Below are 57,671 nucleotides of genomic sequence, written 5' to 3' on the forward strand. Positions count from 1 at the left end.
TCCTGAGCTAATACTTCAGCCCGCTGAAAGACTTCTTCTGCTAAATCTTCATCGCCTATCTTCATGAAAAAGCGATGCAAATAACCATATACAGCCAATGACTCGTACTCTACCGTTGACTCTAAGGTTTCCTTATCATATCTTCCATAAAGACGATCTTCCCGCTCCCATTCTTTGATGATCCAGTCTTCAAAAGCCATATTGACCTGCTCCTTATTTAGTGCAATTAATAACTGATCGACCATATGCGCCTCCCCATCAAATTGATAGGTCTGGGTAGATAGCTCAAAATACTCCGGATAAAATACAGGATCTCCTGAAGCATTTTCCAAAATCAGACGATTGGCTGCTGCCTCCGGGAAGAATTGAAAGAATGCCGGGATTAAGTAGCTTAATGTGATTCGATTGGCGGTCGTTTGGTATTCCCAATCATAGTAATCCACAAATACATCTTTCCATATTTGTGTCTGTTTGATCACCATCAACAAATCCTCAGCAAGCTCGTCATATGCTGGCTCAGAAAATGTATCACTTGCTTCTTTTAAGACCTTAATGATTCGTACATCATCAATTAAAGCATTCACCTGTGTATTATCTGTCAGTTCCCAAGCAATAAAACTCGCCCCATCACTGGTTTGCACAAAATAATCTTGCAGCAAGGCGACTTGTTCAGCGAAACGATCCTTATCCTCCACCTGTAATAAAAACTCTAAATAGAGCCCTACGCTCTCCGATAGATACTGAGAATCTTCCTGATTGGGATAAGCATGAATCAAACCTTGCTCACTCATGTACGCATCTTCCACCTGCTGTTGCACTGATTCATCCATCGACACACGGCATCCTGCCAATAAAAATAATAAACTAATAAAAAACAATAAAGATTTACGACCAATCAAAGGCTTTCTTCCCTTCCTTTGAATCGTTCCGTCTTATCCCATGTAATGGTCTGTCCTCTAAGACGATTCCATATATAACTCAAGGAGCTGCGGAATAACAAGATAATAAAAAGCTGCGCATAAGTAAAATACATCAGCAGGATAAAGCAAACATTCTTTACAGACACATTGTCATCTACTACTAACGCACTTAATAGTTGTGAGGTATAAACAATATAGCTCATAAACCATAAAATCAAGATCGGCGCGCGCATATCAGGTAAAGTAAAACCTAATAGGCCCATGATGAAGAAGATGTCTGACACCAGCAATAAGACAGCAAAGAATAGATAAGTGAATACATGCTGCAAGGATAAAGCAAAGGTACGACCTTTCCAATGAGACAAATCATGAATCGACTTTTCCAATAAATATAGGTTCCCAGTCAGCCACCGAGTCCTTTGCCGAACAAAAGTCTTTATTTTCTCAGGCTCCTGCTCCCAAGTGCGAGAAGCTGGTACGACAGGTAAATGATATCCCATAGCCGTGATTCTTACCGTTAATTCTGCATCCTCTGCCAATGCCCGTACATCATACTCTCCCAATTCCTGCACCACTTGACGTTTTACCAGCATATTGGTACCTGCTAGTGAGCCTAACCGAAATAATGCCCAGCGTCCGCATTGCATTAGCAGTTGAAACACTTGAAATTCTAGGCCAATCATGCGTGTTAAGGCATTTTTGGCCATATTTTTTGTTTTGACATAACCAACTGCCCCTGCTGCTTTTTCATTGTTTTCAGCTGCTTCCACCAATTTCTTTAAGGCATCAGGTTCTGGTTCATTGTCAGCATCGTATACGGCGAAATAATCAGATTGGGAAATCTTCAAACCATAATTAAGCACTCGAGACTTTCCTTTTGGTTCGCCCATTGGCACAGGAATATGATGAATACTTGAAAAGGCTCGGGCAAATTCATCAGCAATAGCTCCTGTTCTGTCAGATGAATTGTCATTCAATAAATAAATATCCAGCTTACCAGGGTATTGAAGTCTTGCCATTGCCCGCAATGTATCGGCAATTACTACTTCCTCGTTATGAGCTGGTATAAAGATGGCAACGCTAGGATAATGCAAAAGTTCAGGCGCCTCTTTTTTCTTCAGTCGATGCCAGATTCCTGCTATATTAATTGCTGAATAATACATCAGCATCAACCAAAAAAACGTCATAATGATTAATAAGATAATCATGGTTTATTTACGCCCCTATTTGTTGTATTTTTTCAATTCTATCTATCTGCTCCACCCGTACTTGGTATGGTGGGTCGATATAGTTCAAGATTTCTTTTAACTTCTGCTCGATTCGATGAAGTACAATCTCTACTCCGTAATGTTCGGTATCCCGGAGTAATACGTATATCGTTGATCCAGAAGAGGTAATTAAATCAAAGTTACTGCGTATCGATCGGAGACCTGCCTCTTCTATTTTTTCCTGTACTACTCGACGAATCGATTTGCTTTTCTCATCGATGGTCAGTTCTACCAGCCATGCCTGTTTGTTATTTCTTTGCACCGATGCCAACGTCCATTTTGCTTGTTCCTGGAATTCGTTCATCGTTAAGATACTCGTGTTCGGCTGACGTTTTTGTAATTCCTTTACTTGTTTTCGTAAATCCACATTTTCATAACCAAGCCTTTTCGTGTAGTGATTCAAAACCCAAAACATCAGAATAAAGCTGGTGAATAACACGTGATCATATATATATAATAATTGCGTCTCTACTGGTTGATTATTAATAAAGGCCGCTACCGTTAACAATGCCGCATAACCAATAACCATTATAATGGTATATAAGAACACAAAACGTTCATGCATGAGTGCCATATTTAATACAGAAACGATTAACAAACCAACAGCTAATAAGTAAAATGGAAATTGAAAATATAAGATGGCCCAACCATTCGCTAATAATAGAATAATTAACAGACTCATCAAAAAGTTGCGATTCATTCGTACTCCTTCTTTCAGCGAGAATTCTTTTATTCTATTGTACTATAAAAGGACAGCTATTGAGTAAAAATATCGATTTTTTCTCAAACAAAAAGACTGCATCTTCCACATGCAGTCTATCCTTGTATATCATCAATCTGTTCATCTATCTTTTCGATTCGTTCTTCTTTTTCATCATCATCCAAGTCATCGTTGTTATTGATTTTATCTTTCTGGATATTTAAGCTATTGACTTGAATGCCTTCATTATTTAGTTCCTTGCCAATCTCCAGTGCCTCTTTATCCTTTTTCAGTTCCACATAGCTTCTTCCAGCTAGGTATTTGGCGCGGTCATTATCACTGATATCCTGATAAATGGCGACCACACTGTCAAAGTCTTTGTTCACCCATGCTTGTTCAATGGTTACTTCTGGGGCGTCAGATTCCAGTGCCAGGATGGCTTCCTTAGACTCTTGACCTTCAATCGATTTCAACTTGTCAACGATTTGTACATTATAAGAAGAATCTAGTTGACTGGCCTGAGTTAAGCTCTCGACGGTGCCTAAGTCAATATATTGTTCCACCAAGGTACGCTGCGCTTCTTCATCTAATTGCTCCACACTTTCAAAGCTAGTGATCGCTTCTTCGGTCTTTCCGGTCACTGCCATGCGGTATCCTTCCAATAGCTTGTCATCCTTTGCAAGTTCTGCTTCGAGTGCTACCTTTTCTTGCTCGAGTTCTTCCTGTTGTTGCTGCTGTTGATCATTTTCTGATGTAGTTGCTTCTGCCATTGGAACTACCTTAATCATATACAGCAGTAACATGCCCGCCACCATACCAAGGACAATGCCTGCGGGTACCGTCACTTTCAAGGTGGCATACTTTTGCATTTTTTCTCGCCAAGATTTTTCTTGCTTCTCTGCTTTTGGTTTCTCCACTTTTGGTTTGGTTTCAACTGCTTCTGACACATCTGGCTTTGCCGTTACAGCTACTGAGGCAGATTGATCAATCGCATGACGTAGTTGATCGACGGTCTTTGCTTGCTGAATATCTCGCACATAGGGATAACGAACGGCCAGCTCGTTTATGTTGCTTTGCTTAATATCGGCATAACGGACGCCAGTCAAAATGGAAGCTGTAAGCGACCTCAAATCCCGTATCACCTGTTGGTTGGTTAGCTCATCAGTAGATAGTACAAAACGGATCCCTCGCTGAGCAAATTTCACATCCCCTTGCTGATTGACGTATATATTATCTGGGTGAATCATCGTTGTATATTGGGTGCCAACCAGCCTTGCCACCTCAAGTATATTTATGGCGACCTTGCGTCTTAATGAGCTGTCGGTGGAAGAAAGGCTTGACAAAGCGGCATAGTCTTGTGGTTTCTTATAATAAATACGCACGATGTCATCCTCTACGGTATAGCGCTGGACATCGAAGAAAAGGGCATCTTTTTTATTTAATTCATCCAGCTGTTCTGCTTCCATCACATTGGTTTGTGACTTAGGTATTTCATAGATAACCTGGTCTGCTTCTTCTTTTATATAGCCGTTAATACCTTGCAATCTATTCACCTCCGTAAATTAATTATCCTTGATAAGCATGGATAAATGCCTTCATTCGCTCGGTATAGGAACGGTTGACCTTTGCTGTGGCCTGCATTACCTTCGCTATATTCGGATAGCGCTTATCGGGATTGGTATTAGTTAATTTCATAATCATCTGGGCAAAATGTTTGGGCAGTCTTTCCCTCAAAATCGTTTCATGATCACTTGTATAAATATTCTCTCCATTGCTTGTCAGGTAAAAAAGGACGGCACCAAGTGAAAATAAGTCTGAGCGTAAATCGACGACACCATCCTCGAATTGCTCCGGTGCGGCATAACCAATCGTGCCTAATGCCCTCACCTGTCCAACAGCATCAACGGGAGCGGTAATACCGAAATCAACCACATAAACGGTATTATCCTCGCCAAGCAAAATATTAGATGGTTTCATGTCACGGATCACCAGAGCTGGATCATGATCATGAAAAACGTGAATAATCCCCGCGAGTTGTCGCGCAATCTCACTAATTTCCTGCCAGGTAAAGGTTCTTCCTTCCTCCTCCATCAAGTCGGACAGGCTTTTTGCTGCAAACTTCTCGATCACTATCGCCTTGTAATGGTTATGCACGGTGAATTTATCAAATAGCTTAGGAATGCTGGGGTGATCGATGGCCGCCAGCGTGGCAGCTTCATTATCAATCTGTTGATTAAATAGGGTATCTGGACTTTTGACAACCTTTAATAATGCCTGCTTTCCACCTGGTGTCTTCACATGGTAGAGAAGGGAGGTACCACCTGATGTTAGGTACTCAAGGATCTCATATTTGTCTTGGATAAGCTCCTGCTTTTTCCACATTGCTACCCCTCCGTTCTAGTCTCCATATGGACGGTTAGAATAGATACATCATCTGTCGGATGTTTGTCGTCCTTCGCCACGTGATAGAAATGATCGGTGATGGCTTCTAGTGTTTGCTTCTTTTCCAGCTGGGCCGTCCATTGCTGACTCAGCTCTTCTTCGGTAAACAAGCCATGGAACCCATCTGTACATAACAAAAAGTAATCCACATTCGTGAAGGTACCTGATGCCGTATAAGGCTTTACATCCCCTTTAATCCCCATACACTGTGTTAAATAATGGGCCTTATCGTGAGACTTAGCCTCCTCGGTTGTCATCAGCCCTTTCTCCACCTGCATCGAAGCGAAGGAATGGTCGACCGACAACTGCACGAACCTTTTTTCCTTATTCAAGTCAATCGTATCTCCATTTGGTTCTTCCAAATCGGTAATTTGCGCGCGATAACGATAAATACGTGTATCACCGATATGACAAATAAAATACTGATCATCGACAACCATCAATACGCTTAAGGTAGTGCCAATATCTTTCTGTTCCCGTCGGCCGATCTCCATCAGTTGTGTATTAATTTCAGCAAACAGGTCAATGATTTGTGCTTTACATGTCGGCAAAAAGTCAGCCGGTTTCTCATTCATCCATACCATACTGCGCCACCATTTTAATACGTAATCAACGGCGAAATAGCTGGCTGCATCACCAAGCTCATGACCGCCCATCCCATCTGCTATCACAAAAAGATGGACCGCTTGGCCAGTTGATAAGTTTTCGCTCGAGACGCCGATCGAATCTTGATTCGGTCGGTCTGTGCTTGGCCTGAAACTAAATTTACCCTGCTGAACGTGCGCTTTCATCTCTGTATTCGTCATTCTGTCACCCTGTACGTGTAGACCGTTTTGCCAATTTGAATCGTATCTTGATCGGACAGTTCATGGATTTTATAAGGAATGATCTTCTCTGCATTCACATAGGTACCATTTTTTGCACCGAGGTCCTTGATGCCATACGTGTCCGACAATTTGACGAACTCAACGTGCAAACGAGAAATGCCGACTCCTTTTTCAACAAAATCGGTACCTTTCTCCGCTCGGCCGATGGTAAAGCTGTCTTTATCTAATTGGATTTCTTCCTCAATGCCATCGCGATCCACCGTTAGATAATTAACCACTGCTTTCTTATTCGGTTTCGGGGCGACTTTCTCTTCATCTAATAACATCGTTTGGTCGTTCGATGGTATCTCCTCTTCATCGGGTGTCTCGAATGGAAATGCTGGTTCCGGTGTAAAGGATGGACTGGCTGGCATTTCTGGTGCTGGCTGTTGTCCTTCCATCGCGGGCATGGTCTGAGCCGCTTGGAATGAATCGGCTGCTTCCTGTTGTTTGGTTTCACTTGCTGGTTTACTCTTCGGTGTTGTTAATTGTTTCGCCTGCTTATTCTTCACCTTGACCTCTTTTTCGGTAATGGTTGGTTCGACACCTGGTCTCCAGACAAACCAATAAACCAAGACACCTGCGATAACGATCAGCGATAGGATCGACGACACGATTAACCAAAAGGAAGTAGGTCCATCACTATACAACTTCCAAATCATGGCTAGTATAATGACACCCATTAAAATGGAGTACGTCTTATTTTTACTTGTTAATGGTGGCAGCTTACGTACTTTCTTGATTTTGGTGATTTCTTTTGGCTGTTGGGTTTCTTCCTGTTCCTCTTGTTCTTCTTCTTCCCCATACTGAGTTTGCCGCTGCAACTGGCTGAGTAATTGTTTAATGCCATGAAGACTAAAGCCTGGGTCTTTAATGTAGCTTAATAACATCTTAAATTGTGCCCCATTCAACCCCTGCACTTCACTAGCTAAGTTGAGTAATAGTTTTTTCAACCCTTCATGAACGGTTTGGTTATTCGGCACTTCTTTCAATGGGACATAGGTTAAGTAGACTTGATGATAGCCATTGCCAATAAAAATATAATCCTCATCCAGAATAAAATGATCGTCACTCAACATATGATTATTGGAATCTTGGAGCGCCTGAATAATATTAATAAATAGCGAATAATAATTTTGCATCGATAAGGGACGTTCTTTCGCAAAAGGACGCAGCTTGCGTAAACCTTCTGTTTTATAAAAGATGGATGTTTCCCCGTTTACTTCTTCTAAACTAATCGGGAGCAATCTGGGAATGTTATTCGACTGAATCATTTTCAATTGCAAATCTTGAAAATCATTTGTCGTAAACCCTTTGTCTCCTGATGGCTGCAGCTTCATATAGCCGCCATTTGCTTCCAAATGATCTATATGGTATGTATCCAATGGGTTTGACACGTGGTGTTCCTCCTTTTTATTTGCTGTTTGGCAGTACGAATTAGCTCTTCACTTGGTATCGGTATTTCAAATCTTGTTTCATCGTCGATTGCTTCTGCTTCAAACGTTAAGTAAAGTAAATCGTAATCTTGAAAAATACTGTCGGTGTATACTAAATTTCCAGTTATTTCATCTCCAGGCGCTAATTCTTCCTCCCGTTCGGGAAATGTTTGATCTTCCGACATTAACAAGGAGGTATCTTCATCATATAATTGTGCCGATAACTGCTCTTTCGGTGTAATGGGGCTATCTCCCCGTATTTTTAATCGTTACATTAGCTACTAAGAATCGTCCTCCATCCTCAGCAGGAAAATTAATATCTTCTAAGGAAAGCCCATCTACTTCCTCTATACCCGTCTCTCTGATTTGAATACCGGTCTGGTGCTCTACATATTCATCAATGCTGTCTTCTACCTCTTCAAAAGCTTTATCCTCTTCATTTGTTTCCACAGTATCTGTTTCTCCCTCATTCGTATCAACTGTATGTGTTTCCTCTTCTTGCTGAGTCATAGCCCCTGGTGAATTCGTTTGTTTCTCAGAATCATCACTTGAACAAGCTACTAAATACAGTCCTGTTACTAGTAATAAAATAAGTGTGACTATTGTCTTTCTCATATACTTTTTAACAATGGATTCTCTGATTCTATCAAAGACATTTTTAATGAATTATTTCCTTAGAAAAATCACTTACCTATACATCTCAAGGGTGCTGTTGTCTGTCAGTCGCTAATTTAGTCCATAAACAATACCCTTCCCTTCACCTATTAATAGCCTTCTATTTTTAAGCAACAAACATATAATAAAAAGCAGTAATTACACCGGGAATGACGGCATATATAAACGGAAATCGATTCGACACATTTTGTTTAAATTCATCCAACGGGGTTAGTGATCTCTTTTGAATACTCTCCTTAATATGTAAGAAAGCTAATAGTAAATTGATAAATATTGTTTTAGTAAATAGCAATATAAAAAGTCCTATGATACCAGCAAAAATAATGGAGTACATGATCGCATAAAGCGTGAATAATACCCCAGTTATCGCTCCAATAGCAGCAAAAAGCTTAACGTCTCCGGCACCGATCGCCTTAAAAATATAGAGAACCAGCATGATGCCCCCCCCTGCTAATACAGCGAAAATGGACTGCAGAAAACCGTCAATCTGATTTACAAATACATGATATAAAATACCTACAAGCACCCCAGAAACATTCAACCAGTTTGGGATGCGGTGTTTGGTTATATCAAAATATGCTACTACCAGAAGGAAAATAATTAAGATGATAAAATGTCCTTGCAATGTTGTAGCCACCTTCCTTATCCATTTCCAACCCAGCCCCTTTCTACTACTACTTTCTTAATCTTGATATCTTTCTCCATGAAAGGGATCACCATTTTCATCGAGTTCTCTGCTTCAATCTTCACATCCGCTGCCTCACCAGATGTTCCGTGTGGGAAAGATGAATTGGTTACGGTAACCGTATCTGGACTAAAAAAATTCGTACTATACACATTTTCCTCATATTTACGCTGAACGATTCCTTGATACATGTCATTGGAAAAATGGTTTAAGGCGTCCCCTGATGTAGGAATAACATCTTTGCCAATTTCCCCTAATTTATCTAAGATAGCTTCAGCAACCTCGTTATTTCCTAGCTTACCAGCAGCACCTTCTGTCAAAGAATCAACAAATCCATCGGTCTGATCTTGAATTTGGCCTTGTGCAAGCATAGCTAGATAGGAATAATGTCCAACTGCTTGAGCAGTCTCATCTACAGCGTCTTGCAAAGCCATTTCTGCTATAGAAATTTTCACAAAGGTGGTTAACGCCAAAATGAATGCAAGGAAGATAGGGATAATCAATGTCGCTTCTACAGTGATACTTCCGTTATCCTTTTTAAGAAACTTCAACATTAACTCCTCCCTTTTTTGATTATTGTTAGTCTATTTGAACACAACGATCCTCAATCCTATCATAGTTCGCTATTCGTTCTACTTCATATTGATCATTAAGGAGGAAGTGCTGTTGATGATCCCCATCACTTGTCTCCCAAAAGCTAATAAACTTTCCGGTGAACCCATCATTTTTATGATCAATCTGTAATGCCTCACACACTTCTATATTAACAATATCTTCTGCTTGATATTCTTCACCCTGAGAATTCATATTCACTGCTTCTGCTACAATCGCTTCTTTGGCCTTATCCTTGTCTAGGTCTTCTATATGCATTTGAGGCTCTGCCTCGCCTCCAGACTCCGAATCACTACTGCCACAAGCAGACAATGCAAAGATAATGATGCTTGCTGCTAGCCATATCTTTTTCAATATAAAACACTCCTTGGATCAAGATAGTAATAAAGAGTATAGCGAAGAGATAAGGTTTCTCTTCGCAAAGAATATCCTTAATTCCCAGGGTTTGGAAGTTCAAAATGGGTTTCTTGGTCTGACATGAATTCATATTTTAATAAGAAAGTATCAGCATAATCTGTGGTTGTTGTATAAACTACATGCCCATTCACTTCATCACCGGGAGCTAATTCTTCCTCTCCTTCAGGAAAAAGTTCATCATAAGAAGTATCTCCTCCATCTTCATCAATGGCAGAAAGGTTTGCTGAGAACATTTGATTAGGTACGTAGCTTTCATCACTAATATTTTTAATCGTAACGTCTACAACAGCAAATACATCTTGTTCTCTAGCACCAGTTATATAATCTTCAATCGTATTACCATCGACTTCTTTCGTTAGATTAAAATCGTTCACTGTTACTTCATAGTCGAATTCATACATATCACTAGTAATAGTAGCTGTTTCTCCTATTTGGTATACTTGTTTCTGATCTTGGTCTTCTTCCCCTGAAGTTTCAGAATCTGTTTCTGTATCATTTTCTGTAGTAGAATTTGTATTCTCTTCTCCTGTATCTTCTGTTGCTTCTCCACCATCACTGCATGCTGCTAATAGCAATCCCGCAAATAGTAATATTAATATTTTTTTCACTTTCAATGCCTCCTAGTCTTAGTAAGTATATACTCTTCGTTTTTCAAATTTATAGTAATTACCTTCCACACTACCAGGCAATACTTCTGCTAATTGTGGAATAAACCAAAGCTTAAGCTCGGCTTCAACATTTCCTTCGATATAGGATGGTCTATCATTTAAATTAACACCTGTTTCTTTGGTAATAACGGCTTGCAACCTTCTTGTTTTTTCGTTATTATACGTCTCACCAGTAGATTTCATAGCCATTAGTATTCTCAAAAACATTGGCATATTTGCTGGGATACCTTTTCCTCCAAAAGCTTTAAGCGGATTCCATTGAATACTACCATCGCTAGTTAAATTGATTAAATCACTTCCCGTTGTAATCAATGCACCTGCTATAGCTTTAAAAAAGCCTAATGGACCAGCAAAACCTCCCTGTAAACCTTGACCAATTAAATTACCCACAAATAAAATCAATGCTATATCTTTGAGGAACATAAAATAATTCATGCCCGCTACATTGTATCCATAAGTAATATATTCTGCTTTTTTTGTGGAAAATGCATAAGATTCTGCACTGGTTAATTCATAAGGAGCTTTACTACCGTAATTAGCCATTATATATTCATTAACATACAATTCATTACGGACAGAATTCGGAAAGCCTTGCATAAATTCAATAAATTCTTTAAAGCGATCAAAGGCATCTTTTATGAACTGTAAACGACTTGGTTCCTCTGTGTCACCTGCATTCCCGGTTGTTCCATTATATTCTGCTATAATTTGGTCCAATTCTTGATACAGGGCATTATCCCCCTCAATTTGACCCTTAATATCATTCAAACTATTCAACTGTGCCCATAGTTCGCCAAAGCTAGTATCTGCCCGCTCTTCTTCCTCTTTTGTATCAACACTTTCTAACGATCTCTTGATTCTGTCATATTTGTCCATCTGAGTTTCAATTTTCTCGACTTGATTTTCTTTTAAATTATTTAATTTACTAACTAACGATTGAATAACCAACTCAGCGTTTGATTTTGTATCTTGATTAATGGCAATATAGAATAACGGAAATAATTGACCAACCGTAAATGCTTGTGCGTTTCCCGGATCAGGATTATCACCTAAGGATTGATCAATACGCACCGCTTCATAAATGGTATCCGAATTGTCTAGGATCTCTGTAAAGAATTCATCAGTTAAAGTGAATTCTTCTAGTTCCTCCAGTAACTCACTACCATTCATCAACTCATTGATTTGATCATTATAATCCTTCGCTGTTCCACTTTCTGGATTGTTCATACTTCCGTTAGCACCTATTAAAGATTTAGGTATGTCACGATGATAAGTTTCTAAATCAAACAGGCTTTTTGCAGCATCCTGATAGATGTCTGCCTCCATTCCTTCTTCATAGTGCTCCATTTCATCTTCTTCATCAGAACTTAATTCTTCCTCTTCATCTTCCTGTTTATCTTTTAATTCTTGATATCTGTCATGATAAAAAACAAGTTGACGAAACGTTCTAACTCCATCAGGTATCGGATCCGTATCTCCGGTTACCTGACTGCCAATAATATCATTTTCAATGTCTTCCTTAACTATTTTCTTATATTGATTTAATTGGGTAATCGCCTTATCAATTTCACGATTCCGCTTTTTCATCAAATCTAGTATCTCTTCGTAATTTTCGACTAGCTCTTCTGCTTCTTCCACTTCTTCTACCGATACATCATTTCCCGTCAACAAATCAAAAAGATCTTTTCCTACCTGCACTGGTGCCTGATATTTCATACTTTCTACTACTTGGTGTCTAAACACATCATAATCCACTAGATTCCTTGAATTATCAAAGTTTGCATTTACACTTGTCAATGTTGGTCTTGATAGATTCTGAGTTCCGCTTAATTCACCACTTGAATAAAACTGATTATTCATGTAAGAATCAAAACTATCGCCAGCTGCCTCACCATCATATGCAAACAATCCTACACCTGCCAAATCCGAACTAAATTGCGACATCGTAGAGCGTAAAGCTGTTTCCATTGCACTATCTATTTGACGCTCTGCACTAAGAATTCGTAATGTATCAATTAATAGCGCATTTAACAAAAAGATTGGCAAGATGATCATAATGGCGTAAACCGAAACGGAACCATTATCTTTAAAAAAAAGCCGTTTTATTTTCTTTTTCACCATTATTCACCACCAAAAAAGCTAGTTATAGAATCGACTGCGTCTCCCAACGCTCCACTGATACCAAATTCACTCCATAAATACTTGGCAAAATTAGCTGTTCTAACTAATTCCGGCGTTTCCGTCACCACATGGCTGGATGAGGCTTGCACCTCGCTACCTATTAATGTTTTTATAAAAGAAGGGATAAATAAACTGGACGTTGCTTCGACTTCAACTTCACTATAGATTAAGTTATTATTGTAATCCACCTTTAGTGACATAGCATTTTGGTAGACATCTGCCTTTCTTTTTTTTTCATTTACGACATCATCACCAGTAAAGCCAGATAAATTAAAAAAACCCAAAATATCATTATCAGTTATTCTCCAGTATAATCCGTCCCCACTTGGCATTCCTGTATATTCCTGCACAGTTATATCTCCGGTTTTAATATCTTTATTTGTACTATTCCATGTGTAAGCGAGCTCACCTGACACCTTATGAGCCATGTAGCCTGCTGTTCCCATTTGAAAAATAATAATACAAAAAAACACTCCAACCAAGGTGAACATTAAAAGCCCGGGAAAGACAAGAGTAGTTTCAATTGTAAAACTACCCTTATCCTCTTTAAGAAATAACCTCATGTTAGCTGCTCCTTCATCGCATTCTTTCTTCTACTGTATTTCATCTGAATTAAATTCCCATTCTGCACGGGTGGTAATCTGGTCACCTGCATGACCAAATGCAAGATTGTATTGTTCTACCTGCATCGCGTCAAATACAAAGGTGCCTTCGACAGAGTCACCAGGAGCTAATTCACCTTCCACCATTGTAATTTCTGAAGTATTTTGTAGATACTCTGAATCAACGGCTGGTACATATTCTTCAGAATCTAACTCCCCTATAGCTGGTGTAAAGATATCAGCAGCATCGAAGGTTTTATCATCTACATTTTCCACTGTTACATCCACCAAAACAAAAGTATCGTCGTATAATGTAACATTCTCTAATTCATCGCGATAACTTACTTCATTGATGGTCACTTCATATGTCAAATCATCTGGTGAACTAACTACTGTCGCCGTATCCCCAATACTTAATCCTAACTGATGTTCAATGTGTTCATCGTTATTTGTCTCTTCTTCATCTTCTCCCGTTGCTGGCTCATCGGGTTCTTGTTCCATATTATCGTCTGTTGTTTCATTGTCGGTTTGTGCTGTATCTGTTGATTCTGCTTCTTCTTCAGGTTCCTCATTAGAACAAGCTGCCAGGACTAAACTTAACAATAATACTGTGGGTAATAGCCAGTGTTTCCATTTCTTCATCATAGACAGTCCCTTCCTATTCCTAAAAACAGGTAAGCTCTCTCTTCTTTCACATAACAACCTGCTTTTCACTTTTACCAATTAACATTTACTTTTGTCCCAATGTGTGTTTTGCTTCATAACAGAAAGTCCCCCTTAGAAGGGTTATCAGTGACGAGCCCTTCTAAAGAGATGAACAATCAACATATTTCTCTAGCTAGCCTTTTCCCATTCAAACTAGTTACAAAATTTCGTTATCAATATCGGTAAATAAACTTTTAACCCATTCTTCAATTTTCCCTTTAAACATAATCGCAATGGCGATAAGTACGGATAAAATCAATAACATTTCGATCGTCTCTAACCCTTCCTCGTCATTCCAGAAATTCTTAAAAAATGTTTGTACGTTATTCATATAAAACCTCTCCTTTAATTTTTTTAAAATGAAGCTATGGCTGGATATATTACAACCAGAAGTACTGCTGCGAATATAAAGATGATAGGAAATACTAACTTAGAAGAAGCTTCCTCCCCTTTAATTCGGGTAACAGTCTTCCGTTTGTCCCATAATGATACAGATAATTCGTTTAATGACTGCACAAGCAGCGAACCACCTTTGCGGTAATTCATCATAACGGTTGTGGTAAAGATGGACACTTCCTGAATACCACAACGATAATTCAAATCTTTCATCACTTCTTGAAAGGATGTATTGGCAGTCATTTTATTGACGGCCTCATTCAACTCAAAATACAACGGGGATTCAAGCACTCGGTTCTTCTGTTGATCCACACTCTTTTTCATCGCACCTTGTACGGTTTCCCCAGCATTTACCAATAAAATAATCTTATTCACAAACTCCGGTAGTTCAATAATAATCGAATCTTTCCGTTGCTTTACCTTCTTATCTAAATCCTTAACCAGAAAGACACTTACTACCACCATTAAGATCAATCCGTAAATAAGGTTGATATTGCCGCCATCACTCACCTCCACTAATACCATGGTAAATAGTAGCATCACGGTAAGCAGTGTAATAATTTTTGCCAGATAGATCTTGGTATAGTCCCCCGATAGCTTACTGCCTCGTAAAATAATCATTTTCTGGTGAATCGCATTAATTAACTTTGGCAGGCGTCTATATAATTTCAACTTGTCAATCATAGCAAAGGCAAGAGGAGCAATGATTGGTAACGTGATATCTTCTTTATATTGATCGATGAATGACTCATATACTTTCTTATTCCTCCAAACAACCAATAGAATAATCACAATCAGCAGCAGAATTGTTATTCTTATTACCATGTAACCCCTCCCCTCTTAAATCTTGATATCCATAATCTTCTGACTAATCAATAAGCTACAGCCAACACAAATCAACACAACCGTCATCACGATGGGGCCTGGTGAACCAAATTCGTACAGTGGTGCTACAAAGTCTGGTGATGACGTTCGGAGAAAACCAACAATCCCTAATGGCGCAATAGCCATAATTTTTGATTCGAATTTCTTTTGCGAAACCAGCACCTTGATATCCTGTTGAATCTCGATCTTATCGGAAATAATATCGGCGGTTCGCTTGATAATCTCTACCAAATCACCACCTGTACGTTTACAGGTAATAAATACGTCGGAGAAATTTTTCACATCATCGATATCGGAACGTTTGGCAAAATCATCTAATGCCCGTTCGATAATCTCCCCATTCTCAATTCTCCGGTTGATTAACTGAAATTCCTTGATTATATAAGTGTTTTCATCTGGGTAAAGCAGCTTCAGGTCTTTTAACACATCGCGGAAGGCATTCTCAATCGACTGTCCGGCCGCCATGGAAGAGGCAAGGGAAGAAATGGCCTCTTTAAATTGTAAACTTAACTCATCTTGCCGTTTATTGCGTAAATCTTTCTTCTTGAATTTTGGATAAATCATTCCAAAACATGCCGCAATGAGGGAAACGATCCAATTATCATAAAAGAGATAAGAGATACCGAAGATAACAGCGGCAGCAATCAAAGAATATTTCACCTTCTCTTGTAAGGTCATCTCATAGATGGCATAATCAACCAATGCTTCTCCGCCAATGGTTCGTTTGCGGATAACCGTCATGCTTTTCTCTCTGATTTCTCCCTCTTTTTTCTCGATTTCTTTTTCTTGCTGTTTTGCTTTCCTATGCTTGATCACCCGACGACCAACTAGCACACTTAACAAAATGGCAATCACAATCGATCCGATGATTTGTTCTATATTCATGCTTCAACCAACTTTCGGTTACGATTTGGTAAACTGTTCTGCTGCTTCATTCTTACCAGCTAGCTTCAATTTGTTGACAGCTTGCAGCGGATGATCCGTTTTCTTCAGTTTACCGATGATTTTACCACGGTAGTCTTCTCCTTCTTCCACAAACTGATAAAGAGGCGCGGTGATAATCTCGCCATTCTCCATGCCCAACACTTCGGAAACCTGCACCACCCTTCTAGAGTGATCTCGAAAGCGGGAAAGGTGTACCATAATGTCGATGGCGGAACTAATTTGTTTACGGATCACGTCAATCGGTAATTCGGCACCGCTAAGCACCATTGTTTCCAAACGACTTAACATATCATTGATCGAGTTGGCGTGGCCTGTTGATAAAGAACCATCATGACCCGTGTTCATCGCCTGAAGCATATCCAACGCCTCACCACCACGTACCTCCCCAACGATTATTCGTGATGGGCGCATCCGTAACGAAGCTTTGATCAAATCACGAATGCTTACCTCCCCTTTTCCTTCCGTATTCTTATTCCTTGTCTCCAAGCTGACCAAGTTCGGAATATTTTGAATCTGTAACTCGGCGGAGTCCTCGATGGAGATCAAGCGCTCATCTTCTGGAATAAAATTCGATAGTACGTTCAAGAAAGTTGTTTTTCCTGAACCAGTTCCTCCGCTAATAAAAATATTGAACTTCGCTTCCACCAGCTGCTGAAGGAAATAAGCGACCTCTTCGTCCAAGGCGCCAAATTTAATTAAATCTTCAATCATAAGCGGTCGTTCGGGGAACTTACGAATCGTCATCGCCGGTCCTTTTAAGGCGATAGGCGGTAACACAACGTTAACACGTGAACCATCTTCTAACCGAGCATCGACGATTGGACTTGCCTCGTTAACCACCCGGTTTACCTTGGATACGATCGTTTGGATGGTATCCTCCAGCTTCTGCCTGCTTTCAAACTTGACGCCAGCATCGTAAACTTGTCCTGCTCGTTCAATAAAAATCTCTTCATGATTATTGATCATAATCTCCGTAATCGAGGGATCATCCAAGATTGGCTGGAGTACACCTAGACCACGGAAAGCATGATACATGCGATCGACAATTCGCTTAATCATTTGCGAAGTCATTTGATGTTCTTTCGCATATTCAATGACGGTTTCTTCTACCATCTCTAACAATTCTTCATTGGTAGTGGAGTGCATAAAATCCAGCACTTCACGCAGTTTTTCAATCAATAGATTGGTAATATCGTCTTCCGTTTGCGGCAATACCTCTTCTTCTTCTGGTTTCTTCTTGGTTGTTTGATTAGCCATCGACTAGCGACACCTCCATATAGATGTCATCATTCTCAGCAATAGACTGATAGAGTTCTTCACCAATAACTGTATCCTCAAGCATTTTCGTTTGTTCATTCACCGTTAACCATTGTGGACGAAAAGGTATATGTGTTTCGATGCTGAAGTTATAGTCATTAAAGCCTTCAAACATTGTTGCACCAACTTTATTCAACACATAATGAATCTTTGTCTTATCAATACCCTCATCAAAGATATCACGATCTAGTTTATACTGGGATCTGGCAAAACTGCTTTGGTCGGAGCTAAGCAGCCAGAAGATATCATCACTCGCTCTCATCGCTGCTTGATTTCGTTCATGCAGGGTGGCGTCCAAATCGATAATAATATAATCATAGCTTTCTGAATCTTTCAGCGCCTGTATTAATGCCTCTACCTCTTCCCCTTTTATTTGATCCATTTCCTCAGGTAAGATTGGCAAAGCGAAATAATCAATATTCGTTAAGCTGTCACTAGATTTTAACGATTCAATTTTGGCGATTAATTTCTCTACATTATTCTTTAAGTAGTAAAAGACTTCAACGGCTGATGGCTTCTCTTCCTGAAAGAACAGGTCAGTATTATGAATATGTTCTAAATTCAAATAAAAGGTGCGCTTTCCTTGTTGTGCCAAGTACCTTGCCAAACAAAGCGAGGTTAGTGTTTTACCAGCACTGGCACTTCCACTGTAAAAGCTAATCACCTTTTCCTTCTGTTTGCCATTCATTAACGTATCCGTCTTGCCATGCGCCTCATAAAACGCTACTAAAACTTGCGATAACAATTGCTTTAACGGTTGATACTTAAACACACTTTCCAAATCTTCCGGGGCTGTAGCCTGATCGTCAGCTAACCAAATTACCTTATCAAAGTTGGTTGGATCATCATCCTTCCTTGTTACATCGGTTAATAAGATATGTTGTTTTTGGTTGCGCACGTTGCTACGAAATGCCTCGCTGTCTGTATAGATTTTGGCAGAGAACTTCATGCCATTTTCAGGATTTCTTATGTAACTCGAGAAATAAGCAGCATAGGATTCGTCAAATGTATAAAGCACCAAATTAATTTTATGCATATACTTCACTTCCTTATGTTGTATAAAATCTAGGCATAGTTTTACTTTTTATAATGTTACTAAAATTGTCACAAGATGATAAGAGGAAAATCAAAAAACAGTTGATTTGACCTAGAGGTGCATATGAAATTATATTGAATTCAAGATATTTTGGTTATTTTTTGATGTGAAAACGCCAAAAAACATCCTAAAAACGAATATTTTTCGAATAATTCCATTAAGCATCCGTTTTTAGGTTTAATTTTCCATTGTTTTTAACAATTTAAATAATAACGTACTGGTTTAACCGTTGTGATTAAAAAGGCTTAAATGTAGTGAAAATTATATATTAGGTCCTTTTTTTTAGGTCTTTAATCTTTGTTTTTGCTTTGTTTTACACGTTTTTCACTTAATTGTATTGGCTTTGTAATAATGATGTCTTGATTTGTCACATGATTTGTGCTTTTTAGAAAACATTTTTCCCTTGTTATGTTCTTTATTATGAATAATTGATGATTTTACCATATGGTGTTATGCATAATAAAGATTCCAGGTTATATTTGTGAAAGGGTATTCTTACAGACAGAATTTCACTTTTTCCATTTTTTATCTTTTGGGTTTGTTCTTACGGACAAAATCAAACAATTTCCTTATCTTTTGTCCGTTATATTCAGGTGAGTGCCAAGGTGCCGCATTTTACAAAACTAACGTTCGTTTTGTTTTTCCTCTCTGAATTGATATCTCAACCTATCAAGGCTTGTCCAGGCTTTTCTTTACGTGTTCCAAACGATCTGGGTAATCGGTGAATAGTCCTTTCACTCCCCATTCCATTAATCGTTTCATATCTTCTTCTTTATTTACCGTATAGGCGTAAACCAATAAACCTGCTTGTCTTATTTGCTTAACCCGCTGCTGGTTGAGGAGGCTATGCGCAACCCCTGCCCCAATCGCATACTCATACACCTGCTGATAATCTATACTTGATAATCGATCTTGATGAATCAATTGCACCAATGGAATAGCAGGTTCCAGTTCATGCATCTTTTTCAGTACGTCCTCATCAAACGATTGGAGCACTACTCTATTCGACTCGATCAATTCATATTTATTTAGCAGAGCAAGCAATTGATCCATAGCTCCTTCTTTTGTTTCTTTTATCTCTATATAGAAGGAAACATCAGGATGTAAGCATTGAATAATTTCTTCTAATAAAGGTACCTGCAAGTCTTTATAGTCTTGGTTGAATTTTTCAGGATAAAGCTGATTAAACCAACTTCCTGCATCCAGTGCTTTCAAATCATCTATTGTTATGTCCTTCAGCTTTCCTTGTCCTGAAGTAGTACGAGACAATTCTTCATCATGGAAAGCCACAAATGAACCATCCGTCGTTTGCTGAAGATCGATCTCTATATAATCAGTTTGCATCTCAACCGCTTGCTGATAGGCAGGTAATGTATGTTCAGGAGCATGGCCTGATGCCCCTCGGTGTGCAATATTAAAAACCGGAGGATCAATAAATGCCTCAGGCAAAAAATTACTCGTTGCCCACATAAGCATATAGAGCGCCACCCACGTGATTCGATTGCCTTTTTTCATTGTATAGGATTCTCCCTTCGCCGCTTTATTTGAGGTTGGCATAAAAGTAAATGCTTGGCATCCTTTGGGTGGTATCTTTCGAAACATGCCTCTAACGTTATTGGTAACCTGATTTGTCTTGGGCTATACGCAGTAAAAAATGGCTATATTCTCCTCTGTAAAACGGGTGATAAAGCTTCATACAGAAAAGCTGTTATATCTCAGTGGAGAAAATGTATAAATTGACCGCATATTACTAAAACTAGGGTCATTATCAGATGCAGCCATGAACTGAGGGACTTATTTTTATGAAGCGAAGAACAATCAAACAATCGAAGCATGAAAAACAGGATAAAATGGTTAACATCCCCTTTCTTTACACAGATCTGGAGGCGAACAAACAAGAAATTTCCCAGCGTTTAGGGGAGAGTTCTGATATCAATATAAGAGAATTAACCATTCAAGAAAAAAAGGCCGCGGTTGTATTTATTGATGGCCTCGCTAATAAAGACGTCATCCAGCATTACCTGATTGAAAACCTAATTGGATTAAAGTGGAATACTGAGGATGAATCACCGGACAAGCTTTATCAATTACTACAATCCTCATCCATCTCAACTGCTGAACTCTCAAGTCTCAACAACTTCGAGACATTAGTGAACCATTTATTAGAGGGAGACACCATTTTGCTAATAGATGGCTATGCAGAAGGGTTTGCCGTCGGATCTTACGGCCTTAAAGAGCGAGGAATAGAAGCGCCAACAACCCAACAGGTGGTTCGTGGGCCTAAGGATGCCTTTACGGAGACATTGTCTGTCAATACAGCTTTGGTACGGAAACGAATCAAGGATCCAAACTTATGGTTCCAATCGTTTCAATTGGGGGAGAAGACGCATACGGAAGTAACGATCGCTTATTTACACGGTGTCGTTCAACCGAAAATTGTCAAAGAAGTCGAACAACGACTGCAGCGCATCAATGTTGCTTCTATTTTGGAAAGTGGGAATATCGAAGAATTGATTCAAGACAAAACCTACACTCCTTTCCCCACCGTTTTCAATAGTGAGAGACCTGACTCCATTAGCGCCGGAATTTTGGAAGGAAAGGTTGCAATATTTATAGATGGAACTCCTTTTGTATTGTTAGTACCCGCTTTACTAGTAGACTTTCTCCATTCTAGCGAGGATCATTATCAAAGGCATGATATTGCTACATTTATCCGAACATTGCGATTTATTGCATTTTTCTTCGCTTTGTTAACACCGTCTACTTATATCGCATTAACCACCTTTCATCAAGAAATGATTCCGACGACATTATTGATCAGTTTAGCGGCACAGAGAGAAGGGATACCTTTCCCAGCATTAGTGGAAGCACTCATTATGGAGGTTACCTTTGAATTGTTACGTGAAGCAGGAATTCGCCTGCCCAGCCCTGTCGGTTCGGCTATTTCTATTGTGGGGGCACTTGTGCTTGGGCAGGCAGCGGTCGACGCCGGTATTGTCTCGGCTACGATGGTCATTGTTGTTTCCTTAACGGCGATTTGTAGTTTTATTTTCCCTAGCTACAACTTAGCCATTAGTGTTCGACTCTTGCGGTTTTGTTTTATGATATTAGCGGCCACCTTAGGTTTATTCGGTATCTTCATTGGGATATTATTGATGGCTCTTCATCTTTCCAGCTTACGATCTTTTGGAATTCCCTATTTATCACCATTTGCTCCATTTATACCGAGTGATCAAAAAGATGCCGTCATTCGAAAGCCGTTTTGGGCATTATTTACCCGTCCAAGACTAATTAATCAACGAGATATCACTAAAGAGGATACGCCAAAACCAAAACCGGCTAATAAACGGTAAACTTTATACAAGGAGGAAGGTCTATGTCTTATGCAATCAAATGTTTTTCTTTTGTCCTTTGCTGCTGCTTTCTAACAGGCTGTTGGAGCGCAAATGAACTAACAGATATCTCTTTAGCTACCGGACTAGCTATTGATAAGGATGAACAAGGATACATGGTGACGATTCAAGTGCTTAATCCTAATGAAATAGCTGGAGATAAGATTTCTAACCGTGCCACGATTTCTACCTATTCTGCCGTGGGGGAGACCACGTTCGAGGCTGTCCGTAAACTTACCGAGACCTCACCTAGAAAAGTGAACCTCAGTCACCTACAGTTGATTGTTTATGGAGAAGAATTGGCGCGAGAAGGAATTGGAAAAACGCTGGATATGCTACGTAGAGATCATGAATTACGTACAGACTTTAATATTATTGTAGCCAAAGGTACACGTGGCAAAGAATTAATAAGTATTCTTACCCCATTAGAACGAATACCAGCAGCAAAAATAAAAACAAGTCTGGAATCATCACAGAATTTCCTTGCCTCCACCAAGGTAGTGCAGCTTAATGAATTAGTTGAGTCTATTTCTGCTGAAGGAAAGGAAGCAGTATTAAACAGTGTCTATGTAGAAGGAGATACAAATTTTGGACCTAAAATTGATAATGCTGAGAGCGGAACTGCCCCTACGAAGCTGCTTCTTGATGGAATTGGTGTATTCTCAGATGACAAATTGCAAGGGTGGTTAAGTACGAATGAAGGAAAGGGCTATAATTTTATCACCGATAACATCACAAGTACTTCCATTCAAACCAATTGTGGGGAAAGTGGAAAGCTAGCACTGGAAGTAACCAGCAGTAAAACAAAATTAAAAGGAATGTGGAAGGATGGAACTCCACAGATAGGTATCACGATTAATCTTGAGGCAAATATCGCGGATGCTGAATGTGACATTGACTTAACCAAGAAAGAGAATATATTGGCACTTCGTGAAGGTGCGGATAAAAGTATTAAAGCATTAGTGGAAACAAGTATTCTTACTGCGAAAGAGTATGAAAGTGATATCTTTGGATTTGGAGAAGTCATGAAACGATCTCATCCAAAAATATGGGACAAAATAAAAGGGGACTGGCCAAGCCACTTTTCCAACCTCACTGCCGATATTGAAGTAAGTACAGAAATCAAAAATGCTGGCATGATTGCGCAGCCAATATATGACGCCGTACAACGAAAAAAACAACAAAAAGAAGGGAATTAACTATGTGGGAAATGTTGGTGTTCTATTTCATTTTTGGCCTCCTGTATTTTGTTACGGTCAGGAAACAACATGTTCATAAATGGGATTTTATCGTTTATAATATTTTGATGTTGCTTGTCTTAACAGTCTTCACTTTATATTTTTTTGGCGTTCGTTTTCCCTATTTAGTTCATGTACTAGACACACTCACTCAACCACTCTCTGGATCGTTGAGAAACTGGATTAATCATTTTCAAGCCCCTTAGGAGGCCGACTCATGATAAAAGAACGAATCGATAGTAAACAATTTACCGTGTTAGTTATTATGAATACCCTAGGTGCAGCCATCATTTATATTCCCAGTATTGCTGCACGCATGGCGAAAGAGAACGGCTGGATCTCCATTGTTCTTATGGTTATTACTGGATTGGGGCTTATTCTGCTCTATAATCGGATTATTACCCATCAAGACTCCCGCGGATTATTCCACACCATAGAGCAAGCCATTGGCAAACGGGCTGGATGGCTCCTTAGTTTACTATTTATTGGTTTTATTTTTATGAATCTTTGGGCCAATCTCTGGGCAGTTGGTGACTTCCTCTCCATTCAAATCTTGATGGAAACCCCATTTGAAGTGATCACGTTCCTCATCATTCTGACAGTGGGTATCGCAGTTAGCTATGGACTAGAGGTAGTTGCCAGAACAGCAGAGCTGTTTTTTCCCTTTACAATGCTGTGCGCTATTCTGTTAACTTTCTTAGTATTAAAGGGGGCCAGTGTTGAAAACCTCCTGCCTGTATTCCAATTGAATCGTACTGGTACGTTTGCTGGTATCTTACCGATGGTGTCAATCACTTTCTTAGAGCTTTTCATTCTGGTAGGCATCACCCATACCGTTAACGAAAAACAAGCGGCTAAAAGAGCCTTCTTCATTGGCGGTGGGTTTAGTGGGTTTATTCTGTTTGCGATCACCATCGCTTGTATTCTTGTATTAGGACCACAAGGAACTGCTGACTCTTCTTATCCAGTATACGCCCTAGGACAGCGGATCAGCCTTTTTAATTTCATTGAACGAATTGAAATCATCGTGGCTTTCATTTGGTTCTTCACTATTTTTTTTAAATTGTGTATCTCTTTTTATGTACTATCCCAAGGGTTAAAATACTTAGTCAAGTTACATAACCCACAAATTGTAACTATACCAATAGCTTTGCTTGTCTTTTTTTCGGGGATCATGGCCGCCCCTAATCCCTATGCATCACAAGATTTCATCAATGGGCCGGTTATTATATTATCAATATTGGCAGGGCTTATCTTGCCCTTGATTGTCTTGATTGGTCTTCGTATAAGGAAAAAGTAACTACTGCCATTTGTTGATATATTTGCCTTGATAGTGCTTTAATTGATTCAATAATGGTTCCGGCTGATCCTCAAGCAGAACAAGCTCCTTAAATTCGGGACGAACAAAGCCTTGTTCAATCATGTGATCAAATAAGGTGATAATCGGATCATAATAATGGTTTACATTCAAAAGGGCGCATGGTTTTTGGTGGTAACCTATCTGTTGCCAAGTAAATACTTCAAACCATTCCTCCAGGGTACCCGTCCCTCCCGGCAAGGCAATAAAGCCATCGGCAAGGTTGGACATTAATGCCTTTCGTTCGTGCATCGTATCCACGATGTGCAGCTCAGTCAGGGAGTCATGTGCTATTTCTACACTTTTCAGTTTTTGAGGTAAGACACCAATAGCCTTGCCTCCCCTTTCCAATACACCATCAGCAACGGCGCCCATACATCCCACATTGGATCCGCCGTAAACTAACGTTATTTGTTGTTCAGCCATAAGTATGCCAAGTTTTCGCGCCTCTTCCATATAAATAGCATCGGTGCCAGCGCTTGAACCGCAATATACAGTAATAGCCTGTACCATTCTCTCATTCCTCCTGTTCAAAAATTCATATCGAGTAATGCACGATAAGTTTCGATTAAATCCGGATGTTTTTCGACAGCTTTAAGCGGCTGACCAGGACTATTCGGCTTGTCATAGCTAAACAAAACCGTTCCATCTGCAAATATTTGAAAGGCATAGTTCCCTTTGCTTGTACTCCCCAATTCTGCGTCGTCAAAAAATCCGAATACATAGTAATTATCTTCTTGTTCTAACTTTTTCATTAATTCTTCTCGGTCGATGTTTTCTGTCTCCATTCCATCGAGTTCTGTCAGTACATTTTCGATTTCCTCTAGGTCTGTTACTATTTTGGTCTGTTGTTCTGAGGCAACAGATTTTTCTATCTTTTGTACATATAACAAATCAGCGAAGTCTTTATTCTCTAATTGTACAGTACGCTGTTCACTCGCACAGCCACTTGTTAGTATAATCATACTCAACCACAGCAGCAGACTTCTTTTCACTGCCATCCCCTCTTTCCTTGACATTTGGCTACCTATTTAATATATCCACTATATACTATACTATATTTCATCCAGGAAAGTGAGGGGGTGTTTCATTTAATTGATTCAAAAGTAGTTTACAGATATACTTTTTTCAGTATAATCAAATATATGTAGCGAAGCGAAAGAGAGGATGAAAAACGATGGATTGGATGGAACTATCCTTACCTATTATCAAAAATATTGCCTTAGCCCTTGTTATTTTAATTATTGGGTTGTTTGTGATCAAGCTATTAACCTCTATGATCAAACGTAAATTAGAAAAGTCGGCATTAGATCCTAGCCTAAAACCATTCTTTGTCTCTATTATTAATGCCACCTTGAAAATTTTATTGGCCATTGCCATTATTAAAACCTTAGGTGTGGAGACTACTTCGTTTGTAGCTGTGATTGCAGCTTCAGGATTTGCGATTGGATTGGCTTTTCAAGGGTCATTGGCCAATTTCGCTGGCGGGGTTCTGCTCTTAACCATTCGGCCATTTAATGTCGGGGATTATATTGAAGGAGGTGGCTATTCCGGAACGGTACGAGCCATTCAAATCCTTTATACCGAATTAATAACCGCAGATAATAAGGTCGTCTTCATTCCAAATGGCAGCCTATCTAACGCTGGTATTGTCAATTACTCTACCAATGAGCAACGCCGGGTTGATTTCACCTTTAAAATCAGCGGAGATTTGGCAGTTAATGACGTTATCCTTAAGCTGAGTCAAATAGCGGAACAGCATCCTTCTGTATTATCCAATCCCGCACCGTTTGTTCGATTGTCATCTCATCAGGATGCAACAACCGAGTATACCATGCAAGTATGGGTACAGAGCGAAGACTATTGGGATGTTTACTATGATATATTAGAGGCAGAGAAAAAATTATTTTAGTTTTTAGAGTGAACCACGTTGATAACAAGCGTGGTTCTTTTAGTTGTTGTGTGGGGGATTCATATAGACTCAGGAGTGCAGTGGGCGGTTCTCTTCAGTCCGCGAGATTCGTTCTTTTGAGCTGAAGAACTACTATTTTTCTTACAGTTTTCTTATCAAAGGACTCTTCTTCCAATTGTACAGTAGCTTTTTTCTACAATCCAATTATTTAACATCTTCTCCTGAAAGCTTTACAATGATAAGAGATAATTAAAAAGAAAGGGTGAATGTTATGCATATTTTAGTAGTTGGAGCAAATGGACAAATAGGTAAACACTTAGTCAAGCAGATTCAAGAAAATGGAGATCAGGCACGAGCACTTATTCGCAAAGAAGAACAGGCTGATTACTTTAAAGAGTTAGGCGCCGAGGTTGCTATTGTCAATTTAGAAGATGAGGTCGAAGCAATCGCAAAAGCAGCTGAAGGTGTTGACGCGGTTGTATTTACAGCTGGATCCGGTGGTAATACTGGAAAAGATAAAACCTTGATGATTGACTTAGATGGTGCGGTAAAAACCATTCAAGCAGCTGAAAAAAACAACATCAAACGCTTTATTATGATCAGTTCGTTTGATACTAGCCGTGAAGCCATTCAAGCGGCGCCTGAATCATTTGCGCCTTACGTCGTAGCAAAACATTATGCCGACGAATGGCTATTAAACACCGACTTAGACTATACAATCATTCATCCGGGCATGTTAACCAATGACCCTGGCACCAATCAAATTAAACTTGGAGCCAAGGTAGCAAGAGGCGAAGTACCTCGAGAGGATGTCGCCAAAGTGATTTATACCAGCTTGAATAACGACTCCACCATTGGCAAGAGATTCCAAGTGGTAGGTGGACAGACTCCGGTGGAAGAAGCGATTCAGTCAGTAAAATAAGAAGGAAATCGAGTAGTACTCACTCGTTTTTACTAAGAAAGGTTTGTGCATACGTCACAGCCCTTTCTTTTTTTGATGTCATTTTTGCAATCGGTTATAATAAAGAAAGACTGTCATCAGTGATCCCCACTTTGGTTCTTCTGAGTATACTCCAACTCTGGAAGTAAGGTCTTACGGATAAGGACACCAGGATATAGGAATGACCAACAACAAAAAACGGAAAATTCATTCCTTAAGTTTAAAAAGAATCTATTACTTGGTTTCTTGAAAGATACACGTTGTAATAAAGGAGAATCGAATTAATGAAGCATTTAACGATACATTCTGTCGAGTTTCAACAGATCTTGCATAATTTACACATCGAAGACTTGCAAATATCCAGCGCCAATCAGAAAAAAATCCTCGATCTCCTGAATGCTGGAGACCAGATAACCCCAGCTAAAATAAAGGAGTTGTACCAACGTGGATAAGTATCATTCTACCAATAATGACCAGTATCTACTAACCCATAACCTTATTGGGGCTGAAACTTTCCAAGAGCTAAAGGATTTAGAAGCAATGGCGTTTGCTGCACGAGCAGCGGAATTTGTGAAATCGAAGCACGTTCTCACTAGCTTCACCGAAGAGGATTTCAAAGGCCTCCATCAGCACCTTTTCCAAGATGTCTATTCCTTTGCAGGAGAATACCGGGATGTTGACTTAGCCAAAGGAGATACACAATTTTGTAAAGCAGCCTTCCTTTCGTCCTATGCAAAGACATTGTTTAACCAGTTACTTCACGAACCGGAATGGCCTTCTTTAGCATTGCCATAGAAAGATTGGCCTATTTTAAGGCAGAGCTTAACATGCTGCACCCCTTTCGAGAGGGCAATGGTCGCGTGATACGTATGTTCATCCATGACTATGCCAAGGCGCGTCAGATTGATTGACACTATGAAACGATCACCCGGGAAGTTTATATCACCGCCATGATCCAATCTGTCACCAATACCAGCGCCTTGCAATCCCTTTTTTTGCAAACCATCAACTACAAGAAATGATGAATACTTCCTATCATAAACGGGTACACGTATGGTGAAGGAGGGTCAGCGGATGCGAATTTTTGTTTACGTATTAACTATTTTGTTCTTAATTGGCTGCTCAGAAAACCCATCACAAGAACAAGAAGACAGCCAAGAAACACCAGTCAACCCAGAAACAGAAGCAATGTCTGTAGAAAGTTTAGGGGATAATCTGGATACCCCATGGACCATAGCCAAACACGAAGATACCATATACCTTACAGAACGCCCGGGTGCCATCGTCCAAATAGAAGATGGTCAATCTGTCCAACAAGAAGTAGACTTGGAAAAATCTATATCTACTGCGTCAGAAGCAGGCTTCCTAGGCTTTACCTTAGCACCTGATTTCGCTGAGTCACAAACGGCTTTTGCTTATTATACATATGAAGAGGATGGCAATGCCTATAATCGAATTGTCTCGTTGCAATTGACTGATGATACCTGGGAAGAACAGCGAGTGCTGCTTGATCAGATTCCAAGTGGTAATGTTCATCATGGAGGCCGGCTTGCCATCGGCCCAGATAATAAGCTCTACGCCACAACCGGTGACGCAGCACAACCCGAGTTAGCGCAAGATGTCCAGTCATTGGCTGGAAAAATTCTACGCTTAAACCTGGATGGCTCGATCCCCGAGGACAATCCTTTTAATGATTCTTACATCTATAGTTATGGCCACCGTAACCCACAAGGCTTGGTTTGGGATTCAGAAGACCAGTTGTATGCTACCGAACATGGCAATAATGCCAATGATGAGATCAACTTAATCGAAGCAGGGCAAAATTACGGCTGGCCTCATATTGAAGGAGAAGAAACGCAACAAGACATGGAATCCCCGCTATTCACCTCGGGAACGGAGGTAACTTGGGCCCCTTCTGGTGTGGATTTCTATGATGATAAATTATTTGTTGCGGCTTTACGAGGAACAGCGTTACTGGAGTTTGACTTAGATGCCAATACACAGCAAACATTCCTGGAAGGATATGGCCGAATTCGTGATATTTATATAGAGGATGACGAACTCTATTTTATCACCAATAATACCGATGGCCGTGGTTCCCCGCAAGCAGATGATGATCAGCTTTATCGTATCACTTTAACAGAATAACAGCAGATTGCCTGCTGTTATTCTTGTTTGTCGCCAACTTGCCCCCGTAACAAACGAAATAAGCCTATTACTAATAAGATAAAGGCAAGCAATTCCAATGCTCTAGGTATGAATAAATGGAATAAGGTGTATTGTTCACCCAAATTCAACGAGATGGCATCGATACCCCCTTCATCTATAGTAATAAAAACAAACTAGTTATTTCCATTTAATCCTCTCTTATTTGCATCTTGAAAACCATGTCCTTCCTCTGCCAATGCTTTCCTTAATACCGGCAAGGAAGCTTTTCCTATACCATGAAGCCTTAATATCTGTTTTTCCGAGTACCTAGATAAGACTTCCAGCGTGTCAATACCCTCGGCTATCAATGCCCTTCTCGCAGGTGCACTGACCTCAGACAGAAAACCTGTCGTCGGCTTCTTTTCTTCTTCACAGGTTGGACAGGTAGGGCAATCACTACTTTTATAGTAACGATGCCCCTTGTCACAGATTCTTAACGTTTTCTCACTCATCGATTCTCCTCCTGCATATAAGCCAAAACTGCCTGTTTTGTGCTTTCCAGTTCTTCATCAACTATTGCTTTGAAATGAAAGGCTTCTTCTAGCTCCTCTATCAATTTATCTGTTGTGGAATAAGGGATACTATCTAGATTTACCGCAAAACCAATTGCAGCAATATCCTCATGATAAAGATTATAGTGATGGGAAAGGTCAATCATTTCACTTGTCAAGGAAGCTACTAACCGCTCTAAAGGGAGATGAACATGCCGAACTGCAATCTGTTCTCCAAACTCATCCATAATGATTAGTCTACTCTCATTCATTTGATAGTTGGCAAGAAAAGCATACATGATAGAACCTCCTCTATATTTTACATAAAGTATACCACATTAATATAGGAAGAAAACGGGTATTACTTACTTTTCAAACGCTTGACAAATGCGTATAATAAAAAACGTGCTCCAAATAAATGATTTAAGAATCGAGGTAAATCATGAAGAAAACAAAAAAACAACAAGTCATGGCGGTAGTGCGTGGAATAATGGTTGCCATTGGCGGCTTTATTACAGCCTACGGATTAGAAGCTGTCTTGATACCTAATAATGTATCAGATGGGGGAGTGACTGGTCTTAGTATTGTCGGCTCGCAATGGACAGGATTGCAGTTGGGGATTCTGATCACCTTGCTCAACATCCCGTTTATTATTCTCGGTTATAAACGCATTGGACAAAACTTTGCGATCTACTCGATTATTGGAATTATTTCACTGGCCGTCAGTACCAATCTCATGCACCATATCCCTACCATTATCGAAGGGGACACGCTGCTAATCACCGTGGTTGGGGGCATTATTATTGGTTTCGGTATGGGGCTTGCGCTTAGGAATGGCGGGGCACTAGATGGCATTGATATGCTAGCAGTGCTTCTATCAAAAAAATCTCCCTTTGGCACAAGTGATTTGATTCTCTTTTTAAATATGTTCGTCTTTATCATTGTTTCTACTGTATTTGGCTTCCAAGGTGCTATTCTATCCGCTATCGCTTATTTTATCGCTTCTAAGGTGATTCATATTGTAGAAGAAGGCCTCAGCGGTACCAAAACCTTCAATATCATTACCGATCAGCCAGAGGTTATGGCAAAAACGATTGCTGACCGTTTGCAACGAGGATCAACTTATAAAACAGTACAAGGTAGTTATTCCAAAGAAGAGTTTGTCGAGGTATCTTGTGTAGTCAACCGCTTAGAGGAAAGCAAGATGAAGGAAATTATTCAGGAAATTGATCCGAAGGCTTTCGTCACCGTCTATGACACTTCAGAGGTTCGCGGGGGCAGTTTCTCCAAGCACGTTATTGATTAATATGGTTACAATGGAAAGGGGACTATCAATGAAACTTCAATTTGACAACGAACTTGACCTAAATTTAAGGAATGTCCAGTTACGCATCACCAGCTTTTATAAATTTCTCTACCAAATCAATGATTTGATACTGGGTATTATTTTCTTAATTGGCAGTTTCCTATTTTTCAGTGAATCGACCACCTTTTACGGAACAATTCTATTTGTGATAGGTAGTGTGCAAATGTTGATTCGGCCAGTGATCTCTATCGTACATGATATTCATATCTCTAAAGTAAAGCAGCAAATGGATAATGACCGTAAAAAAGCTCCTCGTACTTGATGACGAGGGGCTTTCTCTTAAAACCAGTTCTTTCGTTTAAAATATAAAATTAACAACGCGCTAATAATCAATATAGCAGCCACAATCGTTATATAACCATATGACCAATTCACCCCTGGCATATATTGAAAATTCATGCCGTAAAAACCCGTGATCAGCGATAAAGGCAGGAAAATAGCTGATACCAGTGTTAATAGCTGCATCACACGATTCATGCGATACGAATTGATCGAGGCATAATTGTCACGAATATCACCGGTCATCTCCTGTGCTGCTTTAATCATATTCATTTGTTTAATCATATGATCCTCAATATGATGAAGATAGGCCTGCTGCTTATCCGGCTGGGCAAAGTCTTCTTCCTGCTTTAAACCATCAATTAATTCAAACATCGGATGCAGCACTCGCTTCAGCCTGATAATAACGGAGCGAATCCGGAAGACGTCGTCCATTAAATCCTTGCTTATCGTAACATCAACATGACGCTCTTCAAAGGAAAATACATCATCCTCTACCTGATACACATAATCAAAATAGTTATCTACCACCTGATCCAAGATGATGAGGGCGGCATCTGTCGGTGTTAACGATATCTGGTCAAAGGATTTTAGGACTTGCTCCAAATTACTTAATCCACCCTGTTGGTCTTGACGATAGGTAACAAGGAAGTGCTGCTTCATAAAGATATTAATCGCTTTTGCCGTATAATCATGACCATCAATAGCCTGACACGCCAAAAATTGATAGTCTTGGTATGATTTGAATTTCGGACGAGTGATTGTCTTTACTGTATCCTCAATTTCCAATGGGTTAAAGTGAAAACTAGTTGATAATAATTGATTTTCTTCCTTAGTAGGCTGCACAAAGTCATACCATACAAAAGACGCGTCCAGAGGAATGTCTTTCTCTTTAGTTGTTTCCTGCCATTCTCCTGAGGTTGTTTGATATCGAATGAAAACCGCCATTCTGCCCCTCCTTACTTCTCAAGTCTCTAGCTGCCGAAATTCCTGTAACAATGCTTGTTGAATCTCGCTGTATTCTTCCTCTGTTAATCTATCATACAATAATTGCTCACAAAATTCAGCGATATCCTCTAAGGAGCGTCTTATTTGATAAAATTGGAGCGCTACTTGATCGATCTCAAATCCTTGATGTGCCTCTTGATAGATTCGCAAAAAATAAGATGAATAAGGTCGATCAATCATATGAAACAAATCCGCTTCTGGTGGAGCCAGAGTTAATCCTTCCCAATCAATAAGGATCAGATTTTCGGCTGTTTGCATCAAATTCCAATGATGCAAATCGGTGTGACAAAGCACCATGCGTGGCGGATCAACAATTAATCTTTGTGACAGCTTGGTTACCAGCTTAAAATAGCTGTTCCATGTTTCAAAGTGAGGAGCCAGTATGACTTGAAGCTCTTTTGGTATCTTCCCTGAAGATATCGTTTGAAACAAGTCCGGATAAGGAAGATGAAAATCCTCTTTAAGTGGTGCTGTCTCAACCGAAATTTCTTTTCCATAACGATGAAGTTCACTCACCATGGAGGCTAATTCACTAACCTGTGGATTGGTTAGTTTTCGATCTCCTACCGTGAAGCCATCAATAAACGGATATAACAAATAAACGCCATGCTGATCTTCACAGCTGTATTCACCCTTAATAGTTTGAAGAGATACTGCCATTTTCCCCGCTAGTCTGCTATGCTGATCTAACCATTTTGTCACTGGTACATAGTCAGCAATGCTCGCTGTTAATACAGGTGTGGAGGCGCGCTGTTGTTCATAAACCTTTAAGAAATATTTCTTCTCCTCTTCCGTAATAAGCAGAAAGGCAAGTGCAGCCCATCCGCCTGTCACTTGCCTTATCTGTTTTATTTTCAGTCCATAGTTTTGTTCGATGGTTTGTTGCATTATTTTTTGCATCACCTAACTGTCCCCTTTCAGAGAATGCACCATTTAAGAAATATGCTGCTTATTTTTGCCCAACTGCATTTGATACATCTTGAAGTATTCGCCCTCTTTCGCTAACAAGGACACATGATTACCTTGCTCAATAATTTCGCCATGCTGCAATACAAAGATTTTGTCTGCTTGTTGAATCGTTGACAAGCGATGGGCAATCACAAGCGTGGTTCTTCCCTTTTTCAAGACTTGCAATGCTTGTTGAATCATTCCCTCGGTTTCAGTATCGATATTGGCAGTGGCTTCATCAAGGATCAAGATAGCCGGATCAAAGGCCAGAGCACGGGCAAAGGATAATAATTGTCGCTGTCCGGTAGAAAATTCATTTCCCTTTTCCTTGACCGGTTCATCATATTGTCTTGGCAGTTTTTCAATAAACTTATCTGCTCCAACGGCTTTCAATGCCGCAATGGCTGCTTCACGACTGACGGCTGGATCATTCATCGTAATATTGGACAAAATCGTACCGGTAAAAATAAACGGATCTTGCAGCACGATACCAATGTGCTGACGCATCTGTTGTTTGGAATAGTTTCGTGTATCCTCTCCATCGATCAGAATACGACCATGCACCGGATCATAAAAGCGGAACAGTAGGTTCATGATCGTACTTTTTCCAGAACCGGTATGACCGACAAAGGCAGCTGTTTCTCCTGCCTGAATGGAAAAATCAAGTTCTTGTAACACATAATCATCTTTTTTATAGGCGAAAGAAACCTGGTCAAAGACAACCTTGCCTTGATAACGAGGGATTGCTTGATGATTCATCGGCTCCCCTTCTTCATCAAGCAGGTGGAATACCCTGCTGCCAGAGGCTCTTGCTTGCTCCAACTGTTCCAGCTGACTAGCCATTTGATTCATTGGTTCAAATAAACGGTTGATCAGATCGACTAAGGCGTACAATAAACCTGCCGATATAAGTGTTGTACCGTCCAACGCCACATTTCCAAAATAAAGGATGAAGGCCACAAACGCAACATTTCGTAACAAATCGACTAAATTAAAGGAAGTTGCAGCATTAAAAGTATTCATTTTTGTTTGATAGGTACGCTGCTTCTCATTTAATGTTTCAAATTCACCCATCATACGGTTCGTTTGATCATAGGCTTGAATCATCGTCATCCCTTGAATCGATTCGTTAATATTCGCATTAATATGGCTATTCGTTTCACGGATCACCCGATTGTAATGCCCGCCAATTTTCTTATAGACGCGCATCCAAATTACCAGTATTGGTACAAGCACCAAGGCAATCAAGCCAATCTTGACATCCAAAATAAACAAGGCAACAAAAATCCCCAGCATATAAATACTTCCAGAGGCAAACACCTCCAACACCTTGACATAGAGTTCCCTAATCGCTTCCGTATCATTGGTCACCCTTGCCAGAATCCTCCCAGCCGGCTGATCGACAAAATATTTAACCGGTAAACGCTGGATATGATGAAAGACATCCTTACGCATTTTCTGAATAATCCGATTAGAGGCGTACTGTAGCAAATACGTCTTGTAGTAAATGAAGATGGAAGCAATTAAGATCAGGCCGATGTATAGCGCCAACAGCCCGACAATCGGCAACACCTCCCCTTGGAAAAAGGACAATACTTCTCCTGTAGAGAGCTGACTGCCATTCACTTCGATCTGTTCTCCTTGATAGTCTAAGGTAATCTTTGTCTCATCTGCTTCGACAAAGGCAGCTTCTAGCGGTACCTCTCCTTCCAGTAAATAATAATGCAGACCATCTTGAAAAAGGGTAATCATTGCACCATCCTCTTGCTCGACACGATCGATGCGCTGGTAATATTGGCCCTGCCATTCTACACCAGTCTGGTCACCCGTCTCCACATATTGATTGGCAACCCCGGTGATGTGCTGATCGATCAAATGCTTGGCAATAAACGGTCCTGATAACTCCAGACCTACCGCAAAAATCAAACAAACAAGCCCAATCATAATGGTTTTCTTGAAATACAAAGCATAACGGAATAACCGCTTTTCTGTTGTTTGTTTTTCCATCAGTTCTCACCTTCTTCCATCTGTTGGATCAGGAATTGGTGGTAATACCAGCCACGTTCCTGCATTAGTTGTTGGTGCCCGCCGTGTTCGGTGATTTCTCCATTTTCCAGAACAATGATCTGGTCAGCATGGGTCACGGCAGACAGGCGGTGGGCAACAATGATCGTCGTTTTATTGGTACGCTCTTGTTTTAAGTGATCAATAATATTCGCTTCTGTTTTACCATCCACCGCCGATAAGGAATCATCGAGAATCAATATTTCTGGATCTCTGATAAGTGCTCTCGCTAATGACACCCGTTGTTTTTGCCCACCAGATAGCGTAACACCGCTCTCTCCAACCATTGTATTTAGACCATCAGGCAGGTTCTCTATATCAGACTGAAGTGCGGTTTTTTCTAAAATTTGTTGAATGTCCGCATCGGTAGCTTGCGGATTTCCGAAAAGAATATTTTCTTTGACAGTTTTGGAAAATAGGATATGATCTTGTGGCACATAACCAATCCATTGGCGTGTTTTCTCCAAAGCTATTCGCTCAATTGGTACCTGGTTAATCCGCAACTCTCCCTTGTCTGCTGCTGGATATTCTTTTAATAACTGCTTCACCAGTGTTGTTTTTCCTGCACCAGTTAATCCAACCACACCAATCGTCTCACCACGCTTGATGTCTAAATTAATCTGCTGCAATGACGGCATGGTAGCAGTTGGATATTCAAAAGTAATATCTTGAAAGGTGATGTTATCTGGTCTTACCACGTCGATGGGCTGTTCCGGATTTTTGACGTCTGCCTTTTGCCGTAACACATTGTCGATTCGATCTAATGAGGCATTCCCTCTTTGCATCACATTAATTAGTTCTCCCATCGCAAACATCGGCCAAATCAACATTCCTAAATAAACGTTAAAGGCAACCAGCTGTCCCATCGTGATATCTCCCTGAATAATTAAATAAGCACCATAACCTAATCCTATCGTGTAAGACACACCTACTAATATTTTAATCGTAGGTTCAAATAAGGCATCCAATCGGGCGACGGCGATATTTTTTTGAAACACTTCTTCCGCTTTATCGTTAAATCGCTGTTCATCCGATTTTTCCTGCACAAATGCGCGAATGACCCGCACACCTTGAATCGATTCTAGTGTGTTATTGTTTAACTCGCTAAATAAGGTCTGTGCTTCCATAAAACGCAGATGAATTTTCGCGCCATACTTTTGCACAATGTATGCCATAATCGGAAGCGGCAGTAACGTTGCCAGGGTTAATTTCCAATCAATGATAATAAACATAATTCCGATAATAAACGCCATAAAGACGGTGGAGTCAATCAAGGTCAGGATTCCAAAACCAGCCGTTGCCCCTACGGCACGCAGGTCATTGGTGGACCTCGCCATCAGGTCGCCTGTTCGATATCGGCTGTAAAAGGACGGGGTCATCTTCATAAAGTGATTCATTAAACGCGAACGCATCTTTCTTTCCAATAGAATAGCCCTACCAAATAAAGCGTGCCCCCAAAAGAACGAGAGTACATAGATAATCACCATCAAGGCAACAAACAGCCACACGGATTTCATTAGGCTTGCTTGCGTTAATTGATTGGACTGAATGCCATCAATAACATCGCCTGCAATCATAGGAGGAATCGTAAATAACACACTAGAGACAATGATGGCGATAATCGCCAGCGTATAACGCAGCCATTGCTCTTTGAAATACCAAGATAACTTTCTCATCACACTAAACATTTTGCTTTCCCCCTTTTTCTATACATAAAAAACACACCTGACCGTGGCCAGATGTGTTGCATCCATACGAATAAATAAAGCCGCGCTTCCTGTTATTTACGCGACCAAAGATATGACAATTATACTAAAGAATGGATATAAAAGTCAGCAGTTTCCGGATGTGGTCACGCAATAATGATTCCTATTCAATTGATTGACGTGTTTCTTTGTTCGATTAATCATCGTGAACGTGACCTCCTTTTCTTTATTCTTAAGAAAGTATACCCTTTCATGTGGGAGATTGCAATACCTAAATAGTTATTTTTTTGTAAAATGGGGGGAGGGGAGACGGGGCTTTCGTTCTTATGAACTGGGGAATGCGATTGGCGCTTCCCCACAGTCCACGAGATGAATCTTACAGACAAAAAATCGTACATTCGCGAAATTCTGTCCGTAAGAATGAATCTTACAGACAAAAAATCGTGCAATCACGAAATTCTGTCCGTAAGAATGGATCTTACAGACAAAAAATCGTGCATTCGTGAAATTCTGTCTGTAAGAATGGATCTTACAGACAAAAAATCGTGCAATCACGAAATGCTGTCCGTAAGAATGGATCTTACAGACAAAAAATCGTGCAATCACGAAATGCTGTCCGTAAGAATGGATCTTACAGACAAAAAATCGTGCATTCGTGAAATTCTGTCTGTAAGAATGAATCTTACAGACAAAAAATCGTGCAATCACGAAATGCTGTCCGTAAGAATCCATTCTTATGGACAACATTTCACGAGCTAGTGATTTTAACGATTGAGATCATTCCCGGCCCAATAATGACCCCACCTCTATGCACTGGTTGATAGGGTTAGCTCATCTTTTTCAATATAATAATCTTTCAACAATTGTCTTACGCGAAACACCCTAGTCTTAACCGCTCCCTGACTGATATGCAGACGATCGGCAATTTGCTGGTCATCTAGTTCTAAGCTGATTTTCAAATGGAAAACAGCTAATAATTTTGGACGATTGCCAAGGCATTGTTCCATTTCTTCTAACATCAAGGAACTATTTAAGCTTTCTTCAACAAAGTTTCGAGCTAATAATGTCATTTCCTCCATCCAGCCGGGCTCCTCAAACAAATACATCTGATGCCGTTTATCTTTACGCAACTGATCGATTGCCGTCCTCTTCGTAATCGTTTTTAACCATGATCCTAACTTTTCTACTTGAGTAAGCTGAGGGCCTTGCCTGAACACCTTGATCCATGCTTCTTGAACGATATCCTCTGCCTTTTGCTTATCTTTGACAACTTGCATGGCTGTATAATACATCATCGCTTGAAATTGCTCGACCATTTTTTCAAACATCACGTTATCTCTCCCTCCATCTTTTCGGCCAGCTTACTCCACTTCTAACTGTACTTCTCCGTCAAGATTTTCTCCTTCTATACTTAGATACTCCCAGCCGCTATTTAAGTCAATAGTGGTGGTATGCTCGCCTGCCTCATCGAACAATACCTTTTTTCCCGAATCGACTGTATTCCAATATATTCTGACTTCCCCATGCTGTATATCGGCTTGAAAAGTGATAGTGAGTGTTCCATCAGCTTCCTGATCGAGCGAGGCACCACCGAATAAATTTTCCGATTGGGAGAACTGTTGATAGGTTGCCTGATAGGTTCCGGTATACTTGCCTTCCTCAAAAGTCCGCTCTCCCTTTAAGGATCTATCTGAGGTAAGGGCATCATCACCAAACCAATGAGTAATGGTGTCCCCTGCCTTCCGAATACCCTCTGTGAATATATTCTCCTCGTCAGATCCTGTCCCGCCACACCCCATCAATAATAAAAAGGTCATCGTTGCAAGCATCCACCGTAGTGCTTTCATTTTATCCTCACCTTTCCAATATATCGTTTTTTATCAAAAGGAAACATCGATTACCCTTTCTGTTTCCTTACAATGTTGTAAGATAAAGCTATCAGCCTTGTCTGCGCACAATACCAAAATACACACGGGACGTCTGCCAGTAAACCAACAAATAACACAATCCAAAAATGGCAACAGCAAAAATGGTCACCATATTAAAAAACTCGTCATTATTAAGCCCGAACATCAGCAATATTTTTTTGATCGTTGGCAGGGCAAACAGTAAATGAATCACCGCCAGAACAACTGGAAACAAGAATACCATCAGAATTTGACTATGAATCGTCTGCCGGACTTCTTTGTGGCTCATCCCTACCTTCTGCATCACTTCAAAACGATAGGCATCTTCATAACCTTCTGAGATCTGCTTGTAATAAAGGATCAAAGCCGTAGCAATAATAAAGGTTAAGCTAAATACTAATCCAAGAAATAGCAAGCCGCCATTCAACGCTTGCGTCGTTGCACGATCATCATCAATCGATTGCACCGATAGATAGTTTCGGTTTTCATTAGGAAGCTGTTGATTGGAAGTCTCCTGATTCATAACATCTACCTGAGCTAGCAAATCTTCGGTGAAATTCAATCGTTCTTCCCTTGCCCCGGAAATATTCATCATTAACAAATTGCCAAATGTCGCCTGGGTATACTGATTATCCTGATTGACTCCTTCGATCACTTGTTGAATTGTCTGTTGATCACTGGCAATAAAAATGTATTCTCCACCTATGATACTTTCCTGGGTCGTTCGTTCCGAAAAAGGTAGACTGTCCAACTTTGCCTTGATAGTAAAGGTTTGCCCACCTATCGTGATCTCGTCATATGGCAGTTCGCCTGATCGAACAAAGACCATGACTTCATCCGCCGCTAACTGTTCTTCATTTCCCGTCACAGACTGATAGGCACTTAGTGGAATCAGTTCGATTTCTGCCATACCACCTTCCCGAGTCATTCCTTGCGATTGCTGTTGCAGGAAATCTTGTTCGGTGGCAGCAGTGAACTGATTTTCTATCTGTTTCATTTGCGGAAACATCGAGGTACCCTGTAAATGAAAGATCTCTTCTACCTCCACCGGATGCTCCTCTGCCAATTCCGTTACCAAAGTCTCCAACTGATCATCGGGCAGCTGACTGGTTATTTTCACATCAACAGGGTTTCTATCTCTCACCCCTTCTTCTAATCCAACAAATAAACCGGCGGTGGAAGAAATCGTCACTAACACCATCGTACTGAGAATACAGATGCTCGCTAGCCCAGTCCCATTTTGCCGCATGCGATAAATCATACCAGCAATATTAACAAACGCCTTAGGGCGATAATAGACACGCTCGCGATTCCGTAAAAATTTAAGAATAGTTACACTGGCGGCAATCAACAATAGATACGTACCAATGATCACCAACACAATCGCCAAAAAGAAAATAGGTAGACCTTCCGTTGGCGAGGTAATTGATAAGGATAAATAATAACCTGTACCTAAACAGACAAAGCTGAGGATGCTGACAATCCAATGGGTTTTGGGTTCTTTCTCTCCTGCTTTACTGCCATGTAATAAGTCAATTGGGTTTATTCTTGCTAATTTAATCGTGTTATAGCCGTACAGTAAAACAAATATTCCTACGGTTATCGCCGCAGTTATCAGTAACATTTCCGCCTTCAATTGGAAATCAAACCCTCCTCCAAAACCAGTAATTTTTTGCAAGACGAGGAAAAGAAATTTGGAAAAGGCACCTCCGATCGTCATCCCAATCAATAAGGCGATCAGCATATTTAACAGATTTTCTACAAATAACAGCCAGCCGATATTCTTTTTGTCCATTCCTAACACATTATATAGCCCTAATTCCTGCTGACGACTTTTCATCAAAAATCCATTGGTATAAAAGGCGAAGATAATCGAAAACAAGACAATCACAACGTTTCCCAGAATGAACATATTCCGCAGAGTCTCCCCGTTTGGCATCGCCTCCATCCCATCGTTATTGACAATGATCTGCATCAGCAGATTCAGCATGACTAGAAAAATCATGGAACCTAAAAAAGGATAAGAGGTAGATTTATTGGTGCGGATATTGGTTGCCGCTAATTTCAAATAGTACATCGGCTACACCTCCTTCGTTAACAGCACGGACATTGTTTCCGTAATGTCGTGTACAAAATCCTCACTTTTTTTCTCCCCGCGAAAAAGCTGGTGAAAAATCTGACCGTCCTTTATAAAGAGAATGCGGTTGGCATGGCTGGCCGCTATCGCGCTATGCGTGACCATTAAGATCGTTTGTCCGTCCTGGTTCATGCGATGAAACAATTTCAATAAATTATGGGAAGCCTGTGAATCCAGCGCACCTGTTGGCTCATCGGCCAATACCAAGTCCGGATTGGTTATTAAAGCTCTCGCCACGGCGACGCGCTGCTTTTGTCCACCTGAAATTTCATAAGGGAACTTTTCCAGCAAGTCCGTAATGCCTAACGATTCTGCTAAAGGATTTAACCGCTGCTTCATTTCTTTGCGAGGTAGCTTGGATAACACAAGCGGCAAAAATATATTATCTTTGACATTAAAGGTATCAAGTAGGTTAAAATCTTGAAAGACGAAACCGAGATGCTGCCGCCGGAATTGAGCGGATTTCCCTTCTGGAATATCATTTAGACTTTGCTGTTGCAGCTTCACCTCTCCTTCTGTCACCTTGTCAAGGGTTGCCAGTATATTCAGTAGTGTACTTTTTCCTGAACCAGATTCCCCCATAATCGCGATATACTCACCGGGCTCCACATCAAACGTAATATTCTTTAATGCCTCTACTTCATAACTGCTAAGGCGAGGCCGATAAATTTTTTTCACTCTGTTAACTTGTAGTAGTGTCATTATGTCTCACTCCTTTTTTCTTATAATCCTAGTGTAGAACACGTTCTTGCCAAAAAACAGTTACAATCCGCTGCCTTCATACTACATTTTTGTAACCTTTACCGATTGCAATGATTTTGACCTTGAACGAACTGAGGTGCCGTATCTCGGTTCGAGTAATAATAAAGGACCAGGCAGAGGAGGCCCGGTCCTTTATCGATCACTCAAAGTAGTCACTGAATTGCCGGTTCATTCCAGGTCAAATCGTTCCAAATCCTATTATATCGATAATTCTAAGCTTTCTTACCTTACACAAAAAAGAAGAAGTACCTGCTAAGGCCTTCTTCCTGTAGAATTCAATCTATTACACGCACATGTTGAGTGGCATCGATGGTTACTTCGGTTCCTTCGTTAATGACGGAGGTAATCGATAAGCGAATGCCCAGCTGATTGGCAATTTCCTTGCACATATATAACCCAAGTCCGCTGGAGGCTTCATTTTCTCGACCATTAAAACCCGTATAACCCCTTTCAAAGACGCGTGGTAGATCCTCTGGTAAGATTCCCTGTCCCGTGTCCTTAATACATAGTACATCAGGCTGCTGCTTCGGAGAATAAACCGTGATCCCGCCCGTCTTCGTGTACTTAATCGCGTTGAAGATGACTTGTTCTAAGATAAATTGTAACCATTTCTCATCCGTAATAATCATTCCATTGATATGGTTCAACGCTACTTCCAAGTCTTTACGAATAAAAAAGGTGGCATATTTCTTAATGGTTTGCTTCACTAATGCTTGCAATGATATCTCCTCAAAACGAAAGTCATGGTGAATCGACTGCAGCCGCAAATATTGCAGCATCATATCCAAATACTGCTGCGTTTTAAAAATTTCTTCCTTCATTTCTTTTTTTACAGCAGCCTCTGTTGATTCCGATAGTAGATTCAAGGTGGCCAGCGGGGTTTTGATTTGATGGCTCCATAAAGCGTAATAATCACGCCATTCCTTTTCTTGTGTTTGATGTTTGTCACGCAGCTCGTCCATTTGGCTCCCTAATTTATTCAACAACGCTTGGTAATCCTGTTCCAGCAAGCCGGCTTTTTGAAAATTCTCAGCAGCAACATGAAACCAGTCCTGCTGTCTGATATTCACTAGTAATCGGTGTTTGCGCCAAAGCCTTAGGCCGCGATAACCAAGTACGACGATAAACACGGGGAAGGTGAAGAGAATGACATCAGTATACACTTCCACCTCTACATCGTATAGAAAAAAGGTGCTGCCCATCAAGCACAGGATGACAAGATAAGTGAGTAGGAACCACCAATCTTCTCGTAAGAAACGTCCGATAAAAACCAGAATTTCTGTTATCTTATTCATCCTCTTTTACCAACATATAGCCAATTCCCTTAATGGTATGAATCAAGGACGGAAAACCACTGGCGGCTATTTTCTTTCGTAGTCTGGTTATATTTACCGTTAAGGCATTCTTACTAATAAAGGCCTCATCTTCCCATAGTTTTTCCATGATTGCCTCTTTTGTCACCTTTTTCTCGGCAGCATTGAACAGGATCGCCAAGATTTTGGTTTCGTTTGGTGTTAATAGCACGATACGATCTTGATAGCTAAGCTCTCCCTCTAATAAAGATAGATGGATATCTTGATAGGACAGCACTTGTTCTTTATCGCCAAAGTCATAGGTGCGCCGTAATAAAGCCTGTATCTTAGCTACTAATAAATCGATATCAAAAGGCTTGGCCATAAAATCATCTGCCCCCATGTTCATCGCCATCAACATATTCATTTTATCGCTGGCTGATGAAAGGAAAATAACTGGAACTGTTGATAAGTTACGGATTTCCTGACACCAGTGATAGCCATTAAAATAAGGAAGTGAAATGTCCATCAGCACCAACTTTGGTTGAATAGTCTGAAATTCTTCCATAATATGTTGAAAATTATTTGGTATAGCTACGTCAAATCCCCATTTCTGCAGTTCTTCTTGAATGACTCTACTCATTCTCTCATCGTCTTCTACTAAAAAAAGCGTCTGTTCCTCCACCGTTTCACCACCTTGTCAATCTTATTAGCCATAGTATGACAGACGCCAGCAAAAAATACAAAACAGATAACAAATGACCAGCTGACTGTTTTCTTGCATGTTTTAAGGAGATCACTTGAGGGAATGGATAGAAATCGAAATGGTTTCTCCTTATCATTTTATCGGATTTCCTGTATACTAAACCGAAGATAGACTATCTAGAAAGAGTGATTCAATCAATGCAAGAATCTAGTTCTCACGTCAAAAAAATAGATTATATGCTGATATTTATCGTGATCTTGCTCGGGATTGTGAGTGTATTTACGTTATACACCTTAATGCCTTATTTAGGAGAAAACTATTATTTTAGACAAATCACTTGGTATATTGGTGGAGCTATTATGATTGGAGTGATCATGTTTATTGACTATGATCGCATTCTTCAAATTTCCTGGTTTATTTACGGTTTTGGGGTACTGCTTTTGGTGATGCTCTATTTTCATTTTCCGCCAGGTATTGCCCATAATGCGAATAACGCCTGGAGTTGGTTTGATTTCGGTTTTTTTATGCTGCAGCCAGCTGAAATCATGAAGGTTTTTCTGATCATCCATTTAGCGCACATCGTCATTGCCCATAAAGAAAAGTTCGAACAAGCAAGCGTCTTACGTGACCTTTGGTTATTAGTTAAAATAGCGTTACTCTCATTGCCACCGATGATTTTAATCGCTTTACAGCCTGACTTGGGCAGCTTTTTAGTGCTCGTCGCCATTGTGCTTTGTATGATCTTAGTCTCTGGAATACAATGGAAGGTCCTCCTCACTTTATGCATAACGGCAGTCGTTGCTATCGGGGCATTTGTTTTCTTATATATCAGTTTTCCAGAGGAGATCGGTCAATTTGCTGACGATTATGGCTTTGATCATGTCGAGAGCCGATTTAGTGCCTGGTTAGATCCAGATAGCAATACACAAGGGGATTCTTACCAGTTAAATCTGACGATGCGCGCGATTGGTTCTGGTCAGCTTTCCGGCAAGGGTCTTAGTGAATTAGAAGTCCCTGGCATACCAGAGCGGCAAACCGATATGGTCTTTTCTGCGATTGCTGAACAGTTCGGTTTTATCGGTTCGAGTCTATTGATTTTACTATTTTTTATGTTGATTTATCGATTGATACAAATTGGGTTACAAAGTACTGATCCTTTTGGCAGCTTAGTAATGGCAGGTATGATTGGAATGTTCACTTATCAAATTTTTCAAAACGTTGGTATGTCAATCAATCTCTTGCCTATTACTGGACTGCCACTGCCTTTTATCAGCTATGGGGGCAGTTCTACTTTGACCTATCTGCTAGCTATTGGTCTTGCCCTAAATATATATTACCGCACCAAGACCTATATGTTTGGTTCAGATTGATCACCATTGCAAGTTCTCTTTGACGATAACTGCTGATGATGGTACGATATAACCAGAAAATAATCGATACTACTTGATCAAAAAGGGAGATCATCATCTTAGACAACCACCTCTGATCAATGAATAAAAGGGATGTGGCATAAAATCTACAAATGGTTACTAGGTATTCTTCTGCTTGTACTTATTGGTGTAGTTGTTTATATTGTAGTAGATATACAATCCGGGGCAACTTCTAAACCTGAAGCCTCCACAGAAGAAGCTCAGCAGAAGGAAGAAGAGCCTAAAGAATCGGAGATAGTAGAATTGTCTGAAGAAAAAGAAGAGTCGAACGAAGCAGGTGAATCTTTCAATCCTTTCGGTGATGCGATGAATGAAGAGGAGTTGACAGAGAAAGAACTGCAAAAATATCTCAACTATATGGCCCATCAGAAGATTTACGCTGAAGAAATATGGGGTTTTTATGAGATAACGCCTGAAAGAATTGCGTTTTTGCTTGAAGTATTGGATACACAAGATTATCAACATGAGGACGTATATCGGGATATTTTAGACAGATGGGAAGCAGGCGACTTTTCCCAAGCGGTTTCGGACCATAACAGAGTCTGGAATCTGCAAGGCGGTACGGTTGGTGAGGCGACACGGTTGCTAACCGAAGAAGAAGAACAAGCCATATTGGATAGAAATCCATGATAGGATAACGAGAGACATGGCAAATCATGTCTCTCGTTTTTTAAGTGTTGCTAATTTATAAAGAGAAAGAACCTCATAAAAATTAAACGCATTATTGTGTTTTTTTATTCGGTTTCGCTTATTTTTTCTTTTGCCCAGTCATAATTCCCTTCCAGACAGTGAACATGCTGGTTGGTCACCCAAAAAATCCTTTCAAATAATTGATTCAAAAAATATCGATCATGGGATACGGCGATAATCGTGCCTGCATAATCACTAAGGGCTTCTTCTAATACTTCCAAGGACTCGATATCCAAATGATTGGTCGGTTCATCTAATAACAGCAGATTGGTATCCTGATGCATCAATTGTGCCAGCCGCAAACGCATCCGTTCTCCGCCACTCAACTGTTCTACTTTCTGGAAGACATCATAACCATAGAATAAAAATTTGGCTAGTTCATGACGCGCCTGCCCTTCTGTGAGCTGGACTTGATCACGGAATACCTGCAAGACCGTTTGATCTTTGACATCCGCAAATGTATGTTGGGACAGGTAGCCCATCTTTACATTACTGCCGATTCTCACTTCTCCATCATCTGGTGCTATTTCTTGCAATATCAGTTTTAATAAGGTCGATTTGCCGGTACCATTCTCGCCGACGATTGCCACCTTTTGTTGATAGGAAATCTTCATGTTTACTTCTTGAAAAAGCGGTTGATCCCCGTATCCTTTAGCAACTTCTTCCATGATGACCACATCATTGCCACTGCGATTGGCTAAGTTCATGTCCAGATTCATCTTTTTGCGTTCCAATACCGGCCGCTCCAGTTTCTCTATTCGTTCTAAAGCCCGTTCCATATTTCGAGCTCGTTTATGCAGTCCAGCATTGGGTGGATTAGCACGGTTTGCCCAATCTCGCAGACGTTTGATTGTCTCTTTCATTTTTTTGATCTTTTTTTGTTGTTCTTGGTATGCTTGAAATTCTCTAAGCAGCCGCTCTTCCCGTTCCTGCACAAAACCGGAATAATTGGTATGATACGTATGAATGCCGCCATCCTCCAACTCGATAATTTGCGTCACCGTCTCGTCTAGAAAATAACGATCATGGGATACAAGTACGACTGCCCCTTGATAATGACGAATGAAATTCCCTAACCATTCCACTGCCGCGAGATCCAAATGATTGGTTGGCTCATCCAAGAATAGTAAATCCGGCTGTTGCAGGAGCAGTGTTGCCAAACCTACCTTGGTTCGTTCTCCCCCGCTTAAAGAACCAAAATGCTGATGAACCAACTCCTTGATCTGCAGACCACTGACCACTTTGCGGATCATTGCCTCGATTTCGTATCCGCCTTTTTCAAGGAATTGCTCCTGTAGGGCACCATATGTTTCGATGAATTGCGTTAGCTGTTTTTGATTTTCCGGCTGACTCATTTTCTGTTCTAATTGCTGCATGCGATTTTCTATTTTTTTCAAATGAGAAAATGCCTGTTGCAACATTTGATAAACCGTGGCGGAATACTCAACATCTGCTATTTGTTGAAGATAGCCGATTTTCGCTTCCTTTTGCCAATGGATTTGACCGCTATCCGGCGTTTCTTCTCCGGTTAACAAACGAAGCAGTGTTGTTTTACCACTGCCATTTCTCCCAACCAGGCCTATCCGCTCCCTTTCTTTTACTTCCATCGATATCTGTTCCAAAACGGGACTTCCCCCGTAATTTTTATTGATTTGTTGGGCACTGCAAACGATCATGCCTCTTACCTCCTTCAATGTAAAAAAAGCCATCGAGAAGACGTACTTCTCCATGACCTATTGTGAACTATTCGTTGAACCAATCGTGCTGTTCCTTGCTGATGAATCTCCAACAGCTGGTACATCACGAAAAAAGAGGAGCATGAAAAAGCCCCTCCATTCCAACGTCTGTTAAATAATGGTGTAGAGATGTTTTCTCTGTTTTGTTTACCTATTTAGTTGTTCAAAAAGGACACACGTATCCCGTTAACAACTAAATCCGCAAATTTTGCACGGTTTAAAAACAAGAATTCCGTCCAAAAGCCGCGCAACAAAACAGTTTGATCAAACATCTCCTCACCTCCGTTCTTTGTTTATCTATTATTTAGTTTAAAGGGTTTGGTGATTTTTTGCAAGTCGGTATATCTTTGGTATGTGTCAAGTTTTTCTCGACAAGCTTTTCCCACCAATAGTTCAGACTCTATCTTTTTGTACACTTGCCTAGACTAACGCGCTATCGCTTGTTCCCCTCGGTGGTGTGTGAAGGTTCCACCGTTCAAGAACCTTCACGCACCACCGAGGCTATGATTTAAAAACTTTTAACTAGATACCCCATAGCTGATGAATGAGCCTCATACAGAGGTATTCTGCCTTGTTTGGCACCAATAGAAGCTCTAGTCGGCTGACGCAGTAAGGCAGCCACTCGGATTCCCTTTTTCACGTCTCTTTGCTTTCTTGTACTTCGTTGCTGGTTCGCTAAATAAGCTGGTCGCAAGGTTTGATTTTGTATGCCTTGTTTGATCTTGACCATGGCTTCTCCACCTGCGGCACTCCAATGCATCCCTCGTTTTTTCATACGGAAGGACACCTGTCGTTGATGAGATTCCATCGCCCCTAGTTTTCTGGCATCTTTTGGACAATCGGAGACTACCTCCCGCCAATCATAGATGCGAGACCAGTTATGAAGAATATACTGGCGGAATCGCTGCACTTTCTCGATCTGTTTTGGGTCTTCTAACGTGCTCTCATATGTGTCTACTTGTAGCTTAAAGGCATCCAAATCATGTACTTTTAATGCCTGTCGGACGGCTTTTTTATACCCCTTCTCTTCCTTGGGAAAAGCACGATTGACCCCTTGAGCCACATGATAGGCATCCAACTGATTCAGTACCTGATGTTTCGATTGGGAAAAAGCGGTTTGAAATCGTTCGGCCGTATAACCGTTGCCTCCATCACTATTTGTCACTACTTGCGTCTCTTCTAAGCTGTATCGACTGGCTGCCATTGTCTGTACCTCCTCCCAAAAGGCATCCACTGGTTGGGTGGTCATAATAACAGTTGGTTCCTGAAGGGAGATTCGTTTCCCATTCTTCTCCCAGCCTTCATACAGGATGGCATGCCGCACTTCTATATGTTGTTTCTTTTGACATCCTCGAATAAAGACGCCATCCGCCTCTGCATAGAAGTATTCCACTTTTTCCCCATTGGGTAAGGAAGTAGCTTCCTCCATCTCTGCCACTCGGTCTTGATCGGCTTGGGCCTGCGCTTTCCCTACCACTTTTACCATATGTCCTACCGTTTGATGACTCAGGTGGACAGGCGTCCATGCTTCTAATGTATGAGCCACTTCCCGATATGTGCTTTCACTGGCCATCTCGGCTACTTTAACCTCCACCAAAGGACTGTAGCGCTGTCTTTTACGCAAACCAATCCATTCATCTAAAGGATACATCGCTTGACCATTTGGATTCTTCATCAACGTACGATCGAACGTGACCATCCCAAATATAAACTGGATACTTCGGCTATCGGTACGTTCTCGTTTCCACCCTTCTGCCAAGCGTTGAGATACCAGTACACGATCTAGTTCTCGAAAGACTTGCCCTACTAAGCTTGTGAAACAACCATACATCAAACGATGGGCTTCTTCCTCCATTTCAATCACATTCGTTGTATCCTTTATTAATTCATATAGTTTTGATATAATAAGTTCCATGAGAAGGCCTCTTTCGTAAATGTATTATGCCCTGCAAAGCATACATTTTATGATAGAGTACCTTCTCTTTTTTGGCTATGGGGATTTTTTATCACTTTCGAGTATTATTTTACACATACTATCTTTGAGCATAGGAACTAGCTAAAAAAGAGAGAGGATAAAATAGAGGGTGTTCGATGGTTCTTATGGCAGCAGCGTTGTGAATTATTAGGATTCGCAAATGTGAGAAATATTAACGGGAATAGCAAAAGCCCATACTTAAGCCACTTGCTAAAATGCCATTTAATCATTCTCCTTCATTTTTTCTATTAAAGCCATAATAAAATCCGTTATTTGAGGATATTTAACGGAGTATTTATCTGAAACAGTAGTGAAAATCTCCATGTCTGAATTTTGTTGAACTCTAATTTCTTGGTTATTTTCTAAGTATATTATGAAACCAACATTACCTTGAATATTATCTATTTTAGTAGCCCTATTATTAGGTATACTATTATAAATGCTGATGAATTGTTCTATTTCTTCTGCTGTAAGTGTCAAATTCATATTAGTAATCATAGAGTCATTCTGATATTCAAAATCTTTTACAGAAGCTGTTACATCTTTTATGTTATCGCTTTCAATCGTAGGTAAATTACTTTCATCATTCTCTATCTTGGGGGAACATGCAACAACCATAAAAAGTGCAATGGTACAAATAATCTTTTTCATCCGATCCCCACTTTTTCTAGATATTTATTCAAATGTTAACAATTATAGCTTTACTATTCAACTCTCCATTTAAAATTTGAGAAATGATGACCAAAATCCAATCATAAATCAAAAAAACGTAACGCCCAACAGTAAAATTTTCCTGTCTGTGAATAAGTGAATTTTTCTTCCGTATGAACTTGTTTTTTATATAATCTTACGGACAAAACTTTGCGATTCCTCTGTTTTTTGTCCGTTAGATCCATTCTTACGGACAAAACTTTGCGATTCCTCTGTTTTTTGTCCGTTAGATCCATTCTTACGGACAAAACTTTGTGATTCCTCTGTTTTTTGTCCGTTAGATCCATTCTTACGGACAAAACTTTGCGATTCCTCTGTTTTTGTCCGTTAGATCCATTCTTACGGACAAAACTTTGCGATTCCTCTGTTTTTTGTCCGTTAGATCCATTCTTACGGACAAAACTTTGCGATTCCTCTGTTTTTTGTCCGTTAGATCCACACATTTTCACGGAGCCAAGATCTATTCCTTGCTCGTTGGATTCACAAAAAACTCCCATAAAAACATACAACGAAACCATGTCTTCACGGGAGTATATGATTCATTAATCCACTACAATATAGGTTACATGAACGGGACCATGCACCCCGACGATCAGGTTCATTTCAATATCGGCGCTGTTACTTGGTCCTGTCACAAAACAGATGCTAGAAGCGGGATCTTGACCGGCTTGATGATCGCGATGGATTTGTTGTGCCGCTTGCGTCATCCTGGGAACGATCGTATCTTTAGGAATAATCGCGATATAGCTTTTCGGCAGCAGGCTGATCGACCGGCCATTGTCCTTATTAGTCAATAAAGTTACCGTGCCAGACTCCGCCAACGTCATATCACTAAAGGAAATGCCGACATCCGCTCTTTCCGCAATCACTTGATTTTCCTTGCCAAGTGAAGCGTCCCAGATATGGACATCGATATCCTCGGCAAACTGTTGGTAAGCACGATCCAAACCATATGCGTGATTGCGTGGATCCTTTGAAGCAATCAGTGACTTTGCCTCATATTTATCTAGTACTTCTCTTAGTGTAGGCACCAATTCTTCCTTTGATGTCCGGACAAAATCGGTATGAATCACCTGACAATGCTCTTGTAGTACATCGATCAAGTCCTCCGTTGTGTAGTTTTGAAACACCCGCTGCTGCGGCTGTACCGAATAATCCGGTCGTTCGACGCCTTCCCTGCGCTGGGGACGTCCCAGATTAGCTGCTAATTTACTTAAAAAGGCATCTCGATTATGAATCGCCATTCGTCTTTCCCCCCTTTTGATGATTACTCCACCAAGAGCGGAAGGACTGCTTACCAGGTGCTGGAAAATCACGGACATCCGTCCAACCCTTTAATGGACCTGGCCCGTCCTCGACATACTCTTCTTTGGTCCATGGTTTCAAGGCGGTTCTCGCCATTTTGGTACTTAATTTATAAGCAGCCGGATGGGAGGCCCATTGCGCAAATCCTTTCATCGCAATCCGTTCCATTGCTGGTGAGCGTTTTTCTTCCTCAACAATAATCTCGCGATGACGAATCAACTGCTCATGTAACGGAATCTTCACGGGACATGCCTCTGTACAGGCCGCGCACAAAGAGGAAGCATATGGTAATTCCTTATGGTCGTCATAGCCATCCAGAAGCGGCGTTAATACGGCACCAATCGGACCCGGATAAATCGAATTATAGGCATGCCCGCCGACATGGCGATAGACCGGACAAACATTGATACAAGCGGCACAACGAATACAATGCAAGGCAGACTGGAATTCCGTGCCTAGAATCTTGGAACGGCCATTATCAACAATGACCAAATGATAGTCTTCTGGACCATCCACTTCCCCTTCTAGACGTGTACCGGTAATCGCGGTAATATAGCTAGTTAGTTTTTGTCCAACCGCTGCACGGGTTAACAGACTAACCAACACCTCCATATCTTCCCATGATGGCACAATCCGCTCCATCCCCATCACCGTAATCTGGGTATCTGGCAGGGAGGTGACCATTTCGGCATTCCCTTCATTCGTAACTAACGTGACCGCACCCGAATCGGCAATCGCAAAGTTACATCCGGTAATCCCCACGTCTGCACTAAGAAATTCTTCCCGAAGCTGTTGTCGGGCAAAAGCCGCAAGTTCCTCTGGCACATCGGTTTGATCATATCCCTTTTTGTCGGCAAAGGTTTCCCGGATTTGCTGTCTGTTTTTATGCAAAGCCGGTGTCACAATATGGGATGGCGGATCTTCATCCAATTGCAGAATCCATTCCCCAAGATCTGATTCGACCACGTCTGCTCCGGCCTGTTCTAAGGTATGATTCAAACCAATTTCTTCTGTCACCATCGATTTCGTTTTGACTACTTTTTTGGCTTCTTTCTTTTTCACCACATTTTCGATGTAGTCATTCGCTTCCTCTGCCGTTTCAGCAAAAAAGACATGCCCGCCACGTTTTTCAACTTGTTCACTAAGCTGATACAAATAATAATCAATATTCTCTAGTGTATGGCTGCGAATTTCTGATCCTAACTGGCGCCAATCTTCCCAATCGCCCAGCTCTTCTGCCTGCGACAAGCGCCCTTTACGAAAACGACCTTGTGCAGAAGAGACGGCTTGGCGCATAAAATCATTGTCGATGCCTTGATCGACGCGTTCCTTATAAGAAGTCTCACTAATCTTAATGCTCATACCCTCTCCCCTCCCAACTCATGTGTATTTAAGATTTCCGTGATATGAACTACCTTGACGTCTTTGCCTTCACGTCGCATTCTTCCCCCAATATTCATCAAACAGCCCATATCGCCACCGACCAGATATTCTGCTCCTGTTTCCGAGACATGCTCGGATTTCTCTTTGACCATCTCTTGGGAGATAGCGGCATTTTTCACGGCAAAGGTTCCACCAAAACCACAGCAATCCTCTGCCACCGGTAATTCGATAAACTCAATGCCAGGCACATGTTCTAATAATTTACGCGGCGCCTCCTTCACTCCAAGGACACGCGTCATATGGCAGGATGGATGATAGGTCACTGTTCCTTTAAAGGTAGAGCCGACGTCTTCTACTCCCAGCACATCCACAATAAACTGGCTAATTTCATAGCTTTTCTCCGCTAATTCCTTCGCTGGCTGTTCCCATTCTGCATCTCCTTTAAATAGTTTGGGATACTCGCGCAGCATGCCGACACAGGAGCCGGACGGACCAACCACATAGTCGGAATCTTGAAAAGCCCTGATCATTTGCTTCATCCCTTTTTTCGCCTCGGTCACATACCCGCTGTTATAGGCAGGCTGACCACAACATGTCTGTGAGTCAGGGAAGTCTACTTCACACCCCAATCTTTCTAGTAATTCCACAGAATCCTTTCCTACTTCGGCAAATACGATATCACTTACACAGGTAATAAATAAGGATACCTTCATTTCTCCCCACCCCTTTTATTCTACTTATCTAGTTGTTGAAACAATAATTGCTCGACATTTTCTAAGTGGTCATACATCGCATCCCTTGCTTGCTGGCTATCACGTTGTTTAATCGCTTGATAGATTCGTTCATGTTCTTGAAAAAGGGTATCTGCCCGCCCTGCTGCATATAGAATAATTCGACGGGTTTCCCGGATCGTTTCTGACATGAGGTCGGATACACTACCCATTAAATGAAGGAGTAAATCCATATGGGTGGCCTCTGCAATCGCGATGTGAAAATCAATATCGGCTTTTTCGGCTAAGGCATCATCTCCGTTAGCATCTGCCATTAATTGAAGCGCTTGCTCGATTCTTGCTAGATCAGCTGTTTGATGACCTGTCGCCGCATACCCAGCCGTTCCAACCTCTAAAATCTTTCGTACTTGATACAATTCTTTGACATCATCTTGTTTCATCAGAAAAGCGGCACTGACAGGCAAGGTAAATTGTTCTGGATCAAAATCCTTGATGTAGGTACCTTCTCCTTGGCGCATTTCCACTAACCCCATCGAACGTAAACCGCTGAGTGCTTCTCGTACTGCAGATCTCCCTACTCCGAAGTGACGAGCCAACTGTTCCACAGAATCTAATTTATCACCTGAGGCAAGGCTCCCCTGCTTCATCATATCCATTAAAGAAGCAGCTACTTGTTCATATAACTTCTCCGATTTAATCTGTTTATATTCCATATCTTCCACTCCATATACTCGTATGCCCTTATGCAAATAGTAAAAAAAATAGTCATCAGATGACCTTATGTGTTTCATTGTACTCCACTTTTTCTTTCGATTCAAGCAAGCTAAAGATAAAAAGTATACGCTTACTAAGCATAATCAATGAATCCAACGCATATCTTGTACTGCTTATCCACATTTAAAAATAGCAGACAATCAAACGAGGAGGCTCTTTATGGTTTGGTCCATCCCTGCAAAAATAAGCCAATTATTCCTTTTAAAAAGCAGGTTATTCGTGCAACTACTCGTTAGTTTTGGTTTCTTTGTACTTTCCTTATTGGCGGCACTGTATGAAGGAAGTTATTTACTAGAAGATAAATCTGAATGGCAGCACACCACGCCGTTTACTCATTTATTGCACGAACATCCTATATTCCCGGCAGATATCTCTGCGCTGGATTTCTTGGTTTATGCTATTAAATTTTTCAGCTTTTTTCCTATCGTTTGTCTCCTGTCTGGTTTATACTGTTTCATGTTAAGCTTGTTTACCATGTTACGCAAGAAGATGCTGTGGTTTCGCAGGACTTGCACTTTGATTGGTTTATTGCTTCTTATTAGTGGAGTGCTGTTATTTAGTACGATAACCATAGGGAGCCTCCTATTTTGCAGTGTAATGATATTATCTGGATTGATCTTAGTCTGGTGCACTTATTTGCTTAGAAAAACGATCGTACGATGAACAATGTGTACGTAAAAATAACGATAAAAATACTTCTCCCTTTTACATTAGCATGGTATAATAAACACAGGACAAGTGAAGGGGGTTGCTTATGAAGAAGCTTATCTTGACTACAGCTGTCTTACTATGCATTACATTTATCCTTAGCGCCTGTCAATCATTAGGGAAAGAACAGGGCATTTTTCAATGGAATGACTCCTTTGTGGGGGATAATAACGCTATTTCCTCGATTGTTTTTCAACTGCCAAATGCAGACTCTTTTGAATCAATGGAGCTGCAAACAAAAGAAGAACCTTATGAGATTATCTTACACTACCAAGAGATAATGGCAGACAATCTCGAGCAAGAATATCAATACACGGCCTTTTACAATGCTACCTTTCTCTTTACACTCGTACAAAATGTGGAGAAGGTAACCTTTGCATTTAAGGATGAATCATACACACTCACACGAACAGAACTTGAGAAATGGTATGATACGAAGCTCGGCGATTTGAATAACGAAAAAGAAGTGAAACAGCTCATAGAATCACATCAAGAGGAAAGCGCGACATGGTTTGAATAATAAAAAGGTCTATCACCAACGGATAGACCTTTTTATTTTTATTTTCTTTTCATCATCTTAGCAGCCCAAGCCACAACAACCCCCAATAGTAGTGATAACCACCAAGGAAACCCAAATGATGGACCGATTTCAGGCAGCCAGATAACACCTAGAACGACCACACACGAACCAAAAGCAGCCGTCACACCAACTTTGACATATTCCTTCCACGCTGCGCGGTTAACCGTAAACACCGATTTATGCATCACATAAAAGATATACCGTATGATTCCAAAGACCATGAATGCAATCACCAGCACTTGCAGCAATAAGGAAAAGAGATTCACTTCGCTATTCACCTCTGTAAATAATGACAATACCGGTAGTAGCACCCCTCGTATGATCAAGACATAAGCACCCATCTGTAACAACAAAGAAGTCACAAAATCAAATCGGGATCCCTTCTCTTCCTGAGGCAATTGTTCGATTAATTGATCGGCGTAGGTCTTTGGATTATCGCCGAATATCTCGGCAGCCGTTTTTTCTTCTTGTTGTCCTTCTAGCAAATGATTGAGTAATTCCAGCAATAATTCCTCTGCTTGTTGTTCTGACACATGCCAATCGGTTCGAATATACAGTAGCAAATCTTCATAATAGGTTTCATTTTCAGCGTTGAGTTGTTCCCGTTTCTGATTATTCTCCTCGATCAATTGTTTTGCGTTCATGGCGTTTCCCCTCCTTGCAATAATTGACTAACTGGACCTACTAATAAATCCCATTCCTCTTGAATAATTTCTAGCGCTTCTTCCCCTTGCTCGGTAATATCATAGTATTTACGATTAGGACCAGAAGCAGATGGTCTCATTTCGCCTTTAATCATGCCATTTTTCTGCAGGCGTAATAAGACGGGATATATCGTTCCCTCACTTACGTCACTTAATCCGACTTGCTGTAACTTCTTCGACAGCTCATAACCATATACCGATTCGTCTGCTATAACCGATAAAATACAACCATCCAGTATTCCTTTCAATAGCTGACTCCGTATCGACATCTAATCAACTCCATTCACTATATTGTTAAACAAGATAGTTGGTGATAAAAAAAGCTAATACCCTTTGTTGTGTCATTAGCTATTCACTCTTTTTCTATCTTGTATAACCAGATAGTGATTTTATTTTACCTCGCTTATCTGTCATT

63 protein-coding genes (1 of these 63 running past the window's edge) are annotated in these 57,671 nt (G+C 40.5%); 15 read left to right on the plus strand and 48 right to left on the minus strand.

Features of this window, described 5'->3' with window-relative positions; all coding sequences use genetic code 11:
- The 22 genes from E0E32_RS05580 to E0E32_RS05685 all read right to left on the minus strand — a co-directional run.
- Positions 1-899 carry the 5' portion of a hypothetical protein gene (locus E0E32_RS05580; protein ID WP_066187906.1) on the minus strand. The gene continues 64 nt to the left of window position 1, outside the view, so the window shows 899 of its 963 coding nt (coding positions 1-899); its start codon is at positions 897-899; its stop codon lies off the left edge, out of view.
- Positions 896-2,128: a glycosyltransferase family 2 protein gene (locus E0E32_RS05585; RefSeq protein WP_066187907.1), complete on the minus strand. Its 1,233-nt coding sequence runs from the start codon at positions 2,126-2,128 to the stop codon at positions 896-898. Before E0E32_RS05585 ends, E0E32_RS05580 begins: the two co-directional genes overlap by 4 nt.
- A 7-nt stretch (positions 2,129-2,135) precedes the next feature.
- Positions 2,136-2,888 (minus strand): hypothetical protein, encoded by a 753-nt coding sequence (locus tag E0E32_RS05590; protein WP_066187909.1) that lies wholly within the window; start codon positions 2,886-2,888, stop codon positions 2,136-2,138.
- 116 nt (positions 2,889-3,004) lie between these two features.
- Positions 3,005-4,441, minus strand: coding sequence for a type VII secretion protein EssB/YukC (locus tag E0E32_RS05595; RefSeq protein WP_207302270.1), 1,437 nt, complete (start codon positions 4,439-4,441; stop codon positions 3,005-3,007).
- A 13-nt stretch (positions 4,442-4,454) separates the two neighbouring features.
- Positions 4,455-5,270 carry a serine/threonine protein kinase gene (locus E0E32_RS05600; protein ID WP_130859233.1) on the minus strand — a complete coding sequence of 272 codons (816 nt, stop codon included), beginning with the start codon at positions 5,268-5,270 and terminating at the stop codon, positions 4,455-4,457.
- Positions 5,271-5,272: 2 nt separating this feature from the next.
- A complete protein-coding gene (locus E0E32_RS05605; RefSeq protein ID WP_130859234.1) occupies positions 5,273-6,136 on the minus strand; it encodes a PP2C family protein-serine/threonine phosphatase in 864 nt (287 codons plus the stop codon).
- Positions 6,133-7,593, minus strand: coding sequence for a DUF6382 domain-containing protein (locus tag E0E32_RS05610; protein ID WP_066187916.1), 1,461 nt, complete (start codon positions 7,591-7,593; stop codon positions 6,133-6,135). The genes E0E32_RS05605 and E0E32_RS05610 overlap by 4 nt, the downstream gene beginning before the upstream one ends.
- Positions 7,563-7,817 carry a hypothetical protein gene (locus E0E32_RS05615; protein ID WP_130859235.1) on the minus strand — a complete coding sequence of 85 codons (255 nt, stop codon included), beginning with the start codon at positions 7,815-7,817 and terminating at the stop codon, positions 7,563-7,565. The genes E0E32_RS05610 and E0E32_RS05615 overlap by 31 nt, the downstream gene beginning before the upstream one ends.
- A gap of 61 nt (positions 7,818-7,878) precedes the next feature.
- Positions 7,879-8,247, minus strand: a complete 369-nt coding sequence (locus E0E32_RS05620; protein WP_130859236.1) for a hypothetical protein — start codon at positions 8,245-8,247, stop codon at positions 7,879-7,881.
- A gap of 166 nt (positions 8,248-8,413) precedes the next feature.
- Complete coding sequence (locus E0E32_RS05625; protein WP_078059928.1) at positions 8,414-8,932, minus strand: A24 family peptidase; 519 nt, start codon at positions 8,930-8,932, stop codon at positions 8,414-8,416.
- A gap of 17 nt (positions 8,933-8,949) precedes the next feature.
- The gene (locus E0E32_RS05630; protein ID WP_165444967.1) at positions 8,950-9,543 is read right to left on the minus strand and encodes a TadE/TadG family type IV pilus assembly protein; all 594 of its coding nucleotides are present in this window, start codon (positions 9,541-9,543) and stop codon (positions 8,950-8,952) included.
- Between the two features lie 28 nt (positions 9,544-9,571).
- The gene (locus E0E32_RS05635) at positions 9,572-9,958 is read right to left on the minus strand and encodes a hypothetical protein (RefSeq protein WP_066187923.1); all 387 of its coding nucleotides are present in this window, start codon (positions 9,956-9,958) and stop codon (positions 9,572-9,574) included.
- Positions 9,959-10,035: 77 nt separating this feature from the next.
- Positions 10,036-10,629, minus strand: coding sequence for a DUF4352 domain-containing protein (locus E0E32_RS05640; RefSeq protein WP_066187925.1), 594 nt, complete (start codon positions 10,627-10,629; stop codon positions 10,036-10,038).
- Between the two features lie 18 nt (positions 10,630-10,647).
- Positions 10,648-12,807, minus strand: a complete 2,160-nt coding sequence (locus E0E32_RS05645) for a hypothetical protein (protein ID WP_165444968.1) — start codon at positions 12,805-12,807, stop codon at positions 10,648-10,650.
- 2 nt (positions 12,808-12,809) lie between these two features.
- Positions 12,810-13,433: a TadE family protein gene (locus E0E32_RS05650; RefSeq protein ID WP_066187929.1), complete on the minus strand. Its 624-nt coding sequence runs from the start codon at positions 13,431-13,433 to the stop codon at positions 12,810-12,812.
- 30 nt (positions 13,434-13,463) lie between these two features.
- Entirely contained in the window at positions 13,464-14,117 is a 654-nt protein-coding gene (locus E0E32_RS05655) for a DUF4352 domain-containing protein (protein ID WP_130859237.1), read from the minus strand.
- A 217-nt stretch (positions 14,118-14,334) separates the two neighbouring features.
- Entirely contained in the window at positions 14,335-14,508 is a 174-nt protein-coding gene (locus E0E32_RS05660; RefSeq protein ID WP_078059929.1) for a Flp1 family type IVb pilin, read from the minus strand.
- A gap of 23 nt (positions 14,509-14,531) precedes the next feature.
- Entirely contained in the window at positions 14,532-15,398 is an 867-nt protein-coding gene (locus E0E32_RS05665) for a type II secretion system F family protein (protein ID WP_066187933.1), read from the minus strand.
- A 15-nt stretch (positions 15,399-15,413) separates the two neighbouring features.
- Positions 15,414-16,343 (minus strand): type II secretion system F family protein, encoded by a 930-nt coding sequence (locus E0E32_RS05670; protein ID WP_078059930.1) that lies wholly within the window; start codon positions 16,341-16,343, stop codon positions 15,414-15,416.
- A gap of 18 nt (positions 16,344-16,361) precedes the next feature.
- Positions 16,362-17,549, minus strand: coding sequence for a TadA family conjugal transfer-associated ATPase (locus E0E32_RS05675; RefSeq protein WP_066188987.1), 1,188 nt, complete (start codon positions 17,547-17,549; stop codon positions 16,362-16,364).
- Positions 17,550-17,652: 103 nt separating this feature from the next.
- Positions 17,653-18,756, minus strand: a complete 1,104-nt coding sequence (locus E0E32_RS05680) for an AAA family ATPase (protein WP_130859238.1) — start codon at positions 18,754-18,756, stop codon at positions 17,653-17,655.
- A gap of 729 nt (positions 18,757-19,485) precedes the next feature.
- Positions 19,486-20,331 (minus strand): glycerophosphodiester phosphodiesterase family protein, encoded by an 846-nt coding sequence (locus E0E32_RS05685; RefSeq protein ID WP_165444969.1) that lies wholly within the window; start codon positions 20,329-20,331, stop codon positions 19,486-19,488.
- Between the two features lie 287 nt (positions 20,332-20,618).
- Between E0E32_RS05685 and E0E32_RS05690 the strand changes: the two genes are divergently transcribed.
- The 3 genes from E0E32_RS05690 (at position 20,619) to E0E32_RS05700 (ending at position 24,746) form a co-directional block, all read left to right on the plus strand.
- The gene (locus E0E32_RS05690; protein WP_130859240.1) at positions 20,619-22,169 is read left to right on the plus strand and encodes a spore germination protein; all 1,551 of its coding nucleotides are present in this window, start codon (positions 20,619-20,621) and stop codon (positions 22,167-22,169) included.
- A gap of 23 nt (positions 22,170-22,192) precedes the next feature.
- Positions 22,193-23,407 carry a Ger(x)C family spore germination protein gene (locus E0E32_RS05695; RefSeq protein ID WP_130859241.1) on the plus strand — a complete coding sequence of 405 codons (1,215 nt, stop codon included), beginning with the start codon at positions 22,193-22,195 and terminating at the stop codon, positions 23,405-23,407.
- A gap of 256 nt (positions 23,408-23,663) precedes the next feature.
- Positions 23,664-24,746, plus strand: coding sequence for a GerAB/ArcD/ProY family transporter (locus tag E0E32_RS05700; RefSeq protein ID WP_130859242.1), 1,083 nt, complete (start codon positions 23,664-23,666; stop codon positions 24,744-24,746).
- Here the strand turns inward: E0E32_RS05700 and E0E32_RS05705 are convergent, their stop codons facing one another.
- Complete coding sequence (locus tag E0E32_RS05705; RefSeq protein WP_130859243.1) at positions 24,747-25,316, minus strand: LOG family protein; 570 nt, start codon at positions 25,314-25,316, stop codon at positions 24,747-24,749.
- Between the two features lie 17 nt (positions 25,317-25,333).
- Positions 25,334-25,804 carry a hypothetical protein gene (locus E0E32_RS05710; protein WP_130859244.1) on the minus strand — a complete coding sequence of 157 codons (471 nt, stop codon included), beginning with the start codon at positions 25,802-25,804 and terminating at the stop codon, positions 25,334-25,336.
- A gap of 176 nt (positions 25,805-25,980) precedes the next feature.
- Here E0E32_RS05710 and E0E32_RS05715 point away from each other — a divergent pair, with 176 nt between their 5' ends.
- From E0E32_RS05715 to E0E32_RS05740, 6 genes are all read left to right on the plus strand, one after another.
- On the plus strand, positions 25,981-26,715 hold the full coding sequence (locus tag E0E32_RS05715; protein ID WP_130859245.1) for a mechanosensitive ion channel family protein: 735 nt from the start codon (positions 25,981-25,983) through the stop codon (positions 26,713-26,715).
- A gap of 271 nt (positions 26,716-26,986) precedes the next feature.
- Positions 26,987-27,637 carry an SDR family oxidoreductase gene (locus E0E32_RS05720; RefSeq protein ID WP_130859246.1) on the plus strand — a complete coding sequence of 217 codons (651 nt, stop codon included), beginning with the start codon at positions 26,987-26,989 and terminating at the stop codon, positions 27,635-27,637.
- A gap of 302 nt (positions 27,638-27,939) precedes the next feature.
- On the plus strand, positions 27,940-28,107 hold the full coding sequence (locus tag E0E32_RS05725) for a Zn-dependent hydrolase (protein ID WP_130859247.1): 168 nt from the start codon (positions 27,940-27,942) through the stop codon (positions 28,105-28,107).
- Complete coding sequence (locus E0E32_RS05730; protein ID WP_130859248.1) at positions 28,100-28,450, plus strand: Fic family protein; 351 nt, start codon at positions 28,100-28,102, stop codon at positions 28,448-28,450. The genes E0E32_RS05725 and E0E32_RS05730 overlap by 8 nt, the downstream gene beginning before the upstream one ends.
- Positions 28,451-28,482: 32 nt before the next feature.
- Positions 28,483-28,566 (plus strand): hypothetical protein, encoded by an 84-nt coding sequence (locus E0E32_RS22810; RefSeq protein ID WP_350308622.1) that lies wholly within the window; start codon positions 28,483-28,485, stop codon positions 28,564-28,566.
- A gap of 163 nt (positions 28,567-28,729) precedes the next feature.
- Entirely contained in the window at positions 28,730-29,803 is a 1,074-nt protein-coding gene (locus E0E32_RS05740; protein WP_130859250.1) for a PQQ-dependent sugar dehydrogenase, read from the plus strand.
- 194 nt (positions 29,804-29,997) lie between these two features.
- On the opposite strand, the gene E0E32_RS05745 is transcribed toward E0E32_RS05740, so the two are convergent.
- Together E0E32_RS05745 and E0E32_RS05750 are read right to left on the minus strand one after the other, a co-directional pair.
- Positions 29,998-30,315: an RNA polymerase alpha subunit C-terminal domain-containing protein gene (locus E0E32_RS05745; protein ID WP_066187955.1), complete on the minus strand. Its 318-nt coding sequence runs from the start codon at positions 30,313-30,315 to the stop codon at positions 29,998-30,000.
- Entirely contained in the window at positions 30,312-30,653 is a 342-nt protein-coding gene (locus tag E0E32_RS05750; RefSeq protein WP_130859251.1) for a hypothetical protein, read from the minus strand. Before E0E32_RS05750 ends, E0E32_RS05745 begins: the two co-directional genes overlap by 4 nt.
- 143 nt (positions 30,654-30,796) lie before the next feature.
- On the opposite strand from E0E32_RS05750, the gene E0E32_RS05755 reads away from it, so the two are divergent.
- Both E0E32_RS05755 and E0E32_RS05760 read left to right on the plus strand, forming a co-directional pair.
- Complete coding sequence (locus E0E32_RS05755) at positions 30,797-31,660, plus strand: YitT family protein (RefSeq protein ID WP_066187958.1); 864 nt, start codon at positions 30,797-30,799, stop codon at positions 31,658-31,660.
- A gap of 28 nt (positions 31,661-31,688) precedes the next feature.
- Positions 31,689-31,982 (plus strand): YrhK family protein, encoded by a 294-nt coding sequence (locus E0E32_RS05760; RefSeq protein ID WP_066187960.1) that lies wholly within the window; start codon positions 31,689-31,691, stop codon positions 31,980-31,982.
- 17 nt (positions 31,983-31,999) lie between these two features.
- Here E0E32_RS05760 and corA read toward each other — a convergent pair whose 3' ends face one another.
- The 11 genes from corA to E0E32_RS05810 form a co-directional block, all read right to left on the minus strand.
- Complete coding sequence (gene corA / locus E0E32_RS05765) at positions 32,000-32,947, minus strand: magnesium/cobalt transporter CorA (RefSeq protein ID WP_066187962.1); 948 nt, start codon at positions 32,945-32,947, stop codon at positions 32,000-32,002.
- A gap of 18 nt (positions 32,948-32,965) precedes the next feature.
- A complete protein-coding gene (locus E0E32_RS05770) occupies positions 32,966-33,907 on the minus strand; it encodes an aminoglycoside phosphotransferase family protein (RefSeq protein ID WP_066187963.1) in 942 nt (313 codons plus the stop codon).
- A gap of 33 nt (positions 33,908-33,940) precedes the next feature.
- Positions 33,941-35,962 carry an ABC transporter ATP-binding protein gene (locus E0E32_RS05775; RefSeq protein WP_130859253.1) on the minus strand — a complete coding sequence of 674 codons (2,022 nt, stop codon included), beginning with the start codon at positions 35,960-35,962 and terminating at the stop codon, positions 33,941-33,943.
- Entirely contained in the window at positions 35,962-37,707 is a 1,746-nt protein-coding gene (locus tag E0E32_RS05780; RefSeq protein WP_130859254.1) for an ABC transporter ATP-binding protein, read from the minus strand. The genes E0E32_RS05775 and E0E32_RS05780 overlap by 1 nt, the downstream gene beginning before the upstream one ends.
- Positions 37,708-38,049: 342 nt before the next feature.
- Positions 38,050-38,457, minus strand: a complete 408-nt coding sequence (locus E0E32_RS22095; RefSeq protein WP_165444970.1) for a hypothetical protein — start codon at positions 38,455-38,457, stop codon at positions 38,050-38,052.
- Between the two features lie 74 nt (positions 38,458-38,531).
- Positions 38,532-39,053, minus strand: coding sequence for an RNA polymerase sigma factor (locus E0E32_RS05785; protein WP_066187969.1), 522 nt, complete (start codon positions 39,051-39,053; stop codon positions 38,532-38,534).
- Positions 39,054-39,086: 33 nt separating this feature from the next.
- A complete protein-coding gene (locus E0E32_RS05790; protein WP_130859255.1) occupies positions 39,087-39,572 on the minus strand; it encodes a hypothetical protein in 486 nt (161 codons plus the stop codon).
- Positions 39,573-39,663: 91 nt separating this feature from the next.
- Entirely contained in the window at positions 39,664-41,709 is a 2,046-nt protein-coding gene (locus tag E0E32_RS05795) for an ABC transporter permease (RefSeq protein ID WP_130859256.1), read from the minus strand.
- 3 nt (positions 41,710-41,712) lie between these two features.
- On the minus strand, positions 41,713-42,471 hold the full coding sequence (locus E0E32_RS05800) for an ABC transporter ATP-binding protein (RefSeq protein WP_130859257.1): 759 nt from the start codon (positions 42,469-42,471) through the stop codon (positions 41,713-41,715).
- A 335-nt stretch (positions 42,472-42,806) separates the two neighbouring features.
- Positions 42,807-43,826, minus strand: a complete 1,020-nt coding sequence (locus E0E32_RS05805) for a sensor histidine kinase (protein WP_130859258.1) — start codon at positions 43,824-43,826, stop codon at positions 42,807-42,809.
- Positions 43,819-44,508: a response regulator transcription factor gene (locus tag E0E32_RS05810; protein WP_235817452.1), complete on the minus strand. Its 690-nt coding sequence runs from the start codon at positions 44,506-44,508 to the stop codon at positions 43,819-43,821. The genes E0E32_RS05805 and E0E32_RS05810 overlap by 8 nt, the downstream gene beginning before the upstream one ends.
- Before the next feature lie 206 nt (positions 44,509-44,714).
- Between E0E32_RS05810 and E0E32_RS05815 the strand changes: the two genes are divergently transcribed.
- Positions 44,715-45,899: an FtsW/RodA/SpoVE family cell cycle protein gene (locus E0E32_RS05815; protein ID WP_286171749.1), complete on the plus strand. Its 1,185-nt coding sequence runs from the start codon at positions 44,715-44,717 to the stop codon at positions 45,897-45,899.
- A gap of 132 nt (positions 45,900-46,031) precedes the next feature.
- Positions 46,032-46,589, plus strand: coding sequence for a DUF6241 domain-containing protein (locus E0E32_RS05820; protein ID WP_130859260.1), 558 nt, complete (start codon positions 46,032-46,034; stop codon positions 46,587-46,589).
- 104 nt (positions 46,590-46,693) lie between these two features.
- On the opposite strand, the gene abc-f is transcribed toward E0E32_RS05820, so the two are convergent.
- The 9 genes from abc-f to E0E32_RS05855 form a co-directional block, all read right to left on the minus strand.
- On the minus strand, positions 46,694-48,325 hold the full coding sequence (gene abc-f, locus E0E32_RS05825; protein ID WP_130859261.1) for a ribosomal protection-like ABC-F family protein: 1,632 nt from the start codon (positions 48,323-48,325) through the stop codon (positions 46,694-46,696).
- A gap of 215 nt (positions 48,326-48,540) precedes the next feature.
- Positions 48,541-48,657 carry an RAxF-45 family protein gene (locus tag E0E32_RS22595; protein WP_286171750.1) on the minus strand — a complete coding sequence of 39 codons (117 nt, stop codon included), beginning with the start codon at positions 48,655-48,657 and terminating at the stop codon, positions 48,541-48,543.
- A 236-nt stretch (positions 48,658-48,893) separates the two neighbouring features.
- Entirely contained in the window at positions 48,894-50,300 is a 1,407-nt protein-coding gene (locus tag E0E32_RS05830; RefSeq protein ID WP_130858900.1) for an ISLre2 family transposase, read from the minus strand.
- Between the two features lie 282 nt (positions 50,301-50,582).
- On the minus strand, positions 50,583-51,011 hold the full coding sequence (locus E0E32_RS05835) for a hypothetical protein (RefSeq protein WP_130859262.1): 429 nt from the start codon (positions 51,009-51,011) through the stop codon (positions 50,583-50,585).
- Positions 51,012-51,112: 101 nt separating this feature from the next.
- Entirely contained in the window at positions 51,113-51,568 is a 456-nt protein-coding gene (locus tag E0E32_RS22100) for a hypothetical protein (RefSeq protein ID WP_165444972.1), read from the minus strand.
- A 45-nt stretch (positions 51,569-51,613) separates the two neighbouring features.
- Positions 51,614-52,315: a LutC/YkgG family protein gene (locus tag E0E32_RS05840; protein WP_066187989.1), complete on the minus strand. Its 702-nt coding sequence runs from the start codon at positions 52,313-52,315 to the stop codon at positions 51,614-51,616.
- On the minus strand, positions 52,302-53,738 hold the full coding sequence (locus tag E0E32_RS05845; protein WP_130859263.1) for a LutB/LldF family L-lactate oxidation iron-sulfur protein: 1,437 nt from the start codon (positions 53,736-53,738) through the stop codon (positions 52,302-52,304). The genes E0E32_RS05840 and E0E32_RS05845 overlap by 14 nt, the downstream gene beginning before the upstream one ends.
- Complete coding sequence (locus E0E32_RS05850; protein WP_066187992.1) at positions 53,735-54,472, minus strand: (Fe-S)-binding protein; 738 nt, start codon at positions 54,470-54,472, stop codon at positions 53,735-53,737. The genes E0E32_RS05845 and E0E32_RS05850 overlap by 4 nt, the downstream gene beginning before the upstream one ends.
- Positions 54,473-54,492: 20 nt before the next feature.
- Positions 54,493-55,203 (minus strand): FadR/GntR family transcriptional regulator, encoded by a 711-nt coding sequence (locus tag E0E32_RS05855; RefSeq protein WP_066187993.1) that lies wholly within the window; start codon positions 55,201-55,203, stop codon positions 54,493-54,495.
- A gap of 220 nt (positions 55,204-55,423) precedes the next feature.
- Between E0E32_RS05855 and E0E32_RS05860 the strand changes: the two genes are divergently transcribed.
- A complete protein-coding gene (locus E0E32_RS05860; RefSeq protein ID WP_130859264.1) occupies positions 55,424-55,927 on the plus strand; it encodes a DUF4306 domain-containing protein in 504 nt (167 codons plus the stop codon).
- Between the two features lie 91 nt (positions 55,928-56,018).
- The gene (locus tag E0E32_RS05865; protein WP_066187995.1) at positions 56,019-56,492 is read left to right on the plus strand and encodes a DUF4825 domain-containing protein; all 474 of its coding nucleotides are present in this window, start codon (positions 56,019-56,021) and stop codon (positions 56,490-56,492) included.
- Between the two features lie 38 nt (positions 56,493-56,530).
- On the opposite strand, the gene E0E32_RS05870 is transcribed toward E0E32_RS05865, so the two are convergent.
- Positions 56,531-57,196: a DUF1129 family protein gene (locus E0E32_RS05870; protein ID WP_066187998.1), complete on the minus strand. Its 666-nt coding sequence runs from the start codon at positions 57,194-57,196 to the stop codon at positions 56,531-56,533.
- The gene (locus E0E32_RS05875; RefSeq protein WP_066188000.1) at positions 57,193-57,525 is read right to left on the minus strand and encodes a PadR family transcriptional regulator; all 333 of its coding nucleotides are present in this window, start codon (positions 57,523-57,525) and stop codon (positions 57,193-57,195) included. The genes E0E32_RS05870 and E0E32_RS05875 overlap by 4 nt, the downstream gene beginning before the upstream one ends.
- Between the last annotated feature and the right edge of the window lie 146 nt (positions 57,526-57,671).

It is taken from the genome of Gracilibacillus phocaeensis (assembly GCF_900626275.1).
Classification (GTDB): Bacteria; Bacillota; Bacilli; order Bacillales; family Amphibacillaceae; genus Gracilibacillus; species Gracilibacillus timonensis.

What these genes read in the sequence shown, in the direction of transcription:
- E0E32_RS05750 (WP_130859251.1), bottom strand. Translation starts at nt 30,653, where the DNA reads ATGTATGCTTTTCTTGCCAACTATCAAATGAATGAGAGTAGACTAATC.
- E0E32_RS05870 (WP_066187998.1), bottom strand. Translation starts at nt 57,196, where the DNA reads ATGAACGCAAAACAATTGATCGAGGAGAATAATCAGAAACGGGAACAA.
- E0E32_RS05715 (WP_130859245.1), top strand. Translation starts at nt 25,981, where the DNA reads ATGGATTGGATGGAACTATCCTTACCTATTATCAAAAATATTGCCTTA.
- E0E32_RS05605 (WP_130859234.1), bottom strand. Translation starts at nt 6,136, where the DNA reads ATGACGAATACAGAGATGAAAGCGCACGTTCAGCAGGGTAAATTTAGT.
- E0E32_RS05760 (WP_066187960.1), top strand. Translation starts at nt 31,689, where the DNA reads ATGAAACTTCAATTTGACAACGAACTTGACCTAAATTTAAGGAATGTC.
- E0E32_RS05780 (WP_130859254.1), bottom strand. Translation starts at nt 37,707, where the DNA reads ATGTTTAGTGTGATGAGAAAGTTATCTTGGTATTTCAAAGAGCAATGG.
- E0E32_RS05620 (WP_130859236.1), bottom strand. Translation starts at nt 8,247, where the DNA reads ATGAGAAAGACAATAGTCACACTTATTTTATTACTAGTAACAGGACTG.
- E0E32_RS22595 (WP_286171750.1), bottom strand. Translation starts at nt 48,657, where the DNA reads ATGTTTGATCAAACTGTTTTGTTGCGCGGCTTTTGGACGGAATTCTTG.
- E0E32_RS22100 (WP_165444972.1), bottom strand. Translation starts at nt 51,568, where the DNA reads ATGGGAGTTTTTTGTGAATCCAACGAGCAAGGAATAGATCTTGGCTCC.
- E0E32_RS05805 (WP_130859258.1), bottom strand. Translation starts at nt 43,826, where the DNA reads ATGAATAAGATAACAGAAATTCTGGTTTTTATCGGACGTTTCTTACGA.
- E0E32_RS05690 (WP_130859240.1), top strand. Translation starts at nt 20,619, where the DNA reads ATGAAGCGAAGAACAATCAAACAATCGAAGCATGAAAAACAGGATAAA.
- E0E32_RS05650 (WP_066187929.1), bottom strand. Translation starts at nt 13,433, where the DNA reads ATGAGGTTATTTCTTAAAGAGGATAAGGGTAGTTTTACAATTGAAACT.
- E0E32_RS05590 (WP_066187909.1), bottom strand. Translation starts at nt 2,888, where the DNA reads ATGAATCGCAACTTTTTGATGAGTCTGTTAATTATTCTATTATTAGCG.
- E0E32_RS05740 (WP_130859250.1), top strand. Translation starts at nt 28,730, where the DNA reads ATGCGAATTTTTGTTTACGTATTAACTATTTTGTTCTTAATTGGCTGC.
- E0E32_RS05600 (WP_130859233.1), bottom strand. Translation starts at nt 5,270, where the DNA reads ATGTGGAAAAAGCAGGAGCTTATCCAAGACAAATATGAGATCCTTGAG.
- E0E32_RS05790 (WP_130859255.1), bottom strand. Translation starts at nt 39,572, where the DNA reads ATGAAAGCACTACGGTGGATGCTTGCAACGATGACCTTTTTATTATTG.
- E0E32_RS05835 (WP_130859262.1), bottom strand. Translation starts at nt 51,011, where the DNA reads ATGAAAAAGATTATTTGTACCATTGCACTTTTTATGGTTGTTGCATGT.
- E0E32_RS05720 (WP_130859246.1), top strand. Translation starts at nt 26,987, where the DNA reads ATGCATATTTTAGTAGTTGGAGCAAATGGACAAATAGGTAAACACTTA.
- E0E32_RS05685 (WP_165444969.1), bottom strand. Translation starts at nt 20,331, where the DNA reads ATGAAAAAAGGCAATCGAATCACGTGGGTGGCGCTCTATATGCTTATG.
- E0E32_RS22810 (WP_350308622.1), top strand. Translation starts at nt 28,483, where the DNA reads ATGCTGCACCCCTTTCGAGAGGGCAATGGTCGCGTGATACGTATGTTC.
- E0E32_RS05830 (WP_130858900.1), bottom strand. Translation starts at nt 50,300, where the DNA reads ATGGAACTTATTATATCAAAACTATATGAATTAATAAAGGATACAACG.
- E0E32_RS05775 (WP_130859253.1), bottom strand. Translation starts at nt 35,962, where the DNA reads ATGGAAAAACAAACAACAGAAAAGCGGTTATTCCGTTATGCTTTGTAT.
- E0E32_RS05695 (WP_130859241.1), top strand. Translation starts at nt 22,193, where the DNA reads ATGTCTTATGCAATCAAATGTTTTTCTTTTGTCCTTTGCTGCTGCTTT.
- corA (WP_066187962.1), bottom strand. Translation starts at nt 32,947, where the DNA reads ATGGCGGTTTTCATTCGATATCAAACAACCTCAGGAGAATGGCAGGAA.
- E0E32_RS05755 (WP_066187958.1), top strand. Translation starts at nt 30,797, where the DNA reads ATGAAGAAAACAAAAAAACAACAAGTCATGGCGGTAGTGCGTGGAATA.
- E0E32_RS05675 (WP_066188987.1), bottom strand. Translation starts at nt 17,549, where the DNA reads ATGCACTCCACTACCAATGAAGAATTGTTAGAGATGGTAGAAGAAACC.
- E0E32_RS05710 (WP_130859244.1), bottom strand. Translation starts at nt 25,804, where the DNA reads ATGGCAGTGAAAAGAAGTCTGCTGCTGTGGTTGAGTATGATTATACTA.
- E0E32_RS05655 (WP_130859237.1), bottom strand. Translation starts at nt 14,117, where the DNA reads ATGATGAAGAAATGGAAACACTGGCTATTACCCACAGTATTATTGTTA.
- E0E32_RS05700 (WP_130859242.1), top strand. Translation starts at nt 23,664, where the DNA reads ATGATAAAAGAACGAATCGATAGTAAACAATTTACCGTGTTAGTTATT.
- E0E32_RS05865 (WP_066187995.1), top strand. Translation starts at nt 56,019, where the DNA reads ATGAAGAAGCTTATCTTGACTACAGCTGTCTTACTATGCATTACATTT.
- E0E32_RS05665 (WP_066187933.1), bottom strand. Translation starts at nt 15,398, where the DNA reads ATGGTAATAAGAATAACAATTCTGCTGCTGATTGTGATTATTCTATTG.
- E0E32_RS05850 (WP_066187992.1), bottom strand. Translation starts at nt 54,472, where the DNA reads ATGAAGGTATCCTTATTTATTACCTGTGTAAGTGATATCGTATTTGCC.
- E0E32_RS05670 (WP_078059930.1), bottom strand. Translation starts at nt 16,343, where the DNA reads ATGAATATAGAACAAATCATCGGATCGATTGTGATTGCCATTTTGTTA.
- E0E32_RS05585 (WP_066187907.1), bottom strand. Translation starts at nt 2,128, where the DNA reads ATGATTATCTTATTAATCATTATGACGTTTTTTTGGTTGATGCTGATG.
- E0E32_RS05800 (WP_130859257.1), bottom strand. Translation starts at nt 42,471, where the DNA reads ATGACACTACTACAAGTTAACAGAGTGAAAAAAATTTATCGGCCTCGC.
- E0E32_RS05855 (WP_066187993.1), bottom strand. Translation starts at nt 55,203, where the DNA reads ATGGAATATAAACAGATTAAATCGGAGAAGTTATATGAACAAGTAGCT.
- E0E32_RS05770 (WP_066187963.1), bottom strand. Translation starts at nt 33,907, where the DNA reads ATGCAAAAAATAATGCAACAAACCATCGAACAAAACTATGGACTGAAA.
- E0E32_RS05860 (WP_130859264.1), top strand. Translation starts at nt 55,424, where the DNA reads ATGGTTTGGTCCATCCCTGCAAAAATAAGCCAATTATTCCTTTTAAAA.
- E0E32_RS22095 (WP_165444970.1), bottom strand. Translation starts at nt 38,457, where the DNA reads ATGGATTCTTACGGACAGCATTTCGTGATTGCACGATTTTTTGTCTGT.
- E0E32_RS05875 (WP_066188000.1), bottom strand. Translation starts at nt 57,525, where the DNA reads ATGTCGATACGGAGTCAGCTATTGAAAGGAATACTGGATGGTTGTATT.
- E0E32_RS05725 (WP_130859247.1), top strand. Translation starts at nt 27,940, where the DNA reads ATGAAGCATTTAACGATACATTCTGTCGAGTTTCAACAGATCTTGCAT.
- E0E32_RS05745 (WP_066187955.1), bottom strand. Translation starts at nt 30,315, where the DNA reads ATGAGTGAGAAAACGTTAAGAATCTGTGACAAGGGGCATCGTTACTAT.
- E0E32_RS05705 (WP_130859243.1), bottom strand. Translation starts at nt 25,316, where the DNA reads ATGGTACAGGCTATTACTGTATATTGCGGTTCAAGCGCTGGCACCGAT.
- E0E32_RS05840 (WP_066187989.1), bottom strand. Translation starts at nt 52,315, where the DNA reads ATGGCGATTCATAATCGAGATGCCTTTTTAAGTAAATTAGCAGCTAAT.
- E0E32_RS05680 (WP_130859238.1), bottom strand. Translation starts at nt 18,756, where the DNA reads ATGCATAAAATTAATTTGGTGCTTTATACATTTGACGAATCCTATGCT.
- E0E32_RS05795 (WP_130859256.1), bottom strand. Translation starts at nt 41,709, where the DNA reads ATGTACTATTTGAAATTAGCGGCAACCAATATCCGCACCAATAAATCT.
- E0E32_RS05785 (WP_066187969.1), bottom strand. Translation starts at nt 39,053, where the DNA reads ATGTTTGAAAAAATGGTCGAGCAATTTCAAGCGATGATGTATTATACA.
- E0E32_RS05845 (WP_130859263.1), bottom strand. Translation starts at nt 53,738, where the DNA reads ATGAGCATTAAGATTAGTGAGACTTCTTATAAGGAACGCGTCGATCAA.
- E0E32_RS05820 (WP_130859260.1), top strand. Translation starts at nt 46,032, where the DNA reads ATGTGGCATAAAATCTACAAATGGTTACTAGGTATTCTTCTGCTTGTA.
- E0E32_RS05615 (WP_130859235.1), bottom strand. Translation starts at nt 7,817, where the DNA reads ATGTCGGAAGATCAAACATTTCCCGAACGGGAGGAAGAATTAGCGCCT.
- abc-f (WP_130859261.1), bottom strand. Translation starts at nt 48,325, where the DNA reads ATGATCGTTTGCAGTGCCCAACAAATCAATAAAAATTACGGGGGAAGT.
- E0E32_RS05660 (WP_078059929.1), bottom strand. Translation starts at nt 14,508, where the DNA reads ATGAATAACGTACAAACATTTTTTAAGAATTTCTGGAATGACGAGGAA.